Source organism: Streptomyces neyagawaensis, assembly GCF_023516595.1.
Lineage (GTDB): Bacteria > Actinomycetota > Actinomycetes > Streptomycetales > Streptomycetaceae > Streptomyces > Streptomyces neyagawaensis.
In genome coordinates, this window is sequence record NZ_JAMGBG010000025.1 from 57672 (window position 1) to 115342 (window position 57671).

Below are 57671 nucleotides of genomic sequence, written 5' to 3' on the forward strand. Positions count from 1 at the left end.
CCGCGGGTGCCCAGATCACGGTGACGGAGATGAGCGAGCCGAGCGCGCACCTCCTTCGGCACCGCTTCCAGCACAACCCGAACGTCACCGTGATCCACGACAAGGACGGCACCGCCGCCTGCACGGCCGGGCCATTCGACGCCGTGGTGTGCATCTCCGTGCTGCACCACATCCCGGACTATCTAACCACCGTGAAACAACTGGTCGAGAACACCGTTCCCGGCGGTGCGTTCTTCAGCGCTCAGGATCCCCTGTGGTACCCCCGCCGGTCCCCGCTGTCCCTGGGTCTGGATCGCGGTGCGTACTTCCTCTGGCGACTCGGCCAGGGCCATCTGCGCCGTGGCATCGCCACTCGTCTGCGCCGGATTCGTGGCGTCTACGACGACATGAACGAGGCCGACATGGTCGAATATCACGTCGTTCGAAACGGCGTCGACGAGGAGGCCCTGCAGGGCCTCCTCGCACCGGCCTTCGCGAAGCTGGAGGTCCAGCGCTACTGGTCCACCCAGTCAGGATTCATGCAGGCCGTGGGAGAACGGGTCTGCCCGCCATCGACCTTCAGCCTCGTAGCCAGGGAGCGCCGAAGCGCATGACAATGGTGCACCTGACCCGGCGGATCAAGCTGAAGGCCATGGAAACCGTCGTTCCGTGGGTGACCCGGATGCACCCGGGAGACGATCTGGAACGGTTCGGCAGTACCTATGGCGGATGGTGGGTCCCCACCGATCTGATCACCGAGGACTCCGTCGTCTACGCGGCGGGCGTCGGCGAGGACGCCACGTTCGATCTGGCTCTCGTCCATCGCTTCGGATGTGAGCTCCGGGCCATGGATCCCATTCCCCGTTCAATCGCGTTCGCCAGTGGGATCAGCGAGCCGCACTGGAACTTCCTGCCCTTCGGGTTGTGGGAAGAGGACGCAATGCTGCACTTTCACCCTCCTGCCAATCCCGCCCACGTGTCTCACTCCGCAACCGAAGTCCGCGGCCGCGGACGGGGCTTCGAGGCCCAGTGCCACACACTGAGCACTCTTATGAGAAAGCTGGGGCACCAGCGGGTCGACCTGCTGAAGATGGACATCGAAGGAGCCGAGGACCCAGTGCTCGACCGGATGCTGGCCGAGGGCACACTGCCGCGCGTTCTGTGCATCGAATTCGACACGCCACAAAGCCCCTGGGCCCTGCGCCGACGGCTGCGCCGGCTGGAACATGCCGGATACGTGGTCCGTCGCGCGGAGGCGCGCAACTACACTCTGACCTCCGCCTGATGGCCGCCGGTCCGTCCGTCACGGGCGCTTGCGCCGACGCCGCCTCGCCGTTGCGGGTCGCCCTGGTGCACAGCTTCTACACCTCGACCACGCCGAGCGGTGAGAACCAGGCAGTGATCGACCAGCTGGCAGCACTCACCCGGGCAGGTCACGAAACGCATCTCGTAGCAGCGCGCACCGACGACCTCAGCCGGTCCCGGTTCTACGCACTGCGGGCTGCTGTCACCGTGAGCACCGGGCGTGGCAGGTCCCCCTGGGACGATCTACGAAGACTGCGTCCCGATGTGGTCCATGTGCACAATCTCTTCCCCAATTTCGGGAACTCCTGGCTTCGGCGGTGGCACGGCCCGATCGTGGCGACGGTGCACAACTACCGACCGCTGTGTGCCGCCGCCACCCTGTACCGGCACGGAACGATGTGCACCTGCTGCCCCGACGGCGACCGCTGGGCGGGGCTTCGGAACGGCTGTTACCGCGGTTCCCTCGTGGCCACCGCGCCACTGGCCTGGGCTGGACGTCATGGCGCCGCCGCGAACCCACTGCTTCGTCGTGCGGACCGTGTGGTGGTGCTGTCCGAGACGAGCCGTCGGATGTACCTCCGCGCCGGCATCGAGGCTCGGCGACTGGCCCTGGTACCGAACTTCACCACCGACCCGGGCCGGACCAGCCCGCACAGCACCACGGCGAGCCCGGCCTGGGTCTTCGCCGGCCGTCTCAGCCCGGAGAAGGGTATCAAGGAGTTGCTGGCTCGCTGGCCGGCGGCCGAGCGGCTGGATGTGGTCGGTGACGGCCCGCTGCTGGACGACTGCCGCCGGGCTGCACCAGGGTCAGTCCGGTTCCTGGGGGCACTGAACCATGCCGAGCTCCGGCAGCGTCTGCCCTCCTGGCGAGGTCTGGTCTTCCCCAGCCGCTGGCTGGAGGGCGCCCCTCTCATCTACCCCGAGGCACTCGCCGCCGGGCTTCCCGTTCTCGCCTTCGGCGGTTCGGCCGTCGCGGACTCGGTGCGGGAACAGGGCACCGGGACGGTGCTGGACTGGGACGAGCCGCTCGACGCCGCGCTCAGCCGGGCGGCCCGTCACTTTCCCTCTCTACGCGACCACTGCCGGAGCACGTTCCGGCGTCACTACACGCAACACGTCTGGGCGGAACGGATGGGGAAGGTGTACGCCGCGGTTCTCGCCGAGCGCGGGGCCACTGGTCCAGCAACTCCGGCAGGCACGACCACTCAACATTTTACGGACCGCCCATGAAGAAACACACAACACGGCACGGCACGTCCCACACGGCTCACGCCGACTGGCGGGCCACCGCCAAGAAATCGGGGGCATGGTGAAATCCGGTCGGCTCCGGAGGGTCGCGGTCGTCCAGCCGTACATTCCCGGCTATCGTGCGGGGCTCTTCGAGCGCCTCGGTGAGCGCCTCCTGGCGGCGGGGTGCGCTCTGGACGTGTTGCACGGCCCTCCGCCACCCAGTCACGTAGCACGGCAGGATGCATCTCGGTTCTCCGGGGCGGTTCAGCTTCCCGCTCATCAGTTCGACCTTCCAGGAGGGCGGTCACTGGTGTGGCAGCGGACCTCAAGCCGGGTCGCCGCTGCGGACGTCGTCGTGGTGGAACAGGCCCTGCGCAACCTGGGGACCTATCCACTGCTCCTGAAGCAGCGTTGGGCACGGCTGACCGGCACTTCTCCCCGAGTGGCGCTGTGGGGGCACGGCCGCACCTACACCAAACCGGTGAGCCGCCTGGAGACAGCAGCCAAGGATGTGGTCACGCGAGAGGCCTCATGGTTCTTCGCCTACACGGAAGGCGGAGCCGCCCACCTCGCCGACCGCGGATACCCCCGCGAGAGAATCACCGTGCTGCACAACAGCGTGGACACCCTGTCCCTGACCCGCACCCGGGAACTCGCGGAAACTCCTGGCACCCCCGAACACGCGGAAGCGGCAGCACTGCGCGAGCGTCACCGCCTGAGGCACGGCCGCACAGCTCTGTTCCTGGGCGGACTTGACACCCCTAAACGGATTCCTTTCCTCCTGGACTGTGTGCGACGCGTGACGGAGACTCTCCCGGACTTCCGTCTGCTGGTCGCGGGCGACGGCGCGGACAGGCCCCTGGTGGACACTGTGGCCTCCTCACCCGGCAGCGCGGTTGTGCTCCTGGGACACACGACGGGACGGCAGGCCGCACTCCTTGGCGCGGTCTCGGACATCATGCTCATGCCCGGAAGAGTCGGCCTCTGCGCCGTGGACTCGTTCGCGCTGCGGACACCGATCGTGACGACGGCCTGGCCGTGGCACGCCCCCGAGTTCGAGTACCTGCAAAACGGCGAGAACGCCGTCGTCACTGCGGACGACCCTGCGTCGTACGCGAACGCCGTCCGAGCGCTGCTGGAGAATCCGGTCCAACTCCACGCGCTACAGGCCGGCTGTGGGGAGTCCGCCGAGACCTACTCCATCGACGCGATGGCCGCGCGCTTCTGCGAAGGCCTGCTCAGCATCCCTGCGCCAGGCCGGATGGGCAGACCGCCGGGATGAGGAGCTGCGGCGGGTGCGCCGCACGGGCGCCGGGTTTAGCGAAGCACACCCCCGGCGTCCCGGCCTCATCTCAACCCGACGCTTCCGCTTCGATGATCAGGGCGAAGTCCCGGCGTGCTTCCAGGTCTCTCAACACCGGATCGTCACTCGCCCCGGGGGCGCAGCGGCGAACGCTCTTGAATCCGGCAGCCTCGAGTTCCGCCCTCAGTACACCGAAGTCCCACAGATACCCAGCGTGGTGTCCGCAATCCTGAAATGTGGTTCGCAGTAGATCAACGCCATGATGGATCTCGTAGCCCTTCTGGCGCCACTTCTCCATCTCCCGTGCGGTGCCCTCGTCGCGCGCCAAGTAGATGCGGGCCACATGCTCGACGTCCGGGGTGGCCAGCCTGATAAGCCCGCCGGGAACGAGTACACGATGGGCCTCGCGAAACATTCGACGGCAGGGGCCCAGCCTGATGTGTTCGATCATATTGTCTGCGTAAACGTGACTCGTCGAGGCGGTCGGGACCGGCCATCTCCGGGTGGCGTCGAGATAGTGCCGGGTCCGCCAGCTCACGTCGGTACAGATCCACCCGGGACGACGCGTCGTATGGCTTCCGATTTCGATCTTCAGAAGATCCGATCGAGTGGCGGAAGCAACAGTACGGATGAATCTGGTATGCGCCATAAGGCGGTTGACCGGCGCGACAATCGATTTGACGGAATTTTTCACGAGGGGCATGAAATGGACGTTAGGACAGGCCGTTTGAGTGTGCCGGGCAACACGCCTGCTGCTGCAGCCTGAATCATCCGGACTGATCCCTTCTATAGGGTCTCGCTCATGTTGGACGCGAGCTCTTCTCCGCGAATGCAACAGCGGCGCCCACGGCTGCTATTGATCGGCATGGCATCGTTCTGGGTGCTCGTGGGCGGCAATCTCGCTGTGGCGGATCTGAACGCGCCGGTCACGCTCGCAATCTACTTTGCCGCGATGTTCGCTCTTCCGTGCGCCCTTTACCGTGCGCCGTCCAGGGCCGGCCGACTCGAGCCGGTGAATCCCCTCCGGGCGCGGCTGCCCCTGCCTCTGTGGGGATTCGCGGCTCTCGCCGCAGCGTCCGCCGTACAGGAGCAGACCAGTGCCGGCGTGCAGAACGCCTTGGTGTACCTGTCGTTCGTCGCCCTGACAGCCCTGGCCGCCACATGGACCTCGGCCGGCTCCCCCCTGCTGCTCTTGCGGTGGGTCCGGGCGGCTGCGGTCGTCGGCGCTCTCGGCTATCTGACGACCGTGGCCTTCCGCGGGCCGGGTGCCCACGGGTTCTATCCTGCCCGCGTCTACGGCGAGGTCGTCTGGATCGGCATGGCCGCTGCCGTCCCGATCGCCAAGCGGTCACGCGCAGGCTTCGTGGTACCCGCGCTGCTGCTTACGGCCTGCCTGCTCAGCCTGTCCCGGACCGCGACGGCGGTGTGCGCCCTGATGTTCCTCGCGCTGGCCGCCGTCGGCCGCGGCCGCCGGGAGTTGATCAGGGTGGTTGCGCTCGCGGGAGTGATGTCATACGCCGCTGTTTGGCTCATCACCGAGTTCCAGCCACTGCGGAATCGGTTTATGGAGAACGACAACGAAGCAGTCGGAGGTTTCGTGATCGGCACCACCGGCCGGTCCAAGATGTGGGAGATCACTTGGAGTTCCATCAAGGAATCTCCTTGGCTGGGGCACGGCGTCGGCGACGCTCAGCAGCTGATCACCGATCACATTCCTCTTCTGACCCACCCGCACAACGACTACCTGCGGCTGTGGAATGACGTAGGCGTCATCGGCATGGGGCTCTGGGTGTCGGCCGTTCTTCTTCTCATGCGGGGAGCCGTGCGTCGCTGGCGGACCGCGGCGACAGCCGCCGACCGCGCCATCCATCAGGCAGCACTGCTCTGTCTGATCGGGTTGAGCCTGAACGCGTTCACTTCCAACTCGCTCGTGTACATTTTCGTCGCGGTGCCCGTTGCCGTCATCGTGGGAACCAGCCTCGGCCGTGCCTATGCGTCTAATGCCTCCGAAAGGCCGACAGTTCAGAGAAATCCCATCGGACAGGCGTTGGTTAAGGTGCCTTCATGACTCTTTTCTCAGAGAGCATCCCGAACTCCCCGATTGCTCGCGTCGCGGCATTTCCAATGCGAGCCGCCGACGTTGTGCGTTACGACGCCCGGGTCCTGACCCAGTCGGTGCGCTGGCTGGTCCGGTCACGGGAGCACACGAATTACACCTTCGATCTGACATCACTGAACCTTGAGCATCTCGCCTGGTGGGTCGCCGATGCGGCCTCAGTCCCTGTGGACGGCATCCGCGAGTACATCGCCGAGGCCGCCAACGACGCGCGACTGCGGGAGCATGTTCGGGTGGCGACCCTGGCGAGCAGTCGACGGCACCTGGCAGACGGCGAGGTACGACTCCACAAACGGCTCGGCTGGTACGCCCTCGTCCGTGCGCTGCGGCCCGCTCATGTCGTGGAGACCGGCACGGACAAGGGGCTCGGGTCGGTCGTACTCGCCGCCGCGCTGCTGCGCAACGGCTTTGGCCGGCTCACGACGATGGACGTGAACCGGCAGGCCGGTTACCTCATCCAGCACGACTACGCCGCCGTCACGACGCGGATCGTCGGTGACTCTCTGCGGGCCATCGCGGATCTGTCCGATCCGGTCGACTTCTTCCTGCATGACAGCCTGCACACCCGCGAACACGAGTTGGCCGAGTACGAGGCCGCGGCGCCGCTACTGAGTGAGAAGGCGATCGTCCTCAGTGACAACGCGCACGCCACCGACGCTCTGCCGTCATGGGCGGAGGCCACCGGGAGGCGCTTCTCCTATTTCCAGGAGAGGCCGGTCGGTCACTGGTATCCCGGAGGTGGCATCGGGCTAGCGCAGTCATCCCGGCCGTGACCGACATCAGAGGTGCCGTTCGCTCTGCTTGCCGCGACCGGTAGCCTCCGGTCGCGGAGCGGTCCCCGATACAACGGACGCCGCGAACCCGGCCTTCGAGGGGGCGCGGCCCAGCGGCCCACGGGCCGTTGAGGTCTGCAGCGCGGGGATGAACGAGCGGCACACCCAGGCGGCGAGCAGCACGGGCAGGATCGCACACAGAACCGCCGCCATGGCGGCTGGGCCATCGACCAGAAGGCCTCCCATCGATCCGGCCAGGAAGACGATCAGCCCTATGCCCAGGTGCACTGCGTACGCGTGGAGCAGTCGCGGAACATTCACCACTCGGTCCCGGTGCCACCGCCGCAGCTGGATGACATGCCCTGCGGCGGTGGCGAACGCCGTGGACAGTGCCAGCAACTGCGGGCTGCGCAGGGCGACCGAGACCGCCACCACGAGAGCCACCGCTGCGGCCACCACCCGCTGGACGCAGAACACCCAAGGCATCATGTTCCGCACCCGGTCGGCGCCGTAGCCGACCATGCACAGGAGTAGCGTGGCGAACCCGGGCATGAACCAGGGAACCATGGATCCCGAGATCTCCCAGCTAGAACCGAGCAACAGGGGCAGGACGACAGGTCCTAAGGCACCGCACATTCCCAGGAAGAGCGCACCGAGCGCAGAGGCCAGGCACAACATGTCAAGGAGCACCCTGTCGAAGCTGCTGCCGTCTTCCTCGGCGCGAGTGAGGTCCGGCACGGCGATGCGGACGATCGCGGAATTCAGTACGCCCGCCAGCATGGCAGCGAAGTAGTACGCCCGTGAGTAATGCCCTGTGCCGACCGCGCCGAGTGCCCAGGATGCTGCCCAGATGGCGAGACAGACAGTGAGCACATGGACAATCGCGTACTGCAGGCAATCGCGGAGTTCCCTGTTCGGAGGGCTGTCACGGGTGTTCGCCGGGAGTTCCGCGTCCTCCGGCGCCGCTGTTGACCGCAGCAGCAGAGCGCCGCCGACTGCCGGAACCACATTGGCGACCGGCCACATCGCCGCCAGGCCCATGGGATTCCACCCGGCGGTCAGGAGTGCCGCTCCGGCGACCAGGCCGAGGGCCTGTCCCCCGAGTTCGAGCAACGCCGCAGCCCGGTTCTCCCGCCTGGTGCGCAGGAGTGTCGTGCACACCACGGCGAACGGGGACAGCAGGCCGTGGAAAGCCAGGCATCGCAGCAGTTCGAGCAGGTGCGGAGCATCGAACAACCGCGCCCAGAAGGGCGCCAGAGCCTGGGAGACGGCGAACAGAAGCAGGCCGCTCACCAGCGGCAGTCGGACGGTGGAGAGAGGGTGGATCCTGACGGAACGCTGCGAGGTGAGCGTCAATTGGGCAAGGCCATGGGTGACAGCACTCACGGGGAACGAGAGGCTGAGCGCCACGGCATAGGAGCCGAAGTCCGCCGGACTGACGTGCCGCCCAGTGTAGGCGGCGTAACCCAGCTGCAGGAGCAAACCTGCAGCCATTCCGCCGATTTCCCAGGAGAATCCTCTGACCGACTGTCTGCTGGCCGGGTTCACCCTTCACCTTTAATGAAGATGTCCGTCTGCCCGAGTCCAACGAATTGGGGAACCACTCCCCGGAAAGGCATCCTTGAGCAGTCCTTCAACTCGCCGAGTGCTCTGGCGTAATGGGGGCGATCGGAGTTGTCGACGATCAGCATGCCACCGGGCTTGAGTCGTGCCATGGCGTGCCGGATGCAGGAGGGCCGTGCCCGGCCGTCAACCATCACGAGATCGAAGTGGTCCGGTGGGAAGCCGTCGATTGCCGAGGCATACGTACGGAAGCTGCTCCCGCGGTGGTTCCTGTCCGACGAGAGGTACGCCTCCGGGTCGGATGGATCCCCAGGGGCGGCCGGGTTCTCCAGAGGCCCGGGGGGGACCAGCCGGTAGTCGACCTCAGCCGTGGCGGGCAGGCGCGCCGTGAGGGTACCGTGCCACGCACTGTCGTGTTCGACGCTCACACACTCGGCGCCCCGGCTCGTCCAGTAGAGCGTGGACCCACCGCTGCCGTACTCGAAGACCTTCCGGCCTTCGAGTGGCTGCGTCTCCAGATACTCGATGGCATCGAAAGCGATCCACGGGGAGTGCTTCCGGAGCAGGTACCCCGGAAGCATGGAGCACATCCATTTCGTCACGTGTCTGCGATGTGCACTGCAGAGCGTGATCCGACAGGCGAAGACGACGGCCGCAAGGAGTCGATACACCGCCCTGACGTATTGGAGATGGGCTTTCTGGCTGCCCCAACGGTCTGACATCGGAGGTACGGTCTCCAGTTCTCGGCGCAACAGGCACACAGCGAGCAAAGTGCTGCTCATCGGGAGGGGCTCACAGCGGGACCATTTCCTTTCTGGCAACGTCCCGGACGCGGGATACGCCGGGGTGACGAACGACGGGGAGGGCCGTCACTTCCTCGCGACCAGCGGTTTGGGGAGCCCTGCGAAGCGTTCGATCCAGATGTGGGAGGCGGAGAAGTAGGACCGCATCTCGGTCACCGACAGAAGTTCGACTTCCTGAACGTCGCGGATGGCCTGGGCGCGTCCGGAGCGAGGGATGCGCCCATGCGGCCAGTGCTGAGAGACTGCGACGCGAACCCGGAACGGGAGCCAGTGGAGCCCGGGGAACAGCCAGTGGGGTTCAACAGGGAAGTACTGGTGCTGGTGGGGCGTCTGTACCCAGTGGTGGGTTCCGTGGGCGTGCACGGTGTCGGCGTACTACTGCCGCCGGTAGTGGCCGCCGACGTGTTCAAGGACGGAGTTCGAGTAACCGAGGTCGAATCGCTCAGCCGACAAGTGGGCGCAGCGCACCCGTCCGGCCGGCGGGTGTGGTGACGGTGAATCTCGACCCGCACACCGCCCGTCAGGCAGAGCCCGGCGCCATCCCGGTTGCGGGAGACGCGAACGCGCATCTCGGCCAGGTCGGGAAAGCAACGCAGCAGTTCGTGCCAGCGTTTGGCACGAGCCGAGTGGGCGAAGGATCCGGGTCTTGAGGGGGCGGCGATCCTCGTCCTGAGCATGCTGCTTCCTCGCTGCCCGCGTCTCGATGTAGCGATGCCGGTCACACGAGGTTCCTCTCTCCGGCAGTACCGGGGGCGGGCGCGTCGTGGCAGAGCCTTTCCATCCGCAGCATCGGGGCGGGCGCGGGCAGGGTGTCCAGCGCTGAAGGCGCAGGTTCATGCGCCGCGATTTCGGCATCGACCATGAGACGGGCCAGCTCAGGGGCGCGGACTGTCGGGCGCCATCCGAGGACCCGCTCGGCTTTCGTGGCATCACCGACCAGGTCGTCGACCTCGGTGGGCCTCAGATAGCGCTCGTCGAACCGCACGTGGTCCTGCCAGTCGAGACCGACATGGGCGAAGCAGTGTTCGACGAAGTCGCGCACGCTGTGGCTGGCGCCGGTGGCGACCACATAGTCATCCGGTTGCGCCTGTTGCAGCATCAGCCACATCGCCTCGACGTACTCGGCCGCGTACCCCCAGTCCCGTCGGGCGTCGAGATTGCCGAGGTAGACGACGTCCTGCAGGCCCGCCTTGATGCGTGCGGCCGCCATGGCCACCTTGCGTGTGACGAAGGTGGGGCCGCGGCGAGGGGACTCGTGGTTGAACAGGATGCCGTTGACCGCGTACATCCCGTACGCCTCACGGTAGTTGCGGGTCGCCCAGTAGGCGTAGACCTTGGAGACACCGTAGGGAGAGCGAGGGTGGAAGGGCGTGTCCTCGTGCTGAGGCGGCGGGGATGCGCCGAACATCTCCGAGCTGGAGGCCTGGTAGAAGCGGCAGGGAAGGCCCGTCGTCCTGATGGCCTCCAGCAACCGCGTCGTTCCGAGCGCAGTGCAGTCACCCGTGTACTCGGGTTCGTCGAAGGACACCCGTACATGCGACTGGGCGGCCAGATGGTAGACCTCGTCCGGCTGTAGCCGTTCCAGCAGCCCCGCCATCCTGGTTCCGTCCGTCAAATCGCCGTAGTGCAGGAAGAGGCGCGCCTCGGGATCGTGTGGGTCCCGGTAGAGGTGGTCGATGCGTTGCGTGTTGAAGGTCGAGGCGCGACGGACGATTCCGTGCACCTCATAGCCCTTCTGCAGCAGCAGCTCCGCGAGGTAGGAGCCATCCTGGCCGGTGATGCCGGTGATGAGCGCTTTCTTGACAGTCACTTGCACTCCTTGCCGAGGGGTGACGCAGATGAGCGGATCACGCTTCGCGCACCAGCCGAACCCACCAATTCGCCCGGATGGTGATCATTACTATCTTTGCCTGTATCAGGGCATATACCGCTCATTTATCGATTGGTGTCGTACGGTGAGGCGGCACTCACTTGATCCGATCAGGGACGGACGTCTTGGACCTGCGCGACTACCTACGAGTCCTCTCTCGCCGCTGGCGTGCCATCACCGTGCTGGCCTTGCTCGGAACGGCGGTCGGCGCGCTCATCACCTACACGGCGAACCCCGAGTACCGGGCCACCGCGAAGCTCTTCGTGTCCGTGCGGGAGGGGTCCGACACCCTCCAGCTCGCACAAGGAAATGTCTTCACCCAGGCTCGGGTCCGGTCGTACGCGGAGGTGGCGGCGAGTCCTCTGGTGTCCCGGCACGTCGTGGAGGCCCTGGATCTCGACATGACGCCGCATCAACTGAGCCGTCGCATCAGCGCGACCACGCAGCCCGACACGGTGCTGCTCCGGCTCACCGTCACGGACACCCGGCCGGAGCGGGCTGCCCGCATCAGCAACGCTGTGGCCAAGCGCTTCGCCGAGGTGGTCCGCGGCCTTGAGCGCCCGGAGGACGCGAGGACGTCCCCGGTGCGGCTGAGCATCACCCAACCGGCCTCCGTGCCCTCCGCTCCCTTTTCCCCGCGCCCGGCGGTGAACCTCGCCATCGGGCTCATGGCCGGGCTGGCCCTCGGGGCCGGTTTCGCCGTGGCCAGGGAGTCGATGGATCGCTCGGTACGCAGTCTTCAGAGTCTCACCGAGCTCCTGGCCGGGTTCGGCGGCCCTCCCGTGCTCGGGAGCGTCGCGCACGACCCGCGGGCCGCCCGCCATCCCGTGGCATTGCTCGACGACTTGCACGGACTGCGCGCCGAGGGCTTCCGGCGGCTGCGCACCAGTCTGCGGTTCGTGGACGTGGACCAGCCGCCGAAGGTGATCGCGGTAACCAGCCCGCTGCCTCGTGAGGGAAAGACCAGTGTCGCGATCAACCTGGCCGCGGCGCTGGCCGAGACCGGTGCCTCGGTGTGCCTGGTCGACGCCGACCTGCGCCGGCCTTCCACAGCCCGTGTCCTGGGGCTGGTGCGGGACGCCGGGTTGACCACCGTGCTGATCGGCCAGGCCGAGGTGCACCAGGTGCTGCAGTCCGTGGGCTCCTTCTCGGTGCTGACCAGTGGCTCGGTGCCGCCCAATCCCACCGAGCTGCTGGGCAGCGACCAGTTGAGGGCCGTGCTGCGCGGCCTCGCCGAGAAGTTCGACCATGTCGTGGTGGACACCGCGCCGGTGCTGCCGGTGGCGGACGCGTCCGTGATCGCCACCGTCGTGGACGGCTACCTGCTGGTGGTGCGGGCTTCACGCACCAGCCGCGACCAGGTCGGCGCAGCCCTTCGCACACTGCAGCAGGTCGGTGCTTCCCTGCTCGGCACGGTCCTGAACATGACGTCATCGAAGGAGGACGGCACCACGTATGGCTATGCGTACGAATATCGGCCGCAGCACCGGACGGCCGGCCGGTTCTCCAAACGACGCGGCGGCAGGCAGATGGCGCCCGTCGGTGGTGCTCCGGCCGTGCCGACTCCGGGCGGAGAGCAGGATGCCCAGGCCACGGGGACGCAGGAGGCACTCGACGGCGAGCCTCACTCCATGACCGCGGACCGGAGCGCTCAGCGGTGAGCTCCCCCGCCTCAGCACCGTGCGGGTACGCTCACCGCCCCCTCGACCGCTCCGCGCGCGTATTCGTGGCCGGAAGCCGTGGACTCGTCGGTTCCGCGGTGCGCCGGCATCTGGAGCGGGAGGGCTTCACCGACGTGGTCGGACCCGGCTCCGCCCAACTGGACCTGCGCGAGCGCCGTGCCGTCCTCGACTGGTTCGCTGCCACCCGGCCGGACGTGGTGGTGCTGGCCGCCGCACGGGTGGGCGGGATCAAAGCGAATGCCACCCGTCCCACGGAGTTCCTCTCCGACAACCTGCGTATCCAGGTCAACGTGCTGGACGCGGCCCTGGAACAGGGGGTGGAGCGGCTGCTGTTCCTGGGCTCCAGCTGCGTCTATCCGAAATTCGCCGACCAGCCCATTCGAGAGGAGGCGCTGCTGACCGGTGCACTGGAGCCGACCAACGACGCCTACGCCATCGCCAAGATCGCCGGGCTCCTGCACGTGCAGGCGGTGCGGCGGCAGCACGGTCTCCCCTGGATTTCCGCCATGCCGACCAACCTTTACGGCCCCGGCGACAACTTTCATCCCGAGCACTCCCATGTCCTGGCATCACTGATCCGGCGCTTCCACGAGGCCCGAACGGCAGGGGCACGGCGAGTGGTGAACTGGGGTACCGGAACACCTCGCCGGGAGTTCCTGCACGTGGATGATCTGGCTCGGGCATGCCTGTACCTGCTGGAGCACTACGACGCGGACGGATCGGTGAATGTCGGCACCGGCACGGACCTGACGATCCGGGAGGCCGCCGAACTGGTGGCAGAGGTCGTCGGCTACCAGGGGGCCATCGAGTGGGACGCGGCCCAGCCGGACGGCACCCCACGCAAAGTCCTTGACGTCTCCCGGATCACCACTCTGGGATGGGCCCCGCGTATCGGCCTGCGGGAGGGGATCGCCGAAGCGTACGCCTGGTACGTGGAACACCGAGCGCCCGCCGCCCTGTGACACTCCGCGCCGCTCCGCGCGCACGAACTCGGCACCGCACGGGCACGGCACGGGCACGGGCACGGCGCTGGCACCGGGGCCGGGGGCCGGGGGCCGGGGGCCGGGAGGACCATCTCATGCGGTGCTGATCGACCAGTGCGGGCGCACGCTCGGCGTAGTCGGATCGCGGTGAGCACACCGTCGCTCACCTCCTACGAATACGAAGGATCCAGAGCCGTACGGCGTAGACGGCACCTCGCGCACTACATAGGCGGGGCGGTGGCAGCACTTCTTTGTCGCGGGCAGCGCTGCTGCCCACTACGCCAACACCGGCCAGGCAGCGCCACGGCTCCTCGCTGAGTCTGGCACATGATTCACGCTCCCCGGCACGGACAACAACGCCCAGGACCCAGAGCCGAGCACACCCGCCGAGCACCGCACGGACGTCACGACCGACACAGCACCGGGTCCGACGTAATTCGCTGGTTCTGGAGGCCCTGCGGGAGTGAAAGTGCAGGTCAACGGAGCGGAGGTCGCTCCGTAGCGCGAAAGTGCCTAGAGACTCGATGTTCCGAATTCACATGCGCTGGCCTGGGCATGGCTCGATCACCGAGAACATGCGCGTCAAGGAGGTGCGGATCAGCGAGACGGAGCGGTTGGTGATCTGCCACAACCCCGAGGCCGCCGGGCGCGACCAGCACATGCGCGAGCAACTCGTCTGCCAACTCGAGGAACTGATCGACGATTCGGACAAGCTCAGCGACTTCAAGCGGGGCATACTGCGCGGGAAGATCGCCGGCAAGCCCGGCCTGAACCGCTACCTGCGCACCACCCCAGCCGGAAAGCTCCGCATCGACACCGCCAAGGTCAAGGGAGAGTCGAACCTCGGCGGCAAGTACCTCCTGCGCTGCCCAGACCCCCACCTGAGCGCCGAGGACATCGCACTCGGCTACAAGCAACTCCTCGAAGTCGAGCGCGGCCGGCACGACATGAAGCAGATCATCGAACTGGGGCCGGTCTACCACCGGCTCGAAGTACGCACCCGGGCCCACGTCGTCCTGTGCTGGCTCGCCGTCCTGCTCATCCGCATCATCGAGACCCAGGCCGACGCGACCTGACCCCACGCCCGCCGCGAGCTCCAGCGCCTCCACGTCGGAGTCGAACCCGGGACAGCGGGCCCGAGGGAATGACGGCGCCCCTCCGGCGCTCATCTCGCGCCTCCCCGCCCGGCCGACGTCACCGAAGATGACCACAAGGGCGACAGCGGACACGGATGCCAGGACCGCCCCGGGACCAGCACCCCAGGCGAACCGTCCGCGGCGGCGCCCGCATCTCCGGGCGCGACGACGCTGCCCGCACCGGCGCCGCCCGCGCCCAGCGAGCCGCCGTACACCACGCTTCCCCTCAGCGACGACAGAGAGATCCGCACCCACCCCGACCCGATCAACCTCTGCGCCAGCACGGTGGGCGCAGGCCCCCGGCACGGGGCTCCTGACAGCCCGCCGCCGAAATGGTTCGTCACGGCGACCCGACAGGCGCCCCGCCGCCTCCGGAGTCCTCGAAGCGCACACGCCCAGCTGGCTGGCGACCGGTCGTAGCTCCGGACCCTGGTGGGGGAGCAGCAGGGTGTTCGGGCTTACGCCGAGTGCCGCAACGAGGGCGGTCAGGTCGTCGACGTCGACACGTCGGACGTTCTTCGGCGGCTCAGCGCCGGCCGATCACCGTAACCGCGACAGTAACTGCCCATGCGCGGGACGGCCCCTGGCACACAGCCGGAGGCCCTCTCGCCTTCTGCGCCCACCAGGCCGCGCCCGAACCGGGCGGCTGAACCGTGAACGTGGCGGGTTCCCACTTCGGGTGAGCATCGGGCGAGCAAGCAATCTCGAAGGACGCAAGAAAGCCCCGCAGGAGCGAGGGCCTTGACGTTTCCGCTGGTCACTGGTGTCTGCTCGCGTAGCGAGTGGTGGGGCGGGTGGGACTCGAACCCACGGCCGACGGATTATTGGAACCGCTCGACTGCCGCAACAGCCGTCGCCCCAGCTGAGAGACAGGCTCCAGAACCAAGGGCAGCGGATTCCCCTTCCACCGCGTCGCGGTCACGCCCTCGGTGGCGCTGTGCTTCCCCGGATAACGAGTTGGGTGGGAACGAGAACGTCGTGGTCAGTGTCTTCGCCGCCGAGAATGCTCAGGAGCATGCGTCCGGCGAGTTCGCCTTGCTCCCTGACGGGCTGGCGGACGGTCGTGAGATCGGAAAGTTCCGCGACGGGATGGTCGTCAATGCCGATGACGGACATGTCCTCGGGGATGCGCAGGCCAGCGCGACGCAGGGTGCGGATCGCGCCGAGGGCGACTTCGTCGGAGTGGGCGTACACGGCGGTGGGCGGCTCGGGCTGGCTGAGCAGCTTGGCCATGGCGTCGGCACCCTGGGCGCCGCCCCAGTCGACGGTGACGACAAGGCGTTCGTCGATCGGTACGCCCGCGTCGCGCAGAGCGGCGTAGTACGCGTTCGAGCGGCCCGACGGCTGCACCTCGTCCGGCTGGTCGGGGTCGACCGCGGCGATCATGGCGATACGGCGGTGGCCCAGGAAGAGCAGGTGGTCCATGGCCTGGCGGCCTGCGGTCTCGTCGTCGATGGAGACGTTCGGGTAGGGCGCGTGCTGACCGCCCGCAGCGATGACCGTCACGCCCATCAGCTCAAGGCGCCGCTGCTCCTCCTCACCGACCGGAAAGGCCAACACGACTACCGCGTCGACCTTTCGCCTCGCCGGCAGCCGGTGGAAGAAGTCATGCCGGTCTTCGATGCCGTCGACGTGGTACAGGAGAACGTCCAGGTCGGCGGCCCGCAGGACTGACTCCAGGCCCTCCAGCAGTGCCGCGAAGAACCAGCGGGAGATGTGCGGTACGACCACCGCGACGCGGCCGGTGTCGCCGCCGGCCAGGCGGGACGCCTCGGGAGAGACGACGTAGGAGAGCTCCTCGGCGACCGCGAGGACGCGGCGGCGGGTGGCCTCGGATACGCCGTAGTCGTTGTTGAGCGCGCGTGAGGCGGTGGCCATCGAGACGCCGGCGGCACGGGCCACGTCCGCCATGTTGATCTTCTGGGAGCTCTGCGTCATGCGGGAAGGCTAACCCACTTCCGAAGCTTTCGGAAACGCTTCCGAGATTTTTGAAAGGGCTTCCGATGTCGCGGGTGGCATCGAAGGCCATCTCGCACGGACATCTGATCATTACCGCATGTCACACGTATGTTGCACTTTCGTTACTTGACAGGTCGGGTTGATCCGCTCAATCTTTCGGCAACGGAAACGCTTCCGAAACCTGCTCAACGCATCCAGCGGTCCAGTCAGGGGAAGCGCGCCGACCCTCTGTCTGCCGACCATCGATGTGGAGCGGCAGCCGCATGGATGCGAGGAGGCATCATGCCCAAGCAGCAGCACCCCACCTCCCCCGTCAGAACCGCCCGCCGCCGTCCGCGCACCCCGCTGGCAGCCGTGGCCGCCGCGTCCGCGCTGGCCACCCTGGCCGCGTGCGGCGCCCCCGGCTCGGACTCGGACTCCGGCTCGGCGGACGCGACCCCGACCGCCGTGAACACGGCCGTCGCCGACAAGTCCGCGACCCTGACGCTGTTCTCCGCGGCCGGTCTGGAGAAGTACGAGCAGGGCCTGGCGGACGCCTTCATGGCCCAGTATCCGAAGATCAAGGTCAAGCTGCGGGTCGAGGCGGACAACAACTACAACACCGTGCTGCCGCGGCTTCTCGCTTCCGATTCCACGCCGGACATCGTCCAGCCTTACGACCTCCTCGGAGGCGTGAAGGACAACCTGCTCACCAACCTCAACGCCTACGACGAGGCGTACGGCTGGAGTGAGAAGGTCCCGGCGTCTGCCCTCGCCCCGGGCCGGGTGTCCGACGGCGTGATCGGCTCCGGGCCGCTGTACCAGGCGGGCGGCTCCGCCGGCCCTCTCGTCGGCGTCTTCTACAACAAGGAGCTGGCGAACAAGGTCGGCATGAAGACCGTGCCCTCCTCGATCTCCGAGCTCGAAGACGTGATGGCCAAGGCGAAGAAGTCCGGCGTCACCCCGATCGTCGCCTCCAACCAGGACGGTCTGATCGGCCACCTCTACAACCTGCTGCTCGGCGACTACATGGGCGCCCAGTCGCTCAGCGACCTCGTCCACCACAAGCCGGGCGCGAGCCTGGACACCCCGGAGGCTGTCAAGGCCACCAAGACGCTCCAGAAGTGGATCAAGGCGGGGTACTTCACGTCCGACGTCAACGCCCTCAACCAGGAAGCGTCGTACGGCAAGTTCACCGGTGGCAAGGGCCTGTTCTTCTTCCAGGGCAGCTGGATCACCCAGACCCTCGACCAGAACTTCAAGGGCGAGTACGGCGCCTTCCCGATGCCGCCCGCCGAGAAGGGCGGCAAGTACGCGGGCATGACCAGCAACACGCTCGCCTTCTCCATCGCCGCCCGCTCGAAGAACAAGGACGCCGCCGCGCTGTTCCTCGACTTCCTCACCACCCCCAAGGCCGCGGAAGTCGCCGTCGACAACGGATACGCCGCCCTGACCTCCGGCGCGTCGGACGCGGCCGAGCCCTCCCTCTCCGGCACGCTGACCGAGCAGATCCAGACCGGTTACGCGGCCATCGCCGCCGACAACGGCTTCGACAGCTGGCTGCAGAACTCCGCCCCGGCCGTCGGCACCAAGCTGACCCAGCAGCTCCAGCTCCTGGTCTCCGGCAAGGTCGAGCCCGCCGCGATGGTCAAGACGCTCCAGACCGCCTACGCCGACGCCCTCAAGAGCAGCTGAGCATCATGTCCTCGACCCGACCGACCAAGGTGGGCGCCGTCGCCGTCCGGGGCCGCCGCCGGCTCCGGGCGAGGCGGTGGGCCGGCTGGCTCTTCGCCCTCCCCGCCCTCGCCTTCTACGGCGTCTTCAACTTCTACCCCGTCCTGTTGTCGATCCAGTACTCGTTCTACGACTGGGACGGTGTCGGTGCCTCCACCTGGGTGGGCCTGGAGAACTACACGGCGGTCTTCACCGACTCCGAGCAGTTCACCACCCTGCTCCACGCCTTCTACCTGATCCTCTTCTTCACCGTCCTGCCGGTGACCATCGCCCTGATCACCGCCTCCGTCCTGAGGCAGCTGGAGGGCCGCTTCACCGGAGCCCTGGCCCGCACGCTCCTCTTCCTCCCGCAGATCATCCCGGGAGCAGCGGCGGGCGTCGCCTGGACCTGGATGTACTCCGACAACGGCGTGATCAACCAGCTCCTGCGTGCCGTCGGCCTCGACGACGTCGCCCGCCCCTGGCTGGCGGACTTCACCTGGGCCCTGACCGCCGTGGGCTTCATCGGCACCTGGCTGTCCACCGGTCTGTGCACGATGCTGCTGCTCTCCGGCATCGGCAAGATCGACGGCAGCCTGTACGAGGCCGCCCGCATCGACGGCGCCGGACCGATCCGCCAGTTCCGGGCCGTCACCCTCCCCGGTCTGCGCAACGAGATCGGCGTTTGCGTCACCATCACGATCATCGCCGCCCTCGCCAGCTTCGACGTCGTCTACCTCTCCACCCAGGGCGGCCCCGGCACCCAGACCATGGTTCCCGGCGTCGCCGTCTACAACCTGGCCTTCAACGACGCCCGCCTCGGCGCGGCCTCCGCCCTCGCAGTCGTCCTCGCCCTGGTCGTGATCGCCGTCGTCGTACCGCTCCAGCGCCTGTTCCGGGAGAAGTGACCATGCCCGAACGCACGCAGACCGCACGGGCTCTGCGCCGACGTGCCCCCGGACTCATCCTCATCACGGCCGCCGCGCTCTACTCGGTCGTCCCCCTGCTGAGCATGGTCAGTGCGGCCCTCGCACCCCAGGGAACCTTCCCCTCGGGCCTGAGCTGGCCCTCCGATCCGCACTGGCACAACTTCGTCGACGCCTGGAATGTCGCCAACATCACGACCCTGCTGAAGTCCAGCACCCTCATCGTGCTCGGCGTCGTACCCGTGGCGGTCCTGATCTCCACGATGGCCGCGTACGCGATCGCGGTCCTGGAGATTCCCCTCGGCCGCGTCTTCTACATCATCCTGGTGATGACGCTGACACTGCCGTACGAGATCGTCATCGTCCCGCTCTACGAACAGACCAGGGCCATGGGCCTGTTGGGCACCCAGTGGGCACTGATCCTTCCGCTCATCGGGATGAACATGCCGTTCGCGGTGTTCTGGATGCGGGCGCACTTCGCGGGCGTACCGAAGGAGCTGTCCGAGGCGGCGAGCATGGACGGCGCCGGACCGTGGCGAGCCCTGCTCCACATCCACCTCCCCCTCGCCCGCCCCGCGATCGCCTCCCTCTCGCTGCTGATGTTCCTCTCCACCTGGAACCAGTTCCTGCTGGCCCTGGTGCTGATCGACGACCCCGACAAGCGGACGATGGCCGGCGCGCTACAGGCGTTCACCACCAAGTACGCCACCGACCAGGTGCTGCTGAACGCCGGCGCCCTGCTGATCATGGCCCCCACGATCCTCGTGTTCCTCTTCCTGCAACGCCACTTCGTCAAGGCGCTGCTCCAGGGCTCGGTCAAGGGCTGACCCCCACCCCCCAACCCCTTTTTCTTCAGACAGTCAGGACCGAGCACCATGACCAACCCCACCCCCACCTCGCCGCACCCCGACGCCGACTGGTGGCGTACGGCCGCGATCTACCAGGTCTACATACGCAGCTTCGCCGACGGCGACGGCGACGGAACCGGCGACATCGCCGGCCTCCGCTCCCGCCTGCAGTACCTGGCCTACCTCGGTGTCGACGCGATCTGGATCAACCCCTGGTACCCGTCCCCGCTGGCCGACGGCGGTTACGACGTCTCCGACTACCGGGACATCCACCCGGTCTACGGCACCCTCGACGAGGCGAAGCAGCTGATCACCGAGGCGCACGAGGTGGGCCTGCGGGTCATCCTGGACATCGTCCCCAACCACACCTCCGACCAGCATGCCTGGTTCCAGGAGGCGTTGGCGGCCGGACCCGGCTCACCGGAGCGTGACCGGTTCATCTTCCGCGACGGCAAGGGTGAGGACGGCTCTCTGCCCCCCAACGACTGGCACGCCGCCTTCGGTGGCCCCACCTGGACCCGCACCCCCGACGGCGAGTGGTACCTCCACCTCTTCGCGCCCGAACAGCCCGACCTCAACTGGGAGAACCCGGAGGTCCGGGCCGAGTTCGAGTCGATCCTGCGGTTCTGGTTCGACCTCGGCGTCGACGGCTTCCGCATCGACGTCGCCCACGGCATGATCAAGGACCCCACTCTCCCCGACCTCGGCCTGACCGAGTTCTCCGTCCTGACCGGGGAGGACCAGCAGGACCACCCGCACTGGGACCGCGACGGCCTCCACGACATCTTCCGCAGCTGGCGCGCCATCGCCGACAGCTACCCCGACCCCCGCGTCTTCGTCGCCGAGGCCCACGTCCTCCCCAGCCGCATGCCGGAGTACCTCCGCCCGGACCAGCTCCACACGGCCTTCAACTTCGACTTCCTCAAGTGCCCCCTGGACGCAGGCAAGCTGCGCGAGGTCATCGACCGCAGTATCACCAGCCTCGCCGCCGTCGGCGCCCCCGCCACCTGGGTGCTGTCCAACCACGACGAGACCCGCCACGTCACCCGCTACGGCCGCGCCGACACCGGCGTCCAGGCCCTGTTCCGCGACAAAACCATCCCCACCGACCGCGCCCTCGGCACCCGCCGCGCCCGCGCCGCCGCCCTCCTGATGTTCGTCCTGCCCGGCAGCGCGTACGTCTACCAGGGCGAGGAACTCGGCCTCTACGAGGTCGAGGACATCCCGGAGGAGCTCCTGCAGGACCCCATCTGGGAACGCACCGGCCACACCGTCCGAGGCCGCGACGGCTGCCGCGTCCCCCTCCCCTGGACCGGCGACACCACGCCCTTCGGCTTCAGCACCTCCGGAGCACCCCCGTGGCTCCCCCAGCCCGAGGACTGGAAGGAGTACACCGCCGAAGCCAACCAGGCCGACCCCACCTCCATGCTCCAGCTCTACCGCACCGCCCTACGCCTGCGCCGCACCCACCCCGGTCTGACCGGCGAGGAGTTCCGCTGGCTCGACAGCCCGGAGGGCACACTGCTCTTCGAACGGGGCGAGGGCCTGCTGTGCACGGTCAACCTCTCCGACCAGCCCGTCCCCCTCCCCGCCGGCCACAGCCCCCTCCTCATCTCGGGCCCCCTGGACAAGGACGGACTACTGCCCCCGGACACCGCCGCCCTGCTCTACCGCGACTGACGGACCCGCGACCAGGTCACCCCGGCGACACCGGCCCCCAGCCCTCCCGCCCCCTGATCCACCAGGGCCTGTCCGGTGTTCCTCCCCACCGACCGGACAGGCCCTGGTCCATCTCCAGGAGCCGGAGGGAGTTGCCGGAGACGGGCCCGAGCCTCCATCAGACCCGGAGCGGTTCAAGGCAGCACACGAGAGGTCGAGTGCCCTTCAGGGGCCGCTGTACGTTCGGGGGCGTTTTCTGCTGGGGTCGTTTTCGCGTCCCAGCCCGGACCGCACCCCATTCGTGCGGCCTCCGTACCCAGCCGCCGGCCCGGCAGAGCCGCCTACAAGGTCCCCGGGCAGCACTTCTGAATCCTCGTGTCCAGCCAGCGTCCAGAATCCGGCGCCCATGCCTCGTACACGCGACCCGCGGAAACCTGCCCCATCGCTGGACCACGACATCTGTGCAGGTCAGAGCGATGTGAACCAACACCGACCGCAGCTGAGCCAAACTCACGAGCAGCGGATTTGGTCCGTTCAGGCAAAGTTGACGTGGATCTTCGAGCCCTTCTTGCCCCGGTCGACAGGATTCGGACCTGCCAGGTCCTCCCTTTCAGGGTGTTCACGGAGGCGATCGCGCAGCGCGACCAGTCCAGATCTCCGCGCGAACCCAGCTCGTCGAGGATGAGGCGGGGCAGCTTCGCCCAGACACGGGCGGCGGTCCACTCACATCGGTCGCCCCGGGACCCAGCCGACGACATGCTCGGCGACGACGCGTTCTGCTCCTCCCGCCGCGCAAGCTTCGCGTCGGCCGAGGAAACGGGCGAGACCTTGGCCTCGAGGGATGAGGTCGTATCAGCTCCCAGGGGGCTTCACGGTCACGCGCCGCGCAGGAGGATGTATGACGGCAGTGGCAGCCACAGGACGTCCTGCGCTTCTTCAAGATCACCCCGAAGGGACACCAGCCTTCGTCGCCCGTGCGGTGCGTTCTTCCGAAATCGCCCTCAGGAGCGCTCACCTGCATAAATGATCAAAGGAGTGCGGCCGCTGGGTCTGGCCGGATGGCCCATCTGTCCGTATGCGGGTTGCAGCCCTGACGGTCCGTCGGTTTCCTCATGAGCGGAGCACAACAAGACGCCGCGCACTCCGGCCGGCCACTGCTTCTCGGAGGAACTTCATGCGTATCAAGTGGGCAGGCGCCGGCATCGGCATCGGTTTCGTTCTCGGTGTTGTCGGCCTCTCGAGCCCGGCCGCGGCAGCCGCGAACGGCCCGACCGATGATCCGAACATGCACATCAGCCCGCGCCACGCCGCCCCAGGCTCCACCGTCACAGTCAGCACCAGAGCCTGTGGCTCGGAGACCTATGGGAAGGGCGAGTCCGAGGCAGGAGGCAAGTTTCACCTCCTGCCGGGCGACCAGGAGGGTGTACTGACCGGCGAATTCAAGGTCCCGGGCGGCACCGAGGCCGGCGGTTACACCGTCACCCTGAAGTGCCCGCCGCGCGTCAAGATCACGGGCACATACTGGGTCGGCGCCGGCAACCCCAGCGGCGCGGTCGACGCTGGTTTCGGGGCGGCGAACGACAAGGGCACGCAACTTGCCCTCGGCGCGGTGCTGCTCGCCGGAGCCGCCGCCGGCGGCGTGATCAAGATGCGCCGCTCCCCGACCGGTGCCCGCGTTTGACGCTCTGCCCTGCCGGCCCAGCTCCCATGCCCGTGTACGGGGGCTGGGGGGATCATCGCGAAGCGGAGGCTCCACAGCGATGGAATCGAGGTACGAGCCCTGCGGCCCTTCCCCCTCGTCCACCCCGTCCGCCAAATTTCTCGCCTACGCCCTACTGGCGGGCATGGTGCTGGTGATCACGGCGCTCCGAGGCGAACGGCCTCCGCAGCCTTCGGCCGCGCAGTCCTTCTCCTCCTCCGCGCCACCCGGGAACAGCAGCACCGCCTCGACCCGGTATCCCTCTGTGCCGCCCCTGCCCCCGTCGGCTCCAGTCCGGCTGCGAATTCCCGCCATCGGCGTGAATGCCCCCATGACGGAACTGAGCCTCAACGACACAGGAGCACTGCGCCCACCATCGTCCAATATGCCCGGCTTTGCCGGGTGGTATGGCGCCGGTACACCTCCTGGCTCAGTCGGCACAGCCGTCACTGCGGGACACGTGGACACGCCGCAAGGCCCCGGAGTCTTCCACCGCCTCGGAGAACTGGCCAAGGGCGACACCATCGAGATCATCAGGTCGGACCGGCGGACAGCCGTCTTCACGGTCGACGCTGTGGAGCTCTACGACAAGAAGGCGTTTCCGGATGAGAAGGTCTACGGCAGTTCCCACCGGCCCGAACTGCGCGTCATCACCTGTGGGGGTCCATACGCCGAAGAAACCGGCTACCAGGGAAATGTCGTGGTCTTTGCGACGCTGACCGCGGCGTAGAACGATGGCAGTGCCGCTGAGCAGGCCGAGGTTCGTCCTCGCCTGCCTCCGACTCCGTTCCTCCTCGCGCTCACGCACGGGCAGCCCCTCCAGGCGGACCCGGTCCGGTACATGCCGGTCGAGGGTGCGTGCGTCGATGACCGCGCGGCCGCCGTCGGGCATATCCAGGGTCAGCCGGTCGCCCATGGCCGGGAAGCGGCCGAGACGGTCCACGATCAGGCCGGCCACCGTGTCGTAGTCGTCGTCCCCGGCAGCACGATGCCGGTGGCTTCGGCCACCTCGTCCAGGCGGCGCCCGGCGCCCGGCGTCCACCAGCCAGCCGCCACCGTCGGCGACGGCGATCTCGGTCACGGTGTCGGTTTCATCGGCGATGTCGCCCACCAGTTCCTCGGCGATGTCCTCGTAGGTCACGATTCCCGCGACGCCGCTGTGCTCGTCGAGGACGACCCCGAACTCGTCGTCCCGCTCGCGCATCCGGTCGACCGCGTCGGGCAGGGGCAGAGTGTCCGGCAGCAGCAGTGGGCGCCGGGCGAGCGCACCCGCCGTGGCGGCGGCGAAGCCGTCGGCGGGCAGATGGGTCAGCTCGCGCACGCCCAGGACGCCCGCGACGTCGTCGGGGTGGTCACCGAGGACCGGGTCGTTGGAGTGGCCGTGCTTGGCGATCAGCTCGACCGACTCGGCGGCGGAGGCGTCCCTACGGACGAAGACGGCGTCCGCACGCGGGACCATCACCTCGTCCAGCATCCGATCGGAGGACTCCAGGACGTGGTCGAGCAGGTCGGCCGTGTCCTTGGGTAGCTGCCCCTGCTCGTGCGACTCGCCGATCAGGTGCCCGAGTTCCTCCAGGGTGGCGCCGTGGTGCAACTCCTCGACGGGCTCGATGCCCACCTTGCGCAGAAGCTTGTTGGCCGCGCCGTCGAAGACCACCGCACCGGCGGCGGCCGGCAGATGAAGGCCATCGGCGAACCCGCCACCGGCCGCACCTTCCAGGACCTGCTGCCGTCCATCTCCACCCGCCTGTAGACCAGGGCATCCCCGCCACCCGGCAGCCCCCAGCCGGCAGCCCCCAGCCGGCTCGGGCCGTACCGGTCCGGGTCGTACGCAGAAACGACGAGACCCAGGCAGACGCGGCATCCCAGGTCGTCCAGGGCGAGACCACCAACGCAGCCGACGGCACTGCCTCCAGCACGGACCAACGGTCCACCAGGGCTTCCGAACGCCCCGGTGGCACGGCGGGAACACCCGAGCAAGGCAGCAGGCCGGAGACCGACGGCGGGCTGCTCTGGTCGCGCGCAGCATCCGGGCGAGACCAGCGGGGCCACCGCGGAGAACCCGGGCTCGGTCTGACCGGGTGGGCCGGGGAACCTGCCGCGACCGTCCGCGATCGCGGTGTGGAAGGACTAGAACCGTCGGCAACCGCGCCGGTCCGGCCCGCAGGCTCCTGACGGCCTCGGTCCGGGCCGACCCTGGTCGCGGAAGGCCACTCGGCGCATTCTTCTTGCCGCTCCGGCACCAGAAAACCAGCTGCCCAAAGGGCCTGCCGTCCGAAGACGCAATGATCGCGAGGCCACCGGAGGGAAGCGTGGCTGACGTCTGGATCCTGAGGCAGGGCGAGAAGGTACGCAAGGGCGAGAGGACAGCCAGGCTGATCCGTGCGGACGCCATCACATGTGTCACCACAACCATCGGTACCCAGGTCGTGGTGACGGACATGGTGTCGCGGGAAACCGTGGTGGTGGCCGACTGACAGGACGGCGTACACCGCGGCGGGCTTCCCCTGCCACCCAACTTCCACATCGCGCTGATGGCCAGGATCGGTGAACCACGCAAGCAGACAGCGACCACCTCTCAGCACAGAGGAGGCCTGGCCTCGGTCGACACTGGTCAGCGTTTGCAGGAGAGGTACAAGGCAGCTACTTCCGATTCCCTGCGCCCATCAGCGTCCCGACATCCGCCCTCGCTCACCGATCAGACCGTAGGCTCCAGTCCTCGAGAGCAAGCGCACGGGGCATACCCGCAGGTCAACGAAGCACCCAAGTGCGGACACCACATCGCCGTTGAACTCGCGAGCAGCGGATTCAGTCCGTTCGCCCAAAGTCCTGACGTCCTGAATCCGCCAGCCCGCTGAGACGTTTCCGCAGGTCAGGGACCTGCACGGTGGGGCGGGTGGGACTCGAACCCACGGCCGACGGATTATGAGTCCTTTGAGGATCTTGGCAACCCTTGTCGATCCGTGCTCGTCTTGGCCGTTTTCCCTGGTCAGACGCAGTTTGTTGCCGCAGCCCTTCTCGGCCCTTGTCAGTCTTTTCCGATCCTTGCGTCCAACCTCCGTCCAGAACGCGTTCTGGACGGACAACGCCGCCCGGCTTCCGAGACGATCGCCCCAGCTCGGCAGTCTGCCTCGAACTCGCACGCAGCGGACTTCCCTACCAGCGCGCACAGGCTCCGCCCCGAGAACGGCTCCACTGGTGCCAACGCCAAGTAGCCCCAGTCCGCGCGCGACCGGAGGCCGCCCGCGGACGGCTCGACGCCGGCCACCGCGGGCACGGGGTCTGTGATGTCTCGTGTGTCATGGGGCCCGACCGTGCCACGGGACACCTCAACGCGTCCTGACTGCCGGGCGCCGCCGACGGCCCGCGCGGCAAGGTCACCTCCGGAGGAGCTTCACCGGCTACGCCGCAGGCACCGGCTCACCGTGTCCCGCCCAAGGCCGGGCCAGCGCCACCAGCGCCAGTCCCGCCGCCACCAGCGCGCCCAGCATGATGAGCGCCATCGGCCGGGAGCTCTCCTCCCCGAACACGCCCACCAGGGGTGACGCCAGGGCACCGAAGAGGAACTGGATGCCGCCCAGGAGCGCGGAGGCCGCCCCCGAGGCCGTGCGGCCAACCGCCTGGCCGATGCTCATGGCGCTGGGGAAGACCAGGCCGATGCCGCCGGTGGTCACGAACAGGGTGATCCAGGTGCCCGCGAGGGTCTCGCCCACGGTCACCACCAGCAGGACCTGTGCCAGCGCGCCCAGCAGGGCGATGCCGACCCCGGCCGAGAGCAGGGTGTTCAGGCGGGTGCCGCGCCCGGCCATGCGGGCGAAGGAGGCTCCGGCGGCCAGCATGGCGACGGCGTTGGTGGCGAAGATGAGGGAGTACGTGGTCGAGGAGACGCCGTACAGGTTCTCGAACACGAAGCTGGAGCCGCTGATGTAGGCGAACAGCGCGGCCGAGACGAGCGCCACCACGAGGACGTATCCCATGAACGTGCGGCCTGCGAGCAGTGTGCCCATGGCTCGGAAGGCGCTGGCGAGTCCGCCGCTGTGGCGCCGCTCCGGCGGCAGCGACTCGGGTACCGCCCGCACCACGGCGAGCAGGAGCAGCACGCCGAGCACGGCCAGCACGGCGAAGACCGTCCGCCAGGTAGAGACGGCGAGGACAGCCCCGCCGAGCACCGGCGCGACCACCGGTGCCACGCCGATCACCTGCGACAACACCGCGAAGTAGCGCGGCAGTTCGGCGCCGTGGAAGTGGTCGGTGAGCACGGCCCTGGCGAGCACCAGGCCGGCCGCGCCCGCGACACCCTGCAGGAAGCGGGCCCCGGTCAGGACGGTGATGTCCGGGGCCGCGGCGCAGGCGACGGAGCAGAGGACGAATCCGGCCGACCCCGTTATGAGCAGCCGGCGTCGGCCGAGTCCGTCGCTTAGCGGGCCGATGACGAGCTGGCCGACGACGAGTCCGGCCAGGAACGCGGTCATGGTCAGCTGCACGGCCGAGCCGCTCGCCCCAAGTGCCCTCCCCAGTGCGGGGAAACCGGGGACGTACATATCTGTCGCGAGCGGGGAGACCGCAGTGAGGGCGCCCAGCACGGCGATGAGAGCGGTGGCCGTGCGCCCCGAAGGCGCAGGTCCGGTGGTGTCGGGGACGGCGTCGGCGCGGTTGCGCGAGGATGACGTGGTTGACATGCAGATAAAGGTAACTGATAGTTCACCAGCTAACAAATATGAAGAGTGAGAAGACGAGCCGCATGCCCTCCCCTTCCCCGGACTCTCCCGACTCCGCCGGCCCCTCCAACCCGTTCGCCGCGGACGTCGGCGCCCAGTGGGCCGCCCACCACCCCGGCCTGGACACCTCCCCCATGGAGCTGGTCGGGCTGCTCAAGCACGCCACGGGTCTGCTCAACCGCGCCGTGGAGCCCCTCTACGCCGGCGCTCAGCTCACCGCGCCCGAGCTCGACATGCTGATCCCCCTGCGGCACGCGACCGAGCCGTTCATCGCCCGGAGCCTCGCCGAGCGGCTGGGCCTGTCCCGGGCGGGGGTCAGCAAGACCCTCGGCCGACTGGAGCAGCGCGGTTTCATCGCGCGTACCCCCAACCCCGCCGACCGGCGCGCGGCCCTTGTCACGATCACCGAGGCAGGGGCGAAGGCGGTCGACGACCTCTTCCCCCGCCAGCTCTCCGTCGAGATCGGGCTGCTGGACGGCCTGGGCGAGGACCGCGCGTGGGTGACCGAGGCGCTGCGACGGCTGGTGGCGGTGATGGAGTCCAGCGCGGGTCGCGGCTGAGACCGGGGATTTCGGTGGTCAGTCCACCTCGGGGTCGACCGAGGGCGTGATCGTCCGGTTCGTCCTGGGGGTGCTGCCCCCTTTTCGGCCGGTGGCGGCGGCGTGCTGGTGGGCGCGGACGATGGTGGAGTCGATCTGGACCAGCCAGCCGATGCCGCCGGCCGCGTCAGCCTGGTCCTGGATCTGCTGCAGAGCCCGGGTGAGGACGCCGGCGAGGGCGTACCGGCGGAAGCGGGTGCAGACCGTTTTCCACGGCCCGTAGCATTCCTTGAGCAGATCCGGACCGCGCCACGTGCAGTGAATCCCGGCTCACTGCACGTCGTTGTGGAGCAAGACCAGCACCGGTGGTCGCAGACCGCGGCGGTTTTCCTGTGGCCTCTTCACGCGGACGAACGGCACGGTGCCCTCGCACCCTGACCGGTCCCCAGGCGCCAAGATCCGGCGGTCACCCGGAGCCGGTGCGCAGCATTTGGTCGATCTCTTCCTCGGCACCAGGACCCAGCCACCTGCGGAGGCGGGAAAACGTCCGAGCCGATCGGGGCGCGGGCCAGTCGTCGTCCAGGTAGGCGGCAGGCAGACCCGGATCGCTCCGCAACAGCCGTCCCCAGTCGTCGATGAGCAGCAGAAGCTGCGACAAGGCTTCGCCTGGGGGCGGCTCGGCATTCTCCCAGCGATCGAGGAATGCTTCGTGCACCGCCCGCAGCGCGCTCAAGTCCCAGGCTCTGGCGACCAGTTCACGAGGATCGCTGGGTGCTGTGGGTGTGCCGTGGAACGCCTGGACCAGATGGCCCACGTCGCCCGTGAGGAGATCCCCGAGCATGAGCTCGACGTCCACTCGCCCGGGGGCGATCCACATATGGGGCTGGATGGCGCCGAAGCCGGCCCAGGTGAGCCGGACCTGGAGTTGATAGCGCGCGTTGCGCAGGGTCTCGGGGAGCGGACAGCTCAGGACCGTCCAGATACCTGGGTCATGGTCGAAGGGTCTCGCGGAGAACAGCCTGTTCCCCCCCTGGGCGAGCAGTGTGTGCGCCTCGGGGGTCAGCTCGAACGCACTGGTGCGTCCCTGCTTGTGACGGGTGAGCAGACCCCTGTGGACCATGCGGTTCAGCGTGGTCCGCGTCGCCGGCTCGGAGATGCCCAGCCGACCGGCTACGGACAACATCACCTGAGTGGGCACCTTCAGGTCGGCTTCTCGCGCGGTGGCCCGCTGGCCGAACACGCACAGGCCGAAAAACCCGAGCACCACCTCCTGGGGCACGACCTGCCGTCCGGCAGCCTCTGCGTCATCTCGCCTGCTCACGCCGCGATCCTACGAGAACCGTACGGCCCGACGGAGAGACAGGGCATCGCCGTCGGCCGTGCCCCGGGAAGGGCTTCACGCAGGTGCGCCACCCTCGGTCCGAGTGTCGTCGAAGACGACGATTTCCCGGGTGAGGAGGAAGAAGGACAGTGACGGCTGATGGAACGCGCCGTGCTTCTCCGCATGCCCGCGCAATGCCTCCTCGTAGGCACGGATGCCCGCGACAGCCTCTCCGTCGTCGAACGACAGGGCGGCGTACGCCTCGTATGCCGGTTGGCCGGAGCCACCGAAGTACTCGACCATGCCGCCCCCGGAAAGAGCCGGGTTCCATTCGCAGCCGCGCAAGTAGCGGGCAGGGCCGGAAGGATCGGCGAGCACGTCCTCGTGAGCCCGCAGCCACGACTGCCGGAAGACCTCCGGCTCCAGCCCCTCCGCAGCCTTGAGGAAGTACAGCACCTTCACCGCACCGGGCCCGGGCTGCGGGACCTCCATCGGCTTCTCCTCGACAAGCAGGCTCAGCGCCGCCGGCAGATCGCTGAAGTTGACGCCGTCCGGCCCCACGACATCGCGGGTGTACGGGTCGGCGAAGGTCTGCGCCATCGTCTCGAAGTTCTCGAAGTACAACTCGGTCACGGAGTCGCGCGGCAGCGTCACCTGGTAGCCGGTGTCGCCGATCGCGCCATAGGCGCTGTCGAAGACGTGGTTCTGGACGTACTTGACCACGGTCAGCTTGTTGGCGAGGGCTATCCCGCCGTGCACCTCCCGGACGTAGTCGGCGTACTCCGCGTGGGTCATTCCGGGACGGCGCCGCACAGCGGCCACCAGCTTGATCATTGCATCCTCCTGGGAGTGAGCTCCGCGAGAAACATATCGCACCGATTCGCGAGATCCCGAATATGTGCACCATGTCTCCTTGGGGCCGGACAGCCCAGCGGAGGAATGATGATCCGCAATGCCTGGGGCAACAGGACGACCCGCACGGCCACCGACGGTGTCATGCCCAGGGCCTGGGCCGCCTCGGCCTGCCCGGGGTCGATCGCGTCGAGTGCCGCGCGGAAGATCTCCACCATGTAGGCGGCCTCGTTGGCGGCGAGGGTGAGGATGGCGGCCTGTACGACTCCGGGGAGAACGAAAGCTCCGACGTGCAGGTCGGTGAAGCGGTAGACGTCAGCGGCCGCGAGGCCGACTACCCGTCGATGATCCGACCGTCGGCTCCGGGTCCCGGCCCGCGGCCCGGCGGGCCCGGTCGCGCAGCCGGTCGTGGAACTCGGCGGTCAAGCCCTTGTCTCGCCGGCGCCGGAAGAAGGCGTAGACGCGGTCCCACGCGGGGAAGAAGTCCGCAGGCATCGCCCGCCAGGGTGCACAGGGTGAGTCAGAAGCGTTCGCGGGCCCAGTCCACGAGGTCGCCGGCGTAGCCACGGTCGGCCCAGACCTGGGTGATCTGCGGCTGAGTGAGGCGCAGGCGCCAGAACAGGTCTCGGGCGGCGTCGCGGTCCTGGATGCCGGCGGGCGTCACCGTGATCATCACCGGCAGGCCGAGCGTGTCGACCGTGACATGTCGCTTGCGTCCATTGATTTTCTTCGCGGCGTCGTAGCCTCGGCTGCTGCGGCCGACGGTGGAGGCACATTTGACCGACTGGGAGTCCACGATCAGTGTCACCGGGTGCGGGCAGCGGCCCTTGCCGGTACGAATCCTGCGGCGGAGCTGGTCACGGATGCAGGTGACGACTCCGGCCCGGTTCCACCGCCAGAAGAACCCGTAATCCGTCTCCCACGGAGGGAAATCCGCAGGCAGAGCCCTCCACTTCGCGCCGTTGCCGACGATGTAGCGGATACCGTCGACGATCCCCCGCCGCGGCCACTTCTCCGGATGACCGCCGGTCTTCGTCTGGCAGGCCGGGACGGGAAGCAGGGGTTCGAGAAGGGCCCATTCGGCAACCGAGGTGCCGGACGGGTAGCGGCGGCGACGGCAGGGATGGTGTCCCGTTGAGTGGTGTAGCGGTGATCTCGGTATAGCCCCTGGTCATGAGGCGGCCATCGCGCAACTCTGCGAGTAGTGACGCTCGTTGAGAGTTGACGCGATGGCCTTGTCCCAGCATGACTTACTCCGCCTGATGGAGTCCCTGCGTACGGCAGACGGAATCGAGTTGGTCCGGGTCCTGGCCCATTGGTCCGGGTCCTGGCCCAGCGGATCTTGCAGGAACTCATCGAGGCCGAGGCCACCGCCCGCATCGGTGCGGAGCCCGGCGAGCACACCGAGACCCGCACGACCTGGCGCAACGGGCACCGGGAGAAGCTGCTGACCACGCAGGCCGGGGACCTGGACCTGGCGGTCCCCAAGGTCCGCACCGGCAGCTTCTTCCCGAGCCTGCTGGAACGCCGGCGCCGCATCGACCAGGCTCTCTACGCCGTGATCATGGAGGCATACGTCCACGGCGTGTCCACCCGCAGCGTGGATGACCTGGTCAAAGCCCTGGGTGGCGACACCGGGATCTCCAAGTCCGAGGTCTCCCGCATCTGCAAGGACCTCGACACCGAGCTGACGGTCTTCCGCACCCGGCCCCTGGACCACACCCGCTTCCCCTACGTCTACCTCGACGCGACCTACCTGCAAGGCCCGCGTCCAGCACCAGATCGTGTCCCAGGCCATGGTCATCGCCACCGGCATCACCGAGGACGGCGGCCGCGAAGTCCTCGGCCTGATGGTCGGCGACAGCGAGACCGAGGTGTTCTGGACCCAGTTCCTGCGCTCGCTGCGTGAGCGGGGCCTGACCGGAGTACGCCTGGTCACCGCCGATCACCACTCGGGCCTGGTCAAAGCCGTCCTCAAGGTCATGCTCGGCGTCGGCTACCAGCGATGCCGCGTTCACTTCCTGCGCAACACGCTCGCCGTGATTCCCAAGGACTCCGGCGAACTGGTCGCCGCCACGATCCGCACCATCTTCGCCCAGCCCACCGCCGAACTCGTCCGCGCTCAGCTGGATACCGTCGCTGACATGCTCGCCCGGCAGTTCCCCAAGGTCAGGGACATGCTCCTAAAAGCCGAGGAGGACTTGACCGCCTTCGCGGACTTCCCGGAACGGCACTGGGAGAAGATCCAGTCGATCAACCCGCTGGAACGACTCAACCGCGAGATCAAGCGCCGCACCGACGTCGTCCAGATCTTCCCCAATCCCGAAGCCCTCGAACGGCTCACCACCGCCGTCCTGGTCGAGATGCACGACGAATGGATCGCCTTCCCCCGCCGCTACCTCCCCGAAGGCAGCATGGACAAGATCTACCCCCAGGCCCAAAACCAACTCGACCCGACTACACCACTACAAGCTACAAGCTACAAGCTACAAGCTACAAGGGGGCTGACCACGTGTTCCAAGGGGCGCCCAGCATCCTGATCATCGTCCGTCACTCGGCCACCCAGCTCCAGGCAGTCCGTAGTCCGAGCAGCCGATGCCCGCCGAAACCGTGAGGCATTGGGGGCGACTCCCTGGTGCGATCCGGGGCCGTTTTCAGTACGGGCCGTTTCTCCCCCACGCCGACCGGCCACGTCGGCAACGGCACGATCCAGGCGAGCCCAGTCGCCACCACACCGCGCCTACCCTGCTACACCCCTGAGCAGATTGGATGGATCGGCGCCGGAGCAACCCCTTCCGGTTTACTCGCGTCCAGCCAGCGTCCAGAATCCAGCGCCCAACCGGCCACAGGAGCCATATACCGCAAGGTTCAACCGCTACGAACTGGAACATCCGTGCAGGTCAGGGGGTATTTGCACTATCGACACCGGGAACGAGGCCGAACTCACGAGCAGCGGATTCAGTCCATTCAGGCGAAGTTGACGCTCCAACAGGACAAACTGAACGTTTCCGCAGGTCAGAGACCTGCAAAGGTGGGGCGGGTGGGACTCGAACCCACGGCCGACGGATTATGAGTCCTTTGAGGATCTTGGCGACCCTTGTCGATCCATGCTCGTCCTGGTCGTTTTCCCAGGTCAGGCGGGGTCTGGCGCCTCAGACCTTCTCGGCCCTTGCCAGTCTTTTCCGATCCTTGTGTCCAACCTGCGTCCAGAACGCCTGCAAGAGGGACCAGCTCAGCCGGTCCGAAGCCGATCGCGTCAGTTCGGGGAACGGCCTCGCACCCACCCGCAGCGGATTCCCCTTCCGACGCGGAGAGGCTCCTTCCCTGCACTCACAGAGCATCGCCGCCCTGACCGTTTCCCTCCCCCGCGCAAACCCACCCCGGCGGACGAAGCCGCCCCGGAGGTCGGCCCCGAACGGCTCATGCCGCACGCCTGAACACACATGCCTGTTCCCGCAGCCCTGGCTGCGGGAACAGGCACCGAATCCGCGGTCGCCGGGCGAGAACGGGCGGCCGTACGCGAAACTCAGCGGTGAGGTATCACGAGGACGCTCGCCCCGCGACGCGGCGCTGCCACGCGTCGCGCAGTGCGGGGACGATGCCGCGCGGCAAGAACAGCACGACGAGGATGAGAAGGGCGGCGTACACGGCGTAGTTGAGGATGCTGGGGGCGCTGGCGGGCATGCCCGGCCTGGAGCCCAGGTCGTTGAGGAACTGCACGATCAGGGTGATCGCGGTGGCGCCCAGGAGCGCGCCCCAGATGGTGCCGAGCCCGCCGACGACGGCCATCACCAGGAACTGGATGGACAGCAGGACCGGGAAGGACCCCGGATTGATGTAGCCGATGAAGAAGGCGTAGATCCCTCCGGCGAGTCCGGCGAACGCGGCGGCCAGGGTGAACACGGCGAGTTTGTAGCGGGCCACCGGCACTCCGCTGGCGCTCGCCGCCGTCTCGCTGGTGGCCAGCGCGCGCAGTCCGCGGCCGGCCCGTGAGGTGACGACGTTACGGGCGACCAGGACGGTGGCGGCCACAGCAGCCCAGGCCAGGTAGGCGTAGTGGATGTCCTCGCCGAGTTCCGTACCTCCGGCGGAGAGTCGCGGGATGCCCTGCAGCCCGACCGAACCACCGGCCCAGTCCGCCTCGCCGAGCAGGGAGATGAGGATGAGCTGCAGGGCGATGGTGGCGAAGGCCAGGTGGTGCCCCCGCAGTCGCAGCAGCGGTCCGCCGATGGCGGCGGCGAACAGTGCGGCGATCAGTGGTGCCGCGGCCAGCGCCAGCAGCGGCGGCGTGCCGTGGACGCCCAGCAGGCCGGCCGCGTAGGCGCCGATGGCGTAGAACGACGCCTGGCCGATGGAGACCTGGCCCGCGTAGCCCATGAGCAGGCTCAGCCCCACGGTGACCATGGCGGACAGGGCGAGCAGGATGTACACCGAGAGCTGGCCGGCGGTCAGCATCGGAGGCAGGGCGAGGGTAACGGCCACCGCCGCGCCGGCCGCGACGAGGCCGGCCCGCCTTCCCCGGCCGGCGAAACGGGCGCCGAGTGGCACTCGGGCGTCCGACGACTCGGTGTCCCCCGCACCGCCGGAGGACTGGGAGGTGGCCCGGTCACGGCCGGAGGTGACGGCGGTCATGTCGTGCTGCCTTTCTGGTGCGGCGGATACGGATCGAGCACGGACGGGGTGCCCCATGCGTGCATACGCCCGGTGTACGCGGAGGGCAGCGGGCATCCCACAGAGGACTGATGAGGCGTCATCCGGCCTCCGCCACGACGCTGTGGGTACGGGCCGCCTGCCCGATCATCAGCGCCAGGACCAGACCCAGCGCCACCACGGTCTGGTACGTGGCGCTTCCATAGCCCGCGACCATCGCTTCGGCCACTCCGAGGAACAGCGCACCGGCCAGGGTGCGGCCGATGTGATGCATGGACCCGACGACCGCCGCCGCGAAACCGTTGATGATCAGCGCCACGTCGGAGTCGAAGGCCATCGAGTTCATGGGCGCCAGTAGAACGCCGGCCAGACCGCCGAGAGCGCCGCCGATGGCGAAGGCGATCAGCCCCATGCGGGTGACGGAGATCCCGACGACGCGGGCCGCGTACGGGTTGGAGGAACACGCGGAAAGGGCCTTGCCCGCGTAGGTACGGCCGAACAGCACGGCCATTGCGGCGAAGACGGCTGCGGTGACGCCGATGATGAGCAGATAGTGGGTCTGGATACGAGCGCCGAACACGGTCACGGCACCAGAGAGCCCCTCGGAGGACCGGCCCTGGTCCCCCCAGAGCATGACCTCTACGGCGTACGCCAGAATGCCCAGTCCCAGGGTGACCATGAGCGCGGCCTGCGGCGAGGTGCCCCGCCGGCCGATGGCGACCATGCCGAAGAGCAGTCCCACGACGGCGGCGACGGCGACCCCGAGCAGTTCGGCGAGCCCGTGCGGGAGGCCGGCGTCGAGGAGCGAGATGGCGGTCAGCGCCCCGACGACGGCGAAGGTGCCCTGGGCGAAGTTGACCACCCGCGTCACCCGGTGGATGAGTACCAGGCCGCTGCCGACCAGCGCGATGCCGCAGCCGGTACCCAGTCCGGTCATGAGGTAGACGAGGAAGTCGCTCATGTCGCCTCCTGTGCCGCGGCCCGCGCGGACTGGACGGTGGTGCCCTGGTTGCCCCGGGCGGTCTTGGCAGTGCCGGGCGTGGGTGCGGGGTCGGCCGTGGCCCGGTCGTGCGGACCCGTGTCGTCCGGACCCGGGTCGTCCTGAGCGTCCGGTGGGCCCGGGAGTCCCTGGGCCTCGCCGAGGTAGGCCCGGGCGATGTCGGGGCTGGCGGCCAGGTTTGCGCTGTCGCCCTCGGCGGCGATCCGTCCCGCTTCCAGGACGTAGGCGCGGCTGCACAGGTCCAGGGCGAGCCGCGCGTTCTGCTCGATGAGCACAACGGCCGTGCCCTGCTCCCGGTTGAGCTCGGTCAGGTGCTCGGCGAGGTCGGCGACGATGAGGGGCGCGAGGCCGAGGGAGAGCTCGTCGATCACGAGGACCTCCGGCCGGCTCATCAGGGCGCGTCCGACGGCGACCATCTGCTGCTGGCCTCCCGACAGCCCGCCCGCCTTCCGGTCGCGTACCCGCACCAGGTCGGGAAGGAGCTCGTACACCCATGAGGTGTCGCGCTGCTTGCGGCGGCTTCGGCCGCGGCCGGACATCTGCCAGGCGCCCAGGCGCAGGTTGTCGTCGACGGTGAGGTCGCCGAACATCTGCCGCCCCTCGGGTACCTGGGCGATCCTGGCCCGTACCTCCACGCTGCCGGAGGCCGGTGTCAGGATCCCGGTCAGGGTGTTGACCAGGGTGGACTTGCCGGCTCCGTTGGGCCCGACGAGGGCGACCATCTCACCGGGCGCAACCCGCAGCGAGACGCTGTCGAGGGCCGTGGCCGCGCCGTAGCGGACCACCAGGTCGCGTACCTCGACGACATCGCTCGGGGACGGTGGCGAGACGTTCATGCCGCCGCCTTCGTGCCCAGATACGCGGTGACGACCCGCGGGTCGGTACGTATCTCGTCCGGTGTGCCCTCGGCGATGACCTTGCCCAGGTCCAGGACGGTGACACGGTCGGCGAGGCGGCCGACGAGAGCGACGTCGTGTTCGACGAGCATGATGGTGAGTCCGTCCGCGCGCAGTTGCTCGATGAGGTCGGCGAGCCGGTCCCGCTCCGCGGCCCGCAGACCGGAAGCGGGTTCGTCGAGGAGCAGCAGGGTGGGTTCTCCGCACAGGGCGCGGGCGACCTGGAGCGCGCGCTGCTGCCCGAGCGGCAGCAGCTCCGCGGGGCGGTCCGCCCAGTCTTCGAGCCCGACCCTCCGTACCGCCTCGTGTGCCCGCTCGGCGATCAGGCGTTCCTCCCGGCGGTGGCGCGGCAGCCTGAGTGCGGCTGCCGCGAACCCTGCGCCGGTGGTGGCGTGGGCGCCGACCATCGCGTTCTCCAGCACGCTCATCCCGTGGAAGGTGCGGGCGCCCTGAAAGACGATGGCGATCCCGAGGCGGGCCCTGTGGTGGGGTGGCAGCCGGTCGATGCGTCGTCCGTCGAGTCGGATCTCGCCCCGCTCGGCGGGCAGTTGACCGCTCACCAGGTTGAACAGGGTCGACTTGCCAGCCCCGTTGGGGCCGATGACGCCGAGGATGCTGCCACGGTCCACCGTCAGGTCGACGCCGTCCACGGCGTACACCCCGCCGAACGACCGTGCCAGGCCGCTCACCCGGAGCAGGGGGTCGGTCACTTGGCCACCTTCTCCAACTCGCTCTTCGACCAGACCGTCGGAACGAACATGCCGTCGGTGACGGCGTTGACCGAGATGTAGTCGGGAGACAGACCCGAGTGGTCCTTCTCGCTGTAGCGGTAGGTGCCGTTCGGGGTGGTGAGCGTCAGCTCCTCCATCGCCTGCCGGATCTTCTCGTGGTCGGTACTCTTCGCCTTCTCGATGGCGGCGGCCAGCAGCTGGACCCCGGTGTATCCGTCCTGCGCGAACTGCGGTGGCGGGTAGTTGTACTTCTCCGTGAACGGCTTGTTGACGGCCTCGATGGCTTTCTTCTGCGCCCCGTCCGGCAGCGTGTCGCCGACCAGGCCGATGGAACTGGCGACGACGGCGCCCTCGGCGGCCTTGCCTGCCGGGTCGAGCCACAGCTTGCTGGCCTGGGAGCCGGTGAAAGCGATCGGGATGTCCAGTCCCGAGGCGGCGTACTGCTTGGTCAGGACGACGGAGGCGGGGCCGGTCACCCACACCGCGAGCGCCTGGGCGTCGGTGCCCTTGACGTGAGTGAAGACGGCACTGAAGTCGGACGCGGTGCTCTGGATCTCCTCGGTGGCGACGACCTTGATGCCGTACTCCCCGGCCTTCGCCTTCATCGCCTTGTAACCGGCTGTCGGATACGCGGTCTTGGTGTCGTAGGCCACGGCCAGCTTGGTGACGCCCTCCGACTTGTAGTGCTGCAACAGCCGCTCGGCGTAGTCGGAGGCCAGGGCCGGTACCACGAAGACGTAGGGGTGGACGGGCGCCACCTGCTCGTCGGCCGGAGACAGGGAGACGTACGGGATCTCCGCCCGGTCCACCGCGGGCAGCGTGGCCAGCGCCGACCCTGCGGACGGTGAGCCGAGGACCGCGGTCACGCCCTGGTCCTTGAACGCGTTGAAGGCCAGTACGGACTGGTCGGGCAGGCTCTTGTCGTCCTTGACCGTCAGTTCCAACTTCCGTCCGAGGACCCCGCCGTCCTTGTTGATCTGCTCGACCGCCAGTTCCGCGGCCTTGCGGCCCTCGGTACCGAGGGTCTGGAGCTGACCGGTGAGCGAGGTGATCATGCCGATCTCGATCGGGCCGTCATCAGCGGAGGAAGACTCGGACGAACCCCCTCCGCACGCTGTGACGGCGAGCGCCAGACCGGCGGCGAGAGCAGCAAGGGGGGTACGAGGGCGCACGGGAACCTCCCGGTTACGGAGCGGGAACGGCATGAAGGAAGGGGCACACGCATCCGGAGGACGCCGAACGTGCACAAAGTTGAAGCAGGAAGAGTCGTTTTGCGGGCTTTCGCGGCTTGCTACCCGATCGACGGGTTGAACATAAGCCGGGGCCACATGGCCGTCAACACTTCAAGCAAAGATTCTTGGACTCAAGTCCAAAACTACCCTCGGGTCCGCCGATAGCCGGAACGAGGTGGCGGCGCGAGGCCGTCGGCGAGCCGGGCGAGGCCGTCATCGGCGGGACACAAACGATCACACCCCTCGACAGGGGCGGAAGCCATGCCGCTCCAGCGGCGCCGTCCCGCTTCCCCCTGCCGGTCAGGAATGCGCGAGGATGCCCAGCAGGACGATGTCGAGTGCCCCACCGAGGCGACCGGGCAGGTCGAACGGCGGCGGCTCCTCCCGGATCCAGCGCAGAACCGAGGAGAAGTAGCAGGACGCCAGCAGAGCGCCGGCCTGGTCGGCGTCGACCTGCGGCCGGATCTCTCCGCGTCGCCGCCCCTCCTCGACGATCTTCGCGAGTTCGGTCTCCAAGGAGGGGTCCTGCAGCAGGTGGCCGAAGCGTGCGGAGGCGTCCATCAGGACAGTGGTCTCCGCACGGGAGGCGACGTTGAGGTCGGCCATCTCCCCCAGGTAGCGGCGCAGCCGGTCGCCGACCGGCAGGTCCTCGGCGTGCTCCTGGCCGAGGATGGCCGCGACCCGGGCTCGGCGACGGACGCCCCACTCCTCCAGGAAGCCGACCTTCTGCGAGAAGTGGTTGAAGACGGTGGCTCGGGCGACGTCGGCGGACTCGGCGATCTGCTCCATGGTCGTCGCCTCATAGCCCTGGGCGACGAACAGTTCCACCGCGGCGCTGTAGAGCTGGTCGCGCGCCTGCTGCCGCTTCCGCTCGCGCCGCCCGAGGGGTGGGGCGTCCTGTGCGGGTGCGCCCCCCGCCTCAGAGATCGTCATGGGCCCAGTACAGCACAGGCACACGCAGGTATTGACCCTCCCCGAGTCACCTCTTTAGATTACGCCCCACGAATGGACTCCAGTCCATCAATGGATCCTAGTCTCGACTTTTCCGCTTCGGGACGTGGAGGAGGCAGCGTGGCTTCCGTACTTTCCCCAGCCGGCCGGATCGACCTCGGCCATGGCTGTCATGCGTGGGTAGCGGGTACGGCCGGATGGGGAATGAGCAACGCCGGGCTGGTCACCGGCCGGGGCGAGTCCCTGCTCGTCGACACCCTCTACGACCTGCGCCTCACCCGGGCCATGCTCGACGGGCTGGCGCCGGTGACCGACGCCGCGCCGACCTCGACCGTGGTCAACACCCACGGCAACGGCGACCACTGGTTCGGCAACCAGCTCGTGGCCCACGCCGAGATCATCGCGGCCCGCGGCACGCTGACCGACATGCGGCAGGTGGGACCGTCCGAGATGCGGGCGTTGACCAGCGCGGAAACCGTCGCGGGACGGTTCGCCCGCCGGATCTTCGGCCGCTTCGACTACTCGGGAATCCACCCCGTGCTTCCGCACCGGGTCTTCGACGGCGAGACGGTCCTGGACATCGGCGGGACGGAGGTCCGTCTGATCGACGTGGGCCCCGCGCACAGCGCCGGGGACACGATCGTCCATGTCCCGCGGGCCCGGACCGTCTACACCGGCGACATCGTCTTCGCCGGTTCCACACCCGTCGTATGGCACGGCCCGTTCGCCAACTGGCTCGCCGCCTGCGACCTGCTCCTCAGCCTCGACGTGGACATCATCGTGCCCGGACACGGCCCGGTCACCACGAAGGAGGCGGTCCGCACCGTCCGCGACTACCTGTCGTACGTCCACGAACAGACCACCGCCCGCTTCGGCGCGGGCATGCCCGCCGAGGCGGCCGCACGTGACATCAGCCTCGGACGCTTCGCCGACCTCGACGAGAGCGAACGCCTTGCCGTCAACGTGCACACCGTCTACCGCGAGCTCGACCCCTCACTGGCCCCGCTCGACGGCCCCCAGTTGTTCGGCCGCATGGCCGGCCTCGCCTGCCCCTGCCCCGGCCTCTGAGCCGCATCAGCCTCCGGGGTCCGCTGCCTGGCCGTATCGCCTCGGTCTCCCGGACCCGCCAAGGAGAAACATGGTCACCAGCACCGTCCGCGGCGCACCCGCCGTCCCTTCCGGCGGTCCGCCCGCCCGGCACACCGGCGCCGTCATCGCCGGATGCCTGGCGATCCGCCCCGCCTGGCTCCACCCCGCCCCGACCGAGACAGAGGAGAGCGCGGCGTGAAGTTCGCGACCTTCGTGCACGACGGGAAGCGGCAGGCGGGAGTTGTCGCCGATGACCATGTCCACCCCTTCCAGTACCCCGCCGAACTGCTGGACCTGATCGTGGAGGGCGCCGAGTCCCTGCGCGCTGCGGGAGAGCACGCCCTGGCCGGCTCGCTGCCGGTGCCCGTGGCCGATGTCGTGCTACTGCCGCCGCTCCAGCCGCCGACCGTCCGTGACTACATGACCTTCGAGAGCCATGTCGCGGGGGTCGCCCGGGGATACGGTGACACCGTCCCCGAGGAGTGGTACGCGGCGCCGGCGTTCTATTTCACCAACCCGTACGCGGTGATCGGCGCCCACGATGACGTACCCGTGCCACCCGGCTGCCTCCGCTTCGACTTCGAACTCGAGGTGGCCGCCGTCATCGGCAAGGCCGGCCGGGACCTGACCCCCGAGTGGGCTCGCGAGCACATCATCGGCTACACGATCCTCAACGACTGGTCCGCCCGCGACCTCCAGGGCCGCGAGATGAGGGTCAAACTCGGCCCCGCCAAGGGCAAGGACACCGCCACCACCCTCGGTCCCTGGCTGGTCACCACCGACGAACTCGAACCCCACCGCGACGCGGAGGGCTTCCTCGACCTGGCCCTCACCGTCCAGGTCAACGGCGAGACGATCGGGCGGGACAGGCTGGCCAACATGGCCTGGACGTTCGAGGAGATGGCGGCGTACGCCTCCCGCGGCACCTGGATCCGCCCCGGCGACGTCCTCGGCTCCGGTACCTGCGGCAACGGTGGCTGCCTGGCCGAACTCTGGGGCCGCAACGGCGCCCTGGAACCCCCACCGCTCATCCCCGGCGACCACGTCACCATGACGGTCGAGGGCATCGGAACCCTCAGCAACACCGTCGTCGAGGGCGTCGCTCCGGTTCCTCTGCCTCCTGCTCGCCGCAGGCGATGACCGCCGCACGTCCGGGAAACAGGGGCGGGGTCACCAACCGGCTTTGACGACACTTTGACGACACCCCGGTGCCGGACCGCTCCGTCCGGCACCGGGAGAAAGGCACGAAACAACGTGGACAAGGTCATGGCCTCGGCCGCCGACGCGGTCGCCGACATACCGGAAGGGGCATCTCTGGCGGTGGGCGGCTTCGGGCTGTGCGGCATCCCCACCGTCCTCATCGGCGCCCTGCACACCCAGGGCACCGGCGGACTGCGCGTGGTCTCCAACAACTGCGGCATTGACGGCCAAGGGCTCGGCGTCCTGCTGACGGCCAGCCGGATCGCCCGGGTCACCGGCTCCTACGTCGGGGAGAACAAGGAGTTCGCCCGCCAGTACCTCGCCGGTGAGCTGGAGGTGGAGCTCACCCCGCAGGGCACCCTCGCCGAACGGCTACGCGCCGGCGGCACCGGCATCCCCGCCTTCTACACCCCGGCCGGGGTCGGCACCCAGGTCGCCGAGGGCGGACTGCCCTGGCGCTACGGCCCCGACGGCAGCGTCACCGTGGCCTCCCCGCCCAAGGAGACGCGGGAGTTCCGCGGCCGGACGTACGTCCTGGAGGAGGCCATCACCACCGACTTCGCCCTCGTGCGGGCCGCCCGCGGCGACCGACACGGCAACCTCTTCTTTCACCGCAGCGCCGCCAACTTCAATCCCCTGGCGGCCATGGCGGGCCGTATCACGATCGCCGAGGTCGAGGAACTCGTCGAACCCGGCGCCATCGACCCCGACACCGTCCACCTACCCGGCATCTACGTCGACCGGGTCGTGGGCCCCGTCCCCACCGACGACAAGGGCATCGAGAAGCGGACCGTCCGCACACGGAAGGAGCGGCACTGATGGCCTGGACCCGCGACGAGATGGCGGCACGCGCCGCCCTCGAACTGCCCGACGGCTCCTACGTCAACCTGGGCATCGGTCTGCCCACCCTCATCCCCGACCACCTCCCGCCCGGCGTCCACGTGGTGCTGCACTCGGAGAACGGCATCCTGGGCACCGGCCCCTACCCGGCGGAGGACGAGGTCGACCCCGACCTGATCAACGCCGGCAAGGAGACCGTCACCGTCCGGCCCGGCGCCTCCTTCTTCGACTCGGCGCTGTCCTTCGGGATGATCCGCGGCGGCCGCATCGATGTGGCCGTGCTGGGCGGCATGCAGGTCTCCGCAGCCGGGGATCTCGCCAACTGGACCGTACCCGGCAAGATGATCAAAGGCATGGGTGGTGCCATGGACCTGGTGCACGGCGCCGGCAGGGTCGTCGTCGTCATGGAACACACTGCCAAGGACGGCTCACCGAAAATCGTCGACGAGTGCACGCTGCCGCTGACCGGACAGGCGTGCGTCCACCGGATCATCACCGACCTCGCCGTCCTCGATATCACCCCGGACGGCCTGTCCCTGGTCGACCTCGCCCCTGGAGTGACCCTCGCCGACGTCCGCGAGCGCACCGGGCCAGACGTTGCGCAGCACCCCGGCGGCCCACCGCCACACCGCACGCGCCCGGCCACCCACAGCCGGACGGCGTAGGTGATGATGCCGGGCAGCCACTGCCGAATACCTGCGTCCTGCCAGCGTCCCGAATGCAGCGTCCAACCGCTCGCACAGGCCACTTACGGCGGCTTGCCTCGATGGCGGGCCACCACGTCTGTGCAGGTCAGAGAAGTTCGAACCAACGCCGATGGCAACAAGATCGAAGTCGCGAGCAGCGGATTCGGTCCGTTCAGGCGAAGTTGACGACCCGACAGGACAAAATGAACGTTTCCGCAGGTCAGAGACCTGCGGAAGTGGGGCGGGTGGGACTCGAACCCACGGCCGACGGATTATGAGTCCGCTGCTCTAACCGGCTGAGCTACCGCCCCGTACGGCGTGTCGCGCACATTTGTGCGCGCCGTCTGCCGCAGCATAGCCGCTCATACGATCTCCTGCTTCGGATGGTCGGCTTCACGCATGCGCTTCTTGACCATGGAGACCACGACGCGGCCCGCGCGGTTCCCCCGGACATGAAAAAGGACCCCGTGGGGTCCTCGTTCAGGCTGCTCCCCCGACTGGACTCGAACCAGTAACCTGCCGGTTAACAGCCGGCTGCTCTGCCAATTGAGCTACGGAGGACCGAGCTCCCCCGACTGGACTCGAACCAGTAACCTGCCGGTTAACAGCCGGCTGCTCTGCCAATTGAGCTACGGAGGACCGAGCTCCCCCGACTGGACTCGAACCAGTAACCTGCCGGTTAACAGCCGGCTGCTCTGCCAATTGAGCTACGGAGGAATGCCTCGTTGCATCGAACGCACCTACCTGGGTATTCGCCAGGGGGCGTGCGCTCGCTGCGACACATACATTAGCGCAAGCTGGGGGGTGCTCCGCCAATCGGTATCCCCCGCGCCCGCCGCCCGCGCAGGGCAACGCAAGGGACCGACGCAGACGTAAGGGAAGGGTGGCCGCCATGCGCTATCGGCTCACGTTCTTTGCCGGACTGGCCCTGGGGTACGTCCTGGGCACACGCGCCGGACGCGAGCGTTACGAACAGCTGAAGAAGTCCGCCCGGCAGGTGGCACAGAACCCGGCCGTGCGCAACACCGCGGAGTCGGCCGCCCAGCAGGGGCGCGTCTTCGCCGGCAAGGCGTACCACGTGGTCAGCGAGAAGGTCGGCGACCGCGTGCCGGAGTCCGTCGCCGGCCGGGTCCGCTCGCTGCGGGATCGCAACGCGAACGGCTCGGGCCCCGACGACTGGGGCACCAGCAACACGTAGCGCCCAAGGGACCACAGGGGCCCGGCACCACCGGCCTCGACCGGATGCGACCTGGGTACCAGCAGCACCACCGGCCTCGACCGAAGGGCCGGGGTGCCAGTGACACCCCGGCCCCGACCGGACGCGGACGCGTGGGGCGCCAGTAACACCCGACCCCGACAGGACGGGTGGGGCGTTGGCGGCGCCCGGTCTCCCCGTGGGGACGCAAGAGATTTCGCTCGTCGTCGGCGATCGGCCCATCGTGGCCGGTCGCCGACGTGCGTGTACCCCGGCGAACCCCGGCCCTCGCTCCACGGCACGCCACACCCCTCCCCGTGCGGCAGAATTTCTGCCATGGGGATAGTCGCCGGGCTGGACAGTTCGCCCGAATTTACGCGCATTGTCGTCTGTGACTCGGACACAGGGGCCGTGCTCAGGCAGGGGTATGCCCCACACCCGGTGGAGCCCGCGCCGAACGGAGGGCGTCCCGCGGACGTCGATCCGCAGGCGTGGCTGCTGTCCCTGGGGGAGGCGGCCGGCGGCGGGCTGCTGGAGGGCGTGCAGGCGATCGGGGTCTCGTCACAGCAGAACGGGCTGATCGCGCTGGACGCGCAGGGCAACGCCGTGCGTCCGGCGATGGTCGGCGGTGACAAGCGCGCCCAGGTCGCCGCGGCCGACCTCATCGACGCGCTCGGGGGCCGCGGAGCGTGGGCGGAGGCCGTCGGGTGCGTGCCGGGGGCCGCGCAACCGGTGACGAAGCTGCGCTGGATGAGCCGTACGGAGCCCGACGCGGCCATGCGGACGGCCGTGCTGCTCCAGGCGCACGACTGGCTGGTCTGGCAGCTGCTGGGGCGGCCCGTGCGGCGGACCACCGACCGGGGCGGCGCCTCGGGCACCGGGTACTGGAACGCGGCGACCGGCCAGTACCGGACCGACCTCGTCGAGATGGCGCTCGGGCACCAGGTGATGCTCCCCGAGGTGCTGGGCCCGTCGGACGCCGCCGGTACGACGCCGGAGGGGCTCCTCATCTCCGCCGGCACCGGCGAGACCATGGCCGCCGCGTTCGGGCTCGGCATCGGGCTCGGGGACGCGGTGGTGTCGCTGGGCGCCAGCGGGTCCGTGATGGCCGTGCACACCGAGGCGCTCGTCGACTCCTCGGGGATGATCACCTCGCTGGCCGACGCCACGGGGATGCACCTTCCGGTCGTCACCACGCTGAACGCCGTACGGACGCTGCGGGGCGCCGCCGAGATGCTCGGCGTGCCCGACCTGGAGGGGCTCTCCGATCTGGCGCTGAAGTCGACGCCGGGCTCGCACGGGCTGGTGATGCTGCCGTATCTGGAGGGCGAGCGGACGCCGAACCTCCCGCACACGGCGGGGACGCTGGCCGGGCTGCGGCGGGAGTCGATGAAGCCGGAGCACTTCGCGCGGGCCGCGTTCGAGGGCATGCTGTGCGGGCTCGCGGACGCGCTGGACGTGCTGCGAGGCCGCGGCGTCGCCGTCCGGCGGATCTTCATGCTGGGTGCGGCGGCCGAGCTGCCCGCGGTGCAGGCGGCGGCGCCGGCGCTGTTCGGGGTGCAGGTCGTCGTACCACAGCCGGCGGACTACGCGGCGGTCGGCGCCGCGCGGCAGGCGGCCTGGGCGCTCGGGGTGTCCCAGGGCACGCTCGACCCGCGGACGCCGCCGATGTGGCCCGGGGCGGCCGCTCAGATCCTGGAGCCGGGCGAGGAACTGGCCGTGGGGCAGGCGGTGCGCCAGCAGTACGTGGCGGTCCGCGAACAGACGCATCCGGGGGCGTTCCGGGCGTGACGGCCCAGGCCGGACGCGCGGACGCGAGTCGCCCGTCGACCGCCAAGATTCGCCATCGATCCTTCACCGTTGGGTTAATTCGGTTGAGGTAACGCGGGTGGAGTGTTCGACGATGGGGGGTGGTGCATCCCATCCCGTCGCCGACTCCGAGAGACCTCGCGTGCTCATACAACTGCTCAGAAGCCATCTACGTCCGTACAAGAAACCCATCGCCCTGCTGGTGCTGCTGCAGTTCGTGCAGACGTGCGCCACGCTCTACCTGCCCACACTGAACGCGGACATCATCGACAACGGTGTCGTGCAGGGCGACTCGGGCTACATCCTGGCCTTCGGCGCGCTGATGATCGGGATCTCGCTGGTCCAGGTCGTCTGCAACATCGGGGCCGTGTACTACGGCGCCCGAACGGCGGCGGCGGTCGGGCGGGACATCCGGGCGGCCGTGTTCGACCGGGTGCAGTCGTTCTCGGCGCGTGAGGTCGGTCACTTCGGGGCGCCGTCGCTGATCACACGGACGACGAACGACGTCCAGCAGGTCCAGATGCTGGCGCTGATGACGTTCACCCTGGTGGTGTCCGCGCCGATCATGTGTGTGGGCGGCATCGTGCTGGCGCTCGGTCTGGACGTACCGCTGTCGGGCGTGCTGTTGGCCGTCGTGCCGGTGCTCGGTATCTCCGTCAGTCTCATCGTGCGCCGGTTGCGCCCCCTGTTCCGCACCATGCAGGAGCGGCTCGACGTGGTGAACCGGGTGCTGCGCGAGCAGATCACCGGCAACCGGGTCATCCGGGCCTTCGTCCGGGACGAGTACGAGAAGGACCGCTTCCGCACGTCGAACACCGAGCTGACGGACGTGTCCCTGGGCACCGGCCGGATGCTGGCGCTGATGTTCCCGATCGTGATGACCGTCATCAACTTCTCGTCGATCGCCGTGGTGTGGTTCGGCGCCCACCGGATCGACAGCGGCGGGATGGAGATCGGCGCGCTCACCGCCTTCCTCGCCTATCTGATGCAGATCGTCATGGCGGTGATGATGGCCACCTTCATGTTCATGATGATGCCGCGCGCCGAGGTGTGCGCCGAGCGCATCCAGGAGGTCCTCGACACCGAGACGAGTGTCGTGCCTCCCCTCGCGCCTGTGCGGGAGCTGCGGCGGAGCGGGTTCCTGGAGATCCGTGGAGCCGGGTTCCGTTACCCGGGGGCCGAGGAGCCGGTACTCAGGTCCATCGAGGTCGTGGCGCGGCCGGGTGAGACGACCGCCGTCATCGGGTCGACCGGCAGCGGGAAGTCGACGCTGCTGGGGCTGGTCCCCCGGCTGTTCGACGCGACCGAGGGCGAGGTGCTCGTCGACGGCGTCGACGTACGTACCCTCGATCCGCGGCTGCTGGCCAGGACGGTGAGCCTGGTGCCGCAGAAGCCGTACCTCTTCTCGGGGACCGTGGCGACGAACCTGCGGTACGGCAATCCGGACGCCACCGACGAGGAGCTGTGGCACGCGCTGGAGGTGGCGCAGGCCAAGGATTTCGTCGAGCGGCTGGAGGGCGGGCTGAACGCCCCCATCGCGCAGGGCGGCACCAATGTGTCGGGCGGTCAGCGGCAGCGACTGGCGATCGCGCGGACGCTGGTGCAGCGCCCGGAGATCTATCTCTTCGACGACTCGTTCTCCGCGCTCGACTACGCGACGGACGCGGCGCTGCGGGCGGCCCTGTCGCAGGAGACCGCCGAGGCGACCGTCGTCATCGTGGCCCAGCGGGTGGCGACCATCCGGGACGCCGACCGGATCGTGGTCCTGGACGAGGGCCGCGTCGTCGGGACAGGACGGCACCACGAGTTGATGGCCGAGAACGAGACGTACCGGGAGATCGTGCTCTCCCAGCTGACGGAAGCGGAGGCAGCCTGATGGCCGGGCCGTTGGGACGCATGGCGGGAGCCGGGGGCGGCCCCGATCAGCAGTCCATGGACTTCAAGGGGTCCGGGAAACGACTGCTCGCGCAGTTCAAGCCCGAGCGGTTCACCATGTACGCGATGATCGTGTGCGCGGTGATCAGCGTCGGTCTGTCGGTGCTGGGCCCGTGGATCCTCGGCCGGGCGACCGACCTGGTCTTCGCGGGCGTGGTCGGACGGGAGATGCCGGCCGGCCGGACCAAGGCCGAGGTGCTCGAAGGGCTGCGCGAGCGCGGTGACGGCGGTGTCGCCGAGATGCTGTCCGGCACGGACTTCACGCCGGGCAAGGGCATCGATTTCGAGGCCGTCGGCGCGGTGCTGCTGGTTGCCCTCGGCATCTTCCTGGTCGCGGGCCTGCTGATGGCGGGTGCCACCCGGCTCTCCAACCGGGCCATCAACCGGACGATGTTCCACCTGCGGGCGGAGCTCCAGGCGAAGCTGTCGCGGCTGCCCCTGTCGTACTTCGACAAGCGGCAGCGCGGTGAGGTGCTCAGCCGGGCCACCAACGACATCGACAACATCGGCCAGACGCTCCAGCAGTCGATGGGGCAGCTCGTCAACTCGCTGCTGACGATCGTCGGTGTGCTGGTGATGATGGTCTGGGTGTCGCCGCTGCTGGCGCTGGTCGCGCTGGTGACCGTGCCGCTGTCGTTCGTGGTGGCCACCCGCGTCGGCAAGCGGTCGCAGCCGCACTTCGTGGCGCAGTGGCGGACCACCGGGAAGCTCAACGCGCACATCGAGGAGATGTACACCGGGCACACCCTCGTGAAGGTGTTCGGCCGGCAGGAGGAGTCGGCGAAGCAGTTCGCCGAGGAGAACGAGCGACTGTACGAGGCCGGGTTCAAGGCCCAGTTCAACAGCGGGATCATGCAGCCGCTGATGTTCTTCGTGTCGAACATCAACTATGTGCTGGTCGCCGTGGTCGGTGGACTGCGGGTGGCCACCGGCGCCCTGTCCATCGGCGACGTGCAGGCCTTCATCCAGTACTCGCGGCAGTTCTCGATGCCGCTGACGCAGGTCGCGTCCATGGCGAACCTGGTGCAGTCGGGCGTCGCCTCCGCCGAGCGGATCTTCGAGCTGCTCGACGCGGAGGAGCAGGCCGCGGACGCCGTGCCCGGGGTGCGGCCGGAGGAACTGCGCGGGCGGGTGGCGCTGGAGCACGTCTCCTTCCGCTACGAGCCGGACAAGCCGCTGATCGAGGACCTGTCGCTGGTGGTCGAGCCCGGCCACACGGTCGCGATCGTGGGCCCCACGGGCGCCGGCAAGACCACCCTGGTGAACCTGCTGATGCGGTTCTACGAGGTCACCGGTGGGCGGATCACGCTGGACGGCGTGGACATCGCGTCCATGTCCCGTGACGAACTGCGCGACGGGATAGGGATGGTCCTCCAGGACACCTGGCTGTTCGGCGGGACCATCGCGGACAACATCGCGTACGGGGCGTCCACCGCGCGCAAGGTGACACGCGGGGAGATCGAGGAGGCGGCCCGCGCCGCGCACGCGGACCGGTTCATCCGGACGCTGCCGGACGGCTACGACACGGTGATCGACGACGAGGGCACCGGGGTGAGCGCGGGTGAGAAGCAGCTCATCACCATCGCCCGCGCGTTCCTGTCGGACCCGGTGATCCTGGTGCTGGACGAGGCGACGAGCTCGGTTGACACCCGGACCGAGGTGCTGATCCAGAAGGCGATGGCCAAACTGGCGCACGGGCGGACGTCGTTCGTCATCGCGCACCGCCTGTCCACGATCCGGGACGCCGACACGATCCTGGTCATGGAGAACGGCTCGATCGTCGAACAGGGCGCGCACGAGGAGCTTCTCGCGTCGGGCGGGGCGTACGCGCGGTTGTACAAGGCGCAGTTCGCGGAAGCGGTGGCCGAGGTGGACTGAGGCGAGGGGAACTGAGGGGCGCGTTGTCGGGTGCGGGTGCGTGGGGGCTGGTCGCGCCCACGCGGCGGAGCCGCCTATGTCACCGCCCCGCGCCCCTGAAGGGAACGGGCCTGCGGCCCGCCCTTCATCCTGAAAAGCCTGGGGCGCAGCCCCCGGCTTTTCAGGGGCGCGGGGAACTGCGCGAGAAACCACACACCACCCGCACCCGCCGAACAAACAGCGCGCCCCCGAGCCACTAGGCGCCCCTCAGTCCAGATAACCCCGCAGCTGATCCGCGAACGCGTGGTCCCTCAGCTTGTTCAGCGTCTTCGACTCGATCTGCCGTATCCGCTCCCGGGTCACCCCGAAGATCCGGCCGATCTCCTCCAGCGTCCGCGGCCGCCCGTCCGCGAGCCCGTACCGCAGCTGCACCACCTTGCGTTCCCGCTCCCCCAGCGTCGACAGCACCGCCTCCAGGTGTTCCCGCAGCAGCAGGAACGCCGCCGACTCCACGGGGCTCGCCGCGTCGCCGTCCTCGATGAGGTCGCCGAGCGCCACGTCGTCCTCCTCGCCCACGGGGGCGTGCAGGGACACCGGCTCCTGGGCGAGGCGGAGCACCTCGCTGACCCGCTCGGGCAGCAGGTCGAGGTGGGCGGCGACCTCTTCCGGCGTCGGCTCGTAGCCCCGCTCCTGGAGCATGCGGCGCTGGACGCGGACGACCCGGTTGATGAGTTCCACGACGTGGACGGGGACGCGGATCGTGCGGGCCTGGTCCGCGAGCGCGCGGGACATGGCCTGGCGGATCCACCAGGTCGCGTACGTGGAGAACTTGTAGCCGCGGGCGTAGTCGAACTTCTCGACGGCCCGGATGAGGCCCAGGTTGCCCTCCTGGACGAGGTCCAGCATGGTCAGGCCGCGGCCCACGTATCGCTTGGCCACGGACACGACGAGCCGCAGGTTCGCCTCGATGAGGCGGCGCTTGGCCATGCGGCCCAGGACGACCAGCCGGTCGAGGTCGAGGGCGAGCCGACTGTCGAGGTCGGGGGTGGTGCCGAGCTTCTCCTCGGCGAACAGGCCGGCCTCCACCCGGCGGGCCAGTTCCACCTCCTCGGCAGCCGTGAGCAGCGGGATGCGGCCGATCTCCCGCAGGTACTGGCGGAACAGGTCGGAGGAGGGGGCGCTGGTGTCGGTGCGGCGCGGCAGTTCGACGGGCTCGGGTTCGGCCGTCTCGATGGCCTCCACGGCCGCCGCGGGCGGCTCGTCGGCGTCCGGCGGGGGCTCCGGCGCCGTCTCGGGGTGGTGCGCGGCGCGGCTCTGGGCCGGGACCGCGTGGATCACGCCGGTCTCCGCGCCCGGCTCCGCGCCGTCGGTACTCAGGGCCGTACTGGTGTCGTTCTGTATGAGGGTCTGGGTCTGCACGGGGGCGACCTCCAGGGATGTCGCTGCTGACGCGTACGGCAGCGGTATGTCGGGGATGGCGCGGGCGGCCCGTCCGCCCTCCATCCCGTACTCATCGAGCGGAACCGCGGGGATCTCGGACCCAGGGGGGACGGGTCGGCCGCGCTCCGAGGACTCAGGCACCGGAACCCAGTGTGGAGTACGACACACAGCCGCCACGAGGGGCGTGCGGTGACTTTTTGCGTCCGGTCCGTGACCCCACGGTTACTCTCACGGACGAGTGGGCCGCTGACAGGCCGTGAAACAGCTTGAAGCGCGTACGGAACCGGGGCGACCTGCGGGGACCGGCGCCCGATTGGCAAGTGCGCCGGGGATGTTCCCCTCTTCTAGAGCGCTTCCGCGCCCCTCTCCCGCAGGGCCTGGTCGTACTGCTGGAGCACCCACAACTCGTTCTGCACGGCGGCAAGCTGGGCCGGGTCGCCGTGGGCGCCGAGGCGGGCCAGGCTGCTCTGGACGTCCCGTACGCGGCGCTCGACGGCGCGGCGGCGGACGGTGACCAGCTGGGCGCCGGCGTAGATCTCGTCGACCGTCTTGCGCATGATCGCCTCGACGGCGAGCTCCGTCACCATGGCGCGCACGGCGTCGTCCGGCGCGGCCTCCCGGACGCGGACCAGGTACTCCTGCGGGTCCTCGACGCCGAACTCGACGCCGCCCGCCTCGATGATCGCCTCGCGCACGGCCGCGTAGGGGGCGGCGGTGAATTCGTCGATCCCGTACGCGTCGAATGCGGGGGCCACCAACTCGGGCCGCTGGAGGGCGAGTTTGAGGAGCTCGCGCTCGGTGGCGTAGACGGGGTTGCGCAGGACCAGGGCGGGGCCCGAGGGGCGGCGGGCGGCGGTCTCGTACGGCTGCGCGGGCTGCTGGGGGGCGGGTGCGGGGCCCTTGCCGCCGCGGTCGCGGGCCCAGCGGGCCAGCTGGGCGACGCGCTTGACGACGAACTGGGTGTCGAGGATGCCGAGCATGCCGGCGAGCTGCACGGCGACCTCGTGCTGGGCGCCGCTGTTCTTGATGCGGGCCACGACGGGGGCCGCCTCGTCGAGGGCGGAGGCGCGCCCCGCGGCGGTCTCCAGGTCGTAGCGAGCCACGATGTGCCGGAGGGCGAACTCGAAGAGCGGGGTGCGGGGTTCGACCAGCTCGGCGACCGCGTCGTCGCCCTTGGCCAGGCGCAGCTCGCAGGGGTCCATGCCGTCGGGGGCGATGGCGATGTAGGTCTCGGCGGCGAACTTCTGGTCGTCCTCGAAGGCCCGCAGAGCGGCCTTCTGGCCGGCCGCGTCGCCGTCGAAGGTGAAGATCACCCGGGCGGAGCCGTTGTCCATGAGCAGTCGGCGGAGGATCTTGATGTGTTCGCCGCCGAAGGCCGTGCCGCAGGTGGCGATGGCGGTGGTGACGCCGGCGAGGTGGCAGGCCATGACGTCGGTGTAGCCCTCGACGACCACGGCCCGGCTGGCCTTGGCGATGTCCTTCTTGGCGAGGTCGATGCCGTAGAGCACCTGGGACTTGCGGTAGATCGGGGTGTCGGGGGTGTTGAGGTACTTCGGACCGTTGTCCGCCTCGTACAGCTTGCGGGCGCCGAAGCCCACGACGTCGCCGCCGATGTCGCGGATCGGCCACATCAGCCGGCCCCGGAACCGGTCGATGGGGCCCCGGCGGCCCTCCTGGGCGAGCCCGGACAGGAGCAGCTCCTTGTCGGTGAAGCCCTTGCCGCGGAGGTAGCGGGTGAGGTGGTCCCAGCCCTGGGGGCTGTAGCCGACACCGAAGTGGACGGCGGCGGCCTGGTCGAAGCCCCGCTCGGCGAGGAAGATCCGCCCGGTGTCGGCCTCGGGGCTGGTCGCGAGCTGCTCCGCGTACCACTCGGCGGCGATCTTGTGGGCCTCGACGAGGCGGATGCGCTCCCCGCGCTGGTGCGAGGGGTTGTACCCGCCCTCCTCGTAGCGCAGGGTGATGCCCGCCTGGGCGGCGAGCCGCTCGACGGCCTCCGAGAAGGAGAGGTGGTCGACCTTCATCACGAACGTGATGGTGTCGCCGCCCTCCTGGCAGCCGAAGCAGTGGAAGAGTCCCTTGCTCGGGCTGACCTGGAAGGACGGCGACTTCTCGTCGTGGAAGGGGCACAGCCCCTTCAGGTTCCCCCCGCCGGCGTTGCGCAGCTGGAGGTACTCGGACACCACGGCGTCGATCGGGACCGCGTCCCGTACCGCCTTCACGTCCTCGTCGTTGATCCGTCCTGCCACGCGGTGATTCTACGGGGGCGCACCGACAGCCAGGGTCTGTCGTTCGGATCATGCCGACGTCGGGCCCCACGGCCCAGGCGTGATCCGAACGACAGGCCCTAGGAGGCCGCGATCAGCCCGTCCAGGGGCACCTGGGGGCTGGAGAGCGCGTCCACGTCGACCCGGGCCCGTGACCTGATGAGCTTCTGGATCTGCTCCGTGACGTCCCACACATTCACGTTCATCCCGGCGAGGACCCGTCCCTCCTTGACCCAGAAGGCGATGAACTCGCGTTTCCCTGCGTCCCCGCGGATCACCACCTGGTCGTACGAGCCGGGTGGCGCCCACCCCGAGTACTCCATGCCCATGTCGTACTGGTCGGAGAAGAAGTAGGGCACCCGGTCGTAGGTGACGTCCTTGCCGAGCATGGACCGGGCGGCGGCCGGGCCGCCGTTCAGTGCGTTGGCCCAGTGCTCGACCCGCAGCCGGGTGTCGAACAGGGGGTGCGGGAAGGAGACGACGTCACCGGCGGCGTAGATCGACGGGTCGGAGGTGCGCAGCCGCTCGTCGACCACCACGCCTGCGCCGTGCGCCCGGTCGGCGATCTCCAGTCCGGCGGCCTCGGCCAGGCCGATGCGGGGCGCCGCGCCGATCGCGGCGAGGACGTCGTGCGCCGGGTGCTCCTCGCCCGTGTCCGTCCGTGCGGCGAGGACCATGCCGTCCTGGCCGACGATCTCGGTGAGCTTCGCGCCGAAGGCGAAGCGCACCCCGTGCTCGCGGTGCAGCTCGGCGAAGAGGTTGCCCAGCTCGGGGCCGAGGACGCCGTGCAGGGGTGTGGGCTCCGGCTCGACGACGGTGACCTCGGCGCCGTACTCGCGGGCCGCCGCCGCGACCTCCAGGCCGATCCAGCCGGCGCCCGCGACGACCAGGTGGCCGTTGTCCCGGCCGAGGGCGGCGAGGACCCCCTTGAGGCGTTCGGCGTGGGCGAGGCGGCGCAGATGGTGGACGCCCGCGAGGTCCGTGCCCGGGATGTCCAGGCGGCGGGGCTCGGCGCCGGTCGCCAGCAGCAGCTTGTCGTAGTGGACGAAGGTGCCGTCGTCCCCGAAGTGCACGGTCTTCGCCGCGCGGTCGATCTTGTCGACGGTCTGGCCGAGGTGCAGCTCGATGTCGTTGCGCGCGTACCAGGACGGCTCGTGGACGAAGACGCTGTCGCGTTCCTCCTTGCCCAGCAGATAGCCCTTGGACAGCGGCGGGCGCTCGTACGGGTGGTCGCGTTCGTCGCAGATCAGTATCACGCGGCCGGTGAAACCCTCCGCTCGGAGCGTCTCGGCCGCCTTCGCGCCGGCGAGACCGCCTCCGACGATGACGAATGTCTGATCCGCGTCGACCACTTGATGCCTCCTCTTGAGGGTGCGTCCACATGCGAGCGTCCCGCACAGAGCGTGATGCGGGAAGAGGTAGTGACCCGATCAGGCCACGGAGGGTCACATGGATGCCCCATACGCCCCGTGGGTCACACGCCGTCGGTCACGCGCCACCGGTCGTGCGCTCTCGGTCACGAGCTGTTCCCCGAGCTGTCGGTCACCCCCCGCCGGTCGCGTTCGTCAGTCTCGCGTGCAGCGAGCGGGCAGACGCGTCGGTGAGGCAGGCGATCTGATCGATGATCACCCGCTTGCGGGCACGGTCGTCCGGCGCCGAGTCGAACAGCGCGCGGAACTGCGGGTCGAGCCCGTCCGGGGCGCGGGCGGTGAGGGCCTCGGCCAACTCCGCGACAACGACACGCTGGTCGGCGCGGAGCCGCTCCTGCTCGGCGCGCTGCATCACATACCGGTCGGCGACGGCCTTGAGGACCGCGCACTCCAGGCGCGCGCCGCGCGGGACGACCAGTTCGGCGGCGTACCGGGTGAGGTGCCCCCCGCCGTACGTCTGCCGGGTCGCTCCCTCGGCGGCGAGGCAGAAGCGGCCGATGAGCTGGCTGGTGGCATCCTTCAGCCGGGCCTGCGCGACGGCCGTCCCGTCGTAGCCGTGCGGCCACCACTCCTGGTCGAGGAGCCGGTCGAGGGCCTCGGCCAGTTCGGCGGGGTCGGTGTCGGCGGGCACGTACCGGCCGCGCGCCACGTCGAACACCGCCTGCCGCTCGGGCTCCGCGTGCAGGCAGTTGGGGTCGATGTGCCCGGCGTGCAGGCCGTCCTCGACGTCGTGCACCGAGTACGCCACGTCGTCGGACCAGTCCATGACCTGCGCCTCGAACGTCGTACGGCCGTCGGGGGCGCCCTTTCTGACCCAGTCGAAGACGGCGCGGTCGTCCTCGTAGACACCGAACTTGGGGGACGCCGGGTCGGTGGGGTGGGCGCCCCGGGGCCAGGGGTACTTGGTGGCGGCGTCCAGGGTGGCGCGGGTCAGGTTGAGGCCGACGCTGACGGGGTCGCCTGACTCGGCGGACCGTACGAACCGCTTGGGTTCGAGCCGGGCCAGCAGGCGCAGGGACTGGGCGTTGCCCTCGAAACCGCCGCAGTCCTCGGCGAATTCGTTCAGGGCCTGTTCGCCGTTGTGGCCGAACGGGGGGTGGCCGAGGTCGTGGGAGAGGCAGGCGGCCTCGACGAGGTCCGGGTCGCAGCCGAGGGCCGCGCCCAGCTCCCGGCCGACCTGGGCGCACTCCAGGGAGTGGGTGAGGCGGGTGCGGGGGCTGGCGTCCCAGGCGGGGGTGCGGGTGCCGGGCGTGACCACCTGGGTCTTGCCGGCGAGTCTGCGCAGCGCCGCGGAGTGCAGGACGCGGGCACGGTCGCGCTGGAAGGCGGTGCGGCCGGGGCGTTTGTCGTGCTCGGGGGCGTAGCGCTCCGCGGAGGGCGGGTCGTAGCCGGCCGGGGCGTCGTGGCTCGCGGGGGTGTCGTGGTCGGGGGGTGCGGTGCCTTCCATGATTCGACAGTACGGGGAGGCTGTGACAAATGGGGGTGCCTGGTCGTCCGCCGGGGTCGGTTC

At 68.9% G+C, this 57671-nt stretch carries 44 protein-coding genes, 5 tRNA genes and 8 pseudogenes (1 of these 57 only partly in view); 28 read left to right on the plus strand and 29 right to left on the minus strand.

Going from position 1 to position 57671, the window contains the following annotated elements; genetic code table 11:
* From M8J73_RS12920 to M8J73_RS12935, 4 genes are all read left to right on the plus strand, one after another.
* Nucleotides 1–593 carry the 3' portion of a class I SAM-dependent methyltransferase gene (locus M8J73_RS12920; protein ID WP_240501128.1) on the plus strand. Its footprint begins 226 nt before the window's first position, so the window shows 593 of its 819 coding nt (coding positions 227–819); the start codon falls outside the window, past its left edge; it ends in the stop codon at nucleotides 591–593.
* Entirely contained in the window at nucleotides 590–1264 is a 675-nt protein-coding gene (locus tag M8J73_RS12925) for an FkbM family methyltransferase (RefSeq protein ID WP_079054741.1), read from the plus strand. Before M8J73_RS12920 ends, M8J73_RS12925 begins: the two co-directional genes overlap by 4 nt.
* Nucleotides 1264–2514, plus strand: a complete 1251-nt coding sequence (locus tag M8J73_RS12930; RefSeq protein ID WP_055537908.1) for a glycosyltransferase family 4 protein — start codon at nucleotides 1264–1266, stop codon at nucleotides 2512–2514. The genes M8J73_RS12925 and M8J73_RS12930 overlap by 1 nt, the downstream gene beginning before the upstream one ends.
* Before the next feature lie 310 nt (nucleotides 2515–2824).
* Nucleotides 2825–3796, plus strand: a complete 972-nt coding sequence (locus M8J73_RS12935) for a glycosyltransferase family 4 protein (RefSeq protein ID WP_240501127.1) — start codon at nucleotides 2825–2827, stop codon at nucleotides 3794–3796.
* A gap of 70 nt (nucleotides 3797–3866) precedes the next feature.
* Here the strand turns inward: M8J73_RS12935 and M8J73_RS12940 are convergent, their stop codons facing one another.
* Nucleotides 3867–4520 carry a class I SAM-dependent methyltransferase gene (locus M8J73_RS12940; protein WP_157873089.1) on the minus strand — a complete coding sequence of 218 codons (654 nt, stop codon included), beginning with the start codon at nucleotides 4518–4520 and terminating at the stop codon, nucleotides 3867–3869.
* Nucleotides 4521–4619: 99 nt separating this feature from the next.
* Here M8J73_RS12940 and M8J73_RS12945 point away from each other — a divergent pair, with 99 nt between their 5' ends.
* A complete protein-coding gene (locus M8J73_RS12945; protein ID WP_249828622.1) occupies nucleotides 4620–5885 on the plus strand; it encodes an O-antigen ligase family protein in 1266 nt (421 codons plus the stop codon).
* Nucleotides 5886–5959: 74 nt separating this feature from the next.
* A complete protein-coding gene (locus tag M8J73_RS12950) occupies nucleotides 5960–6706 on the plus strand; it encodes a class I SAM-dependent methyltransferase (protein ID WP_206188089.1) in 747 nt (248 codons plus the stop codon).
* 6 nt (nucleotides 6707–6712) lie between these two features.
* On the opposite strand, the gene M8J73_RS12955 is transcribed toward M8J73_RS12950, so the two are convergent.
* The 3 genes from M8J73_RS12955 to gmd form a co-directional block, all read right to left on the minus strand.
* Nucleotides 6713–8254, minus strand: a complete 1542-nt coding sequence (locus M8J73_RS12955; protein ID WP_249828623.1) for an oligosaccharide flippase family protein — start codon at nucleotides 8252–8254, stop codon at nucleotides 6713–6715.
* Complete coding sequence (locus M8J73_RS12960) at nucleotides 8251–8850, minus strand: O-methyltransferase (RefSeq protein WP_157873139.1); 600 nt, start codon at nucleotides 8848–8850, stop codon at nucleotides 8251–8253. Before M8J73_RS12960 ends, M8J73_RS12955 begins: the two co-directional genes overlap by 4 nt.
* A 940-nt stretch (nucleotides 8851–9790) precedes the next feature.
* On the minus strand, nucleotides 9791–10882 hold the full coding sequence (gmd, locus tag M8J73_RS12965; protein ID WP_249828624.1) for a GDP-mannose 4,6-dehydratase: 1092 nt from the start codon (nucleotides 10880–10882) through the stop codon (nucleotides 9791–9793).
* Between the two features lie 185 nt (nucleotides 10883–11067).
* Between gmd and M8J73_RS12970 the strand changes: the two genes are divergently transcribed.
* The 3 genes and pseudogenes from M8J73_RS12970 to M8J73_RS12980 all read left to right on the plus strand — a co-directional run.
* Nucleotides 11068–12603, plus strand: coding sequence for a tyrosine-protein kinase domain-containing protein (locus M8J73_RS12970; protein WP_249828625.1), 1536 nt, complete (start codon nucleotides 11068–11070; stop codon nucleotides 12601–12603).
* On the plus strand, nucleotides 12600–13586 hold the full coding sequence (locus M8J73_RS12975) for a GDP-L-fucose synthase family protein (protein ID WP_249828626.1): 987 nt from the start codon (nucleotides 12600–12602) through the stop codon (nucleotides 13584–13586). The genes M8J73_RS12970 and M8J73_RS12975 overlap by 4 nt, the downstream gene beginning before the upstream one ends.
* 530 nt (nucleotides 13587–14116) lie before the next feature.
* A pseudogene (locus tag M8J73_RS12980) lies at nucleotides 14117–14743 on the plus strand (IS1634 family transposase); the annotation flags it as partial.
* 783 nt (nucleotides 14744–15526) lie between these two features.
* Here the strand turns inward: M8J73_RS12980 and M8J73_RS12985 are convergent.
* Both M8J73_RS12985 and M8J73_RS12990 read right to left on the minus strand, forming a co-directional pair.
* Nucleotides 15527–15603, minus strand: a tRNA-OTHER gene (locus M8J73_RS12985).
* 58 nt (nucleotides 15604–15661) lie between these two features.
* Nucleotides 15662–16681 carry a LacI family DNA-binding transcriptional regulator gene (locus tag M8J73_RS12990; protein ID WP_055538617.1) on the minus strand — a complete coding sequence of 340 codons (1020 nt, stop codon included), beginning with the start codon at nucleotides 16679–16681 and terminating at the stop codon, nucleotides 15662–15664.
* Nucleotides 16682–16984: 303 nt separating this feature from the next.
* Between M8J73_RS12990 and M8J73_RS12995 the strand changes: the two genes are divergently transcribed.
* From M8J73_RS12995 to M8J73_RS13010, 4 genes are read left to right on the plus strand one after another with little or no spacing between them, the layout of a single operon-like run.
* On the plus strand, nucleotides 16985–18376 hold the full coding sequence (locus tag M8J73_RS12995) for an ABC transporter substrate-binding protein (protein WP_055538618.1): 1392 nt from the start codon (nucleotides 16985–16987) through the stop codon (nucleotides 18374–18376).
* Nucleotides 18377–18381: 5 nt separating this feature from the next.
* On the plus strand, nucleotides 18382–19302 hold the full coding sequence (locus M8J73_RS13000) for a carbohydrate ABC transporter permease (RefSeq protein ID WP_055538619.1): 921 nt from the start codon (nucleotides 18382–18384) through the stop codon (nucleotides 19300–19302).
* A 2-nt stretch (nucleotides 19303–19304) separates the two neighbouring features.
* Entirely contained in the window at nucleotides 19305–20147 is an 843-nt protein-coding gene (locus M8J73_RS13005) for a carbohydrate ABC transporter permease (RefSeq protein WP_055538620.1), read from the plus strand.
* Nucleotides 20148–20195: 48 nt separating this feature from the next.
* Nucleotides 20196–21848, plus strand: coding sequence for a glycoside hydrolase family 13 protein (locus tag M8J73_RS13010; RefSeq protein WP_249828627.1), 1653 nt, complete (start codon nucleotides 20196–20198; stop codon nucleotides 21846–21848).
* A gap of 525 nt (nucleotides 21849–22373) precedes the next feature.
* Here the strand turns inward: M8J73_RS13010 and M8J73_RS13015 are convergent.
* Nucleotides 22374–22552: pseudogene (locus tag M8J73_RS13015) on the minus strand (IS5/IS1182 family transposase); the annotation flags it as partial.
* 449 nt (nucleotides 22553–23001) lie between these two features.
* Between M8J73_RS13015 and M8J73_RS13020 the strand changes: the two are divergent.
* Both M8J73_RS13020 and M8J73_RS13025 read left to right on the plus strand, forming a co-directional pair.
* On the plus strand, nucleotides 23002–23508 hold the full coding sequence (locus tag M8J73_RS13020) for a GVDTG sorting domain-containing protein (protein ID WP_249828628.1): 507 nt from the start codon (nucleotides 23002–23004) through the stop codon (nucleotides 23506–23508).
* A 79-nt stretch (nucleotides 23509–23587) separates the two neighbouring features.
* A complete protein-coding gene (locus M8J73_RS13025) occupies nucleotides 23588–24256 on the plus strand; it encodes a class F sortase (protein WP_492012097.1) in 669 nt (222 codons plus the stop codon).
* Between the two features lie 60 nt (nucleotides 24257–24316).
* On the opposite strand, the pseudogene M8J73_RS13030 reads toward M8J73_RS13025, so the two are convergent.
* Nucleotides 24317–25180, minus strand: a pseudogene (locus M8J73_RS13030) (transporter associated domain-containing protein); the annotation flags it as partial.
* Here M8J73_RS13030 and M8J73_RS13035 point away from each other — a divergent pair.
* Both M8J73_RS13035 and M8J73_RS13040 read left to right on the plus strand, forming a co-directional pair.
* Nucleotides 25181–25279: pseudogene (locus M8J73_RS13035) on the plus strand (TerD family protein); the annotation flags it as partial.
* A 559-nt stretch (nucleotides 25280–25838) separates the two neighbouring features.
* A complete protein-coding gene (locus tag M8J73_RS13040) occupies nucleotides 25839–26003 on the plus strand; it encodes a hypothetical protein (RefSeq protein WP_157873168.1) in 165 nt (54 codons plus the stop codon).
* Between the two features lie 924 nt (nucleotides 26004–26927).
* Here M8J73_RS13040 and M8J73_RS13045 read toward each other — a convergent pair.
* Entirely contained in the window at nucleotides 26928–28205 is a 1278-nt protein-coding gene (locus tag M8J73_RS13045; RefSeq protein WP_055539611.1) for a multidrug effflux MFS transporter, read from the minus strand.
* Nucleotides 28206–28267: 62 nt separating this feature from the next.
* Here M8J73_RS13045 and M8J73_RS13050 point away from each other — a divergent pair, with 62 nt between their 5' ends.
* Entirely contained in the window at nucleotides 28268–28804 is a 537-nt protein-coding gene (locus M8J73_RS13050; RefSeq protein ID WP_079054927.1) for a MarR family winged helix-turn-helix transcriptional regulator, read from the plus strand.
* Between the two features lie 7 nt (nucleotides 28805–28811).
* Here M8J73_RS13050 and M8J73_RS13055 read toward each other — a convergent pair.
* The 6 genes and pseudogenes from M8J73_RS13055 to M8J73_RS13080 all read right to left on the minus strand — a co-directional run.
* Nucleotides 28812–28942, minus strand: a pseudogene (locus tag M8J73_RS13055) (IS5/IS1182 family transposase); the annotation flags it as partial.
* Nucleotides 28943–29249: 307 nt separating this feature from the next.
* Nucleotides 29250–30104 carry a PaaX family transcriptional regulator gene (locus tag M8J73_RS13060; protein WP_063799229.1) on the minus strand — a complete coding sequence of 285 codons (855 nt, stop codon included), beginning with the start codon at nucleotides 30102–30104 and terminating at the stop codon, nucleotides 29250–29252.
* Between the two features lie 75 nt (nucleotides 30105–30179).
* On the minus strand, nucleotides 30180–30938 hold the full coding sequence (locus M8J73_RS13065; protein WP_055539614.1) for an EthD domain-containing protein: 759 nt from the start codon (nucleotides 30936–30938) through the stop codon (nucleotides 30180–30182).
* A 92-nt stretch (nucleotides 30939–31030) separates the two neighbouring features.
* Nucleotides 31031–31210, minus strand: a pseudogene (locus M8J73_RS45495) (ABC transporter permease subunit); the annotation flags it as partial.
* 61 nt (nucleotides 31211–31271) lie between these two features.
* Nucleotides 31272–31451, minus strand: coding sequence for a hypothetical protein (locus tag M8J73_RS13075; protein ID WP_240501365.1), 180 nt, complete (start codon nucleotides 31449–31451; stop codon nucleotides 31272–31274).
* Between the two features lie 34 nt (nucleotides 31452–31485).
* Nucleotides 31486–32118 (minus strand): annotated as a pseudogene (locus tag M8J73_RS13080) (IS5 family transposase); the annotation flags it as partial.
* A 67-nt stretch (nucleotides 32119–32185) separates the two neighbouring features.
* Here M8J73_RS13080 and M8J73_RS13085 point away from each other — a divergent pair.
* Nucleotides 32186–33496: pseudogene (locus M8J73_RS13085) on the plus strand (IS256 family transposase).
* 1000 nt (nucleotides 33497–34496) lie between these two features.
* Here M8J73_RS13085 and M8J73_RS13090 read toward each other — a convergent pair.
* From M8J73_RS13090 to M8J73_RS13115, 6 genes are all read right to left on the minus strand, one after another.
* Entirely contained in the window at nucleotides 34497–35588 is a 1092-nt protein-coding gene (locus M8J73_RS13090; protein WP_206187877.1) for a branched-chain amino acid ABC transporter permease, read from the minus strand.
* Nucleotides 35589–35706: 118 nt separating this feature from the next.
* On the minus strand, nucleotides 35707–36567 hold the full coding sequence (locus M8J73_RS13095; protein ID WP_055539616.1) for a branched-chain amino acid ABC transporter permease: 861 nt from the start codon (nucleotides 36565–36567) through the stop codon (nucleotides 35707–35709).
* On the minus strand, nucleotides 36564–37442 hold the full coding sequence (locus M8J73_RS13100) for an ABC transporter ATP-binding protein (protein ID WP_063799230.1): 879 nt from the start codon (nucleotides 37440–37442) through the stop codon (nucleotides 36564–36566). The genes M8J73_RS13095 and M8J73_RS13100 overlap by 4 nt, the downstream gene beginning before the upstream one ends.
* Nucleotides 37439–38212 (minus strand): ABC transporter ATP-binding protein, encoded by a 774-nt coding sequence (locus tag M8J73_RS13105; RefSeq protein ID WP_206187878.1) that lies wholly within the window; start codon nucleotides 38210–38212, stop codon nucleotides 37439–37441. Before M8J73_RS13105 ends, M8J73_RS13100 begins: the two co-directional genes overlap by 4 nt.
* Nucleotides 38209–39438 (minus strand): ABC transporter substrate-binding protein, encoded by a 1230-nt coding sequence (locus M8J73_RS13110; RefSeq protein ID WP_055539617.1) that lies wholly within the window; start codon nucleotides 39436–39438, stop codon nucleotides 38209–38211. The genes M8J73_RS13105 and M8J73_RS13110 overlap by 4 nt, the downstream gene beginning before the upstream one ends.
* Before the next feature lie 327 nt (nucleotides 39439–39765).
* Complete coding sequence (locus M8J73_RS13115) at nucleotides 39766–40398, minus strand: TetR/AcrR family transcriptional regulator (RefSeq protein ID WP_055539618.1); 633 nt, start codon at nucleotides 40396–40398, stop codon at nucleotides 39766–39768.
* A gap of 222 nt (nucleotides 40399–40620) precedes the next feature.
* Between M8J73_RS13115 and M8J73_RS13120 the strand changes: the two genes are divergently transcribed.
* The 5 genes from M8J73_RS13120 (at nucleotide 40621) to M8J73_RS13140 (ending at nucleotide 44210) form a co-directional block, all read left to right on the plus strand.
* The gene (locus M8J73_RS13120) at nucleotides 40621–41484 is read left to right on the plus strand and encodes an MBL fold metallo-hydrolase (protein WP_240501366.1); all 864 of its coding nucleotides are present in this window, start codon (nucleotides 40621–40623) and stop codon (nucleotides 41482–41484) included.
* 70 nt (nucleotides 41485–41554) lie between these two features.
* Nucleotides 41555–41704 (plus strand): hypothetical protein, encoded by a 150-nt coding sequence (locus tag M8J73_RS13125; protein ID WP_157873169.1) that lies wholly within the window; start codon nucleotides 41555–41557, stop codon nucleotides 41702–41704.
* Nucleotides 41701–42645 carry a fumarylacetoacetate hydrolase family protein gene (locus M8J73_RS13130; protein ID WP_055539620.1) on the plus strand — a complete coding sequence of 315 codons (945 nt, stop codon included), beginning with the start codon at nucleotides 41701–41703 and terminating at the stop codon, nucleotides 42643–42645. Before M8J73_RS13125 ends, M8J73_RS13130 begins: the two co-directional genes overlap by 4 nt.
* Nucleotides 42646–42759: 114 nt before the next feature.
* Nucleotides 42760–43524 (plus strand): CoA transferase subunit A, encoded by a 765-nt coding sequence (locus M8J73_RS13135; RefSeq protein ID WP_055539621.1) that lies wholly within the window; start codon nucleotides 42760–42762, stop codon nucleotides 43522–43524.
* Nucleotides 43524–44210 (plus strand): CoA transferase subunit B, encoded by a 687-nt coding sequence (locus tag M8J73_RS13140; protein ID WP_055539622.1) that lies wholly within the window; start codon nucleotides 43524–43526, stop codon nucleotides 44208–44210. The genes M8J73_RS13135 and M8J73_RS13140 overlap by 1 nt, the downstream gene beginning before the upstream one ends.
* A 258-nt stretch (nucleotides 44211–44468) precedes the next feature.
* On the opposite strand, the gene M8J73_RS13145 is transcribed toward M8J73_RS13140, so the two are convergent.
* From M8J73_RS13145 to M8J73_RS13160, 4 genes are all read right to left on the minus strand, one after another.
* Nucleotides 44469–44542: transfer RNA gene (locus M8J73_RS13145), tRNA-Ile, on the minus strand.
* Nucleotides 44543–44719: 177 nt separating this feature from the next.
* Nucleotides 44720–44792, minus strand: a tRNA-Asn gene (locus M8J73_RS13150).
* A gap of 5 nt (nucleotides 44793–44797) precedes the next feature.
* Nucleotides 44798–44870, minus strand: a tRNA-Asn gene (locus M8J73_RS13155).
* A 5-nt stretch (nucleotides 44871–44875) separates the two neighbouring features.
* A tRNA-Asn gene (locus tag M8J73_RS13160) sits at nucleotides 44876–44948 on the minus strand.
* A gap of 175 nt (nucleotides 44949–45123) precedes the next feature.
* Between M8J73_RS13160 and M8J73_RS13165 the strand changes: the two genes are divergently transcribed.
* From M8J73_RS13165 to M8J73_RS13180, 4 genes are all read left to right on the plus strand, one after another.
* The gene (locus M8J73_RS13165) at nucleotides 45124–45429 is read left to right on the plus strand and encodes a hypothetical protein (RefSeq protein WP_055539623.1); all 306 of its coding nucleotides are present in this window, start codon (nucleotides 45124–45126) and stop codon (nucleotides 45427–45429) included.
* A gap of 333 nt (nucleotides 45430–45762) precedes the next feature.
* The gene (locus M8J73_RS13170; protein WP_079054926.1) at nucleotides 45763–47217 is read left to right on the plus strand and encodes an FGGY family carbohydrate kinase; all 1455 of its coding nucleotides are present in this window, start codon (nucleotides 45763–45765) and stop codon (nucleotides 47215–47217) included.
* 160 nt (nucleotides 47218–47377) lie between these two features.
* Nucleotides 47378–49111, plus strand: coding sequence for an ABC transporter ATP-binding protein (locus M8J73_RS13175; protein ID WP_055539625.1), 1734 nt, complete (start codon nucleotides 47378–47380; stop codon nucleotides 49109–49111).
* Nucleotides 49111–51048: an ABC transporter ATP-binding protein gene (locus M8J73_RS13180; protein WP_055539626.1), complete on the plus strand. Its 1938-nt coding sequence runs from the start codon at nucleotides 49111–49113 to the stop codon at nucleotides 51046–51048. Before M8J73_RS13175 ends, M8J73_RS13180 begins: the two co-directional genes overlap by 1 nt.
* A gap of 246 nt (nucleotides 51049–51294) precedes the next feature.
* Here M8J73_RS13180 and M8J73_RS13185 read toward each other — a convergent pair whose 3' ends face one another.
* From M8J73_RS13185 to M8J73_RS13200, 4 genes are all read right to left on the minus strand, one after another.
* On the minus strand, nucleotides 51295–52608 hold the full coding sequence (locus tag M8J73_RS13185) for an RNA polymerase sigma factor (RefSeq protein ID WP_055540838.1): 1314 nt from the start codon (nucleotides 52606–52608) through the stop codon (nucleotides 51295–51297).
* Nucleotides 52609–52811: 203 nt separating this feature from the next.
* A complete protein-coding gene (gene dnaG, locus M8J73_RS13190; RefSeq protein WP_249828630.1) occupies nucleotides 52812–54713 on the minus strand; it encodes a DNA primase in 1902 nt (633 codons plus the stop codon).
* 98 nt (nucleotides 54714–54811) lie between these two features.
* On the minus strand, nucleotides 54812–56083 hold the full coding sequence (locus M8J73_RS13195) for an NAD(P)/FAD-dependent oxidoreductase (RefSeq protein ID WP_055542467.1): 1272 nt from the start codon (nucleotides 56081–56083) through the stop codon (nucleotides 54812–54814).
* A 190-nt stretch (nucleotides 56084–56273) separates the two neighbouring features.
* Nucleotides 56274–57608: a deoxyguanosinetriphosphate triphosphohydrolase gene (locus M8J73_RS13200; protein WP_249828631.1), complete on the minus strand. Its 1335-nt coding sequence runs from the start codon at nucleotides 57606–57608 to the stop codon at nucleotides 56274–56276.
* Between the last annotated feature and the right edge of the window lie 63 nt (nucleotides 57609–57671).

What these genes read in the sequence shown, in the direction of transcription:
- M8J73_RS12925 (WP_079054741.1), top strand. Translation starts at nt 590, where the DNA reads ATGACAATGGTGCACCTGACCCGGCGGATCAAGCTGAAGGCCATGGAA.
- M8J73_RS12930 (WP_055537908.1), top strand. Translation starts at nt 1,264, where the DNA reads ATGGCCGCCGGTCCGTCCGTCACGGGCGCTTGCGCCGACGCCGCCTCG.
- M8J73_RS12940 (WP_157873089.1), bottom strand. Translation starts at nt 4,520, where the DNA reads ATGCCCCTCGTGAAAAATTCCGTCAAATCGATTGTCGCGCCGGTCAAC.
- M8J73_RS12945 (WP_249828622.1), top strand. Translation starts at nt 4,620, where the DNA reads ATGTTGGACGCGAGCTCTTCTCCGCGAATGCAACAGCGGCGCCCACGG.
- M8J73_RS12960 (WP_157873139.1), bottom strand. Translation starts at nt 8,850, where the DNA reads ATGCTTCCGGGGTACCTGCTCCGGAAGCACTCCCCGTGGATCGCTTTC.
- M8J73_RS12990 (WP_055538617.1), bottom strand. Translation starts at nt 16,681, where the DNA reads ATGACGCAGAGCTCCCAGAAGATCAACATGGCGGACGTGGCCCGTGCC.
- M8J73_RS12995 (WP_055538618.1), top strand. Translation starts at nt 16,985, where the DNA reads ATGCCCAAGCAGCAGCACCCCACCTCCCCCGTCAGAACCGCCCGCCGC.
- M8J73_RS13000 (WP_055538619.1), top strand. Translation starts at nt 18,382, where the DNA reads ATGTCCTCGACCCGACCGACCAAGGTGGGCGCCGTCGCCGTCCGGGGC.
- M8J73_RS13005 (WP_055538620.1), top strand. Translation starts at nt 19,305, where the DNA reads ATGCCCGAACGCACGCAGACCGCACGGGCTCTGCGCCGACGTGCCCCC.
- M8J73_RS13010 (WP_249828627.1), top strand. Translation starts at nt 20,196, where the DNA reads ATGACCAACCCCACCCCCACCTCGCCGCACCCCGACGCCGACTGGTGG.
- M8J73_RS13020 (WP_249828628.1), top strand. Translation starts at nt 23,002, where the DNA reads ATGCGTATCAAGTGGGCAGGCGCCGGCATCGGCATCGGTTTCGTTCTC.
- M8J73_RS13025 (WP_492012097.1), top strand. Translation starts at nt 23,588, where the DNA reads ATGGAATCGAGGTACGAGCCCTGCGGCCCTTCCCCCTCGTCCACCCCG.
- M8J73_RS13045 (WP_055539611.1), bottom strand. Translation starts at nt 28,205, where the DNA reads ATGTCAACCACGTCATCCTCGCGCAACCGCGCCGACGCCGTCCCCGAC.
- M8J73_RS13050 (WP_079054927.1), top strand. Translation starts at nt 28,268, where the DNA reads ATGCCCTCCCCTTCCCCGGACTCTCCCGACTCCGCCGGCCCCTCCAAC.
- M8J73_RS13065 (WP_055539614.1), bottom strand. Translation starts at nt 30,938, where the DNA reads ATGATCAAGCTGGTGGCCGCTGTGCGGCGCCGTCCCGGAATGACCCAC.
- M8J73_RS13075 (WP_240501365.1), bottom strand. Translation starts at nt 31,451, where the DNA reads ATGCCTGCGGACTTCTTCCCCGCGTGGGACCGCGTCTACGCCTTCTTC.
- M8J73_RS13090 (WP_206187877.1), bottom strand. Translation starts at nt 35,588, where the DNA reads ATGACCGCCGTCACCTCCGGCCGTGACCGGGCCACCTCCCAGTCCTCC.
- M8J73_RS13095 (WP_055539616.1), bottom strand. Translation starts at nt 36,567, where the DNA reads ATGAGCGACTTCCTCGTCTACCTCATGACCGGACTGGGTACCGGCTGC.
- M8J73_RS13100 (WP_063799230.1), bottom strand. Translation starts at nt 37,442, where the DNA reads ATGAACGTCTCGCCACCGTCCCCGAGCGATGTCGTCGAGGTACGCGAC.
- M8J73_RS13110 (WP_055539617.1), bottom strand. Translation starts at nt 39,438, where the DNA reads ATGCCGTTCCCGCTCCGTAACCGGGAGGTTCCCGTGCGCCCTCGTACC.
- M8J73_RS13115 (WP_055539618.1), bottom strand. Translation starts at nt 40,398, where the DNA reads ATGACGATCTCTGAGGCGGGGGGCGCACCCGCACAGGACGCCCCACCC.
- M8J73_RS13120 (WP_240501366.1), top strand. Translation starts at nt 40,621, where the DNA reads ATGAGCAACGCCGGGCTGGTCACCGGCCGGGGCGAGTCCCTGCTCGTC.
- M8J73_RS13125 (WP_157873169.1), top strand. Translation starts at nt 41,555, where the DNA reads ATGGTCACCAGCACCGTCCGCGGCGCACCCGCCGTCCCTTCCGGCGGT.
- M8J73_RS13140 (WP_055539622.1), top strand. Translation starts at nt 43,524, where the DNA reads ATGGCCTGGACCCGCGACGAGATGGCGGCACGCGCCGCCCTCGAACTG.
- M8J73_RS13165 (WP_055539623.1), top strand. Translation starts at nt 45,124, where the DNA reads ATGCGCTATCGGCTCACGTTCTTTGCCGGACTGGCCCTGGGGTACGTC.
- M8J73_RS13170 (WP_079054926.1), top strand. Translation starts at nt 45,763, where the DNA reads ATGGGGATAGTCGCCGGGCTGGACAGTTCGCCCGAATTTACGCGCATT.
- M8J73_RS13180 (WP_055539626.1), top strand. Translation starts at nt 49,111, where the DNA reads ATGGCCGGGCCGTTGGGACGCATGGCGGGAGCCGGGGGCGGCCCCGAT.
- M8J73_RS13200 (WP_249828631.1), bottom strand. Translation starts at nt 57,608, where the DNA reads ATGGAAGGCACCGCACCCCCCGACCACGACACCCCCGCGAGCCACGAC.